The following is a 57671-nucleotide window of genomic DNA, read 5'->3' as shown; positions in this document are numbered from 1 at the left end:
TCGCGATGATGACGGCAAAGAAGCTGTAGACGGTGAAGTCGAACCACTCGAGACCGTTGCCGATCACGGTGGCGACGATGGCGCGGCGGCGTTGCGCGCCGCTGACGCCTGGTGGCTTCGATGGCGCTTCTGGGTGGGCGCTTGCGTGCATGACAKCCTCCTGGGTTGGCGGGCCCGGTGCGCGCACCGCGTCGATGCCGGGTCGGCGTGGCAGCGCCGCCCGGTGCGGTCGGGGATCAATCGGCGCACGGCAGGTAGTCCGATGGTAGGAGCAGCGCCGCCGGGCCGAAAACGAATTCTGCGCATGTCGTCATGCGGGCAGCGCATGGCAGGCAACGGGCCGCATGCCGCGCAAGGGAGCGCGGGCGGCATCGGTGGGGCGGGCGGGGGCGGGTGGGGATGGGTGCGGCGGAGGTGGCGCGGCGGCAATGCGCGCGGCCAAGCTGGCAGCGATGCCGGTGCCGTCGGTGGCACCGGCATCGCCGGTCGTGGCAGGCTAGCGTTCGCGCTCCCAGGTCTGGGTGCGGCCCAGCAGGCTGATGCCGATGAAGCCGCGCACGTTGAGCTTCTTGCCGTCATCCGCCAGCGACATCTTGGTTTTGTAGAGCTTGCCGCTTTCGGGGTCGAGGATCTCGCCGCCGCTCCACTCGTTGTCGCCGGTCTTGCGCAGGCCGGTGATGATAGTCATCCCCATGATGGGCTGGTCGCGGCGTGCGTCGGTGCACTTGTCGCACACCTTGGTCTTGCCGTCGTTCTCGGTGAAGCTCTTGACCAGCTTGCCGCTGTAGACGCCGTTCTGTTCGCTGATCTCCACCAGGCCGCGCGGCTTGCCGGTGGCGTCGTCGATGGTCTTCCATGAGCCGGCGGGGGTGGCCTGGGCCAGCGCGGCGGCGCTACCCAGCAGCGCGCCGGCGAGCACGGCGGTGCGTGCCGCGACGGCGGCGGCGCGTGCGACGGTGCGGGGGGCAGTAAAGTGCATCGGGATCTCCTCTTCGAGTTGGTGCGCGCCATGATGCCAGGACAGGGCCAGCCCTGCGGCGCGCGTACGCCAATCTACTGGCGATGGGCTCGCGCTGCAATCGCCAGCCCGCCTTTGCGTACGCACCAAAGCCTTCGCGGCAACCGCCGCAGACCGGCCTGGCGTCTGGAAGCTGGCGGATTCTGTCATGCAGCAAATTGTCCGCTGCCCGGCACTCGAAGCAATCCTCTAGCGGTGCGTTTCAGGTGGGGGCGCCATGCCGCGCTTGCTGCCGCAGGGGCGCCGGCGCGTGCGGCCATCCACGCTCTCGTTTCTTGCGCGCACTCGCGCGCCTGCTGCCGTTGGCAGTCGTCCATTCGGATGGTGCGCGAGCCGATGCCTCGCCACGCGATCTGCCGTCCTGGCCGACGCGCGAAGTCATCCGCTGGCGCACGCATGCCGACACCACCGTGAGACCACCGGCGAGATCACCAGCGACAGCACCAGCGATGCGAGACTCGGAAGGGCATCTCACGCGTCGACGACGCCTGCGAGATGCAAGCGCGAGATGCGAGTGCGAGAGGCCGATCGACATCGTTCGAGCATCGTTGGAGAGCGCGTGTCGCGGTGACGATTCTCAAACCGTTGCGTCGGCGCATCACTGCGCGCGCTGCGCGTGAGCGTATGTGCCGAGTCGAGGCGACGCGCACGGTCCGCGCCGCGTGCCGCGTTGCGGATGCGCGTCTTCACGATAGCGCTGCCGATGTCATCGCAGCGCTCGCTTGCATCCGGGCAACACGCGTCCCAGCACTCGCGTAACGCGTGCCGACGGTTGTCGCGCGGATCTTTTCTGCTTCCCCAAAAGCCTTTGTGCATGCGGGTTTCCGGCGTTACACAATGATCGGGAATTGGCATCGCCGAAGGGCATGGAAGAGGCGCCGAGAGCGATGCGCGCGCTGAAAATCCGGAGCACGCCAGCGACGTCTTCACGCTCGCGCGACGCTGTGTCGAAGCAGCATCGAGCATGGTCGCGAGCAGCGTCGCGAGGGTGCGAGAGACGCGATGAGAGCGCAGCGCGCGCAAGCAAAGACGAGGTCAGCGCAGCGCAACGACGAAGACGATGAAGTTGTCATGCTCGCACGCAAGTTTTTTTGCACTTTTTTCTTAACATCGCCCAACAAACGAATTATGATTCGCCTTGACAAGAGTCTCACTTCATTGCATGGCCTGCGTGGCAGGCAAGACAGCAAGATGCAACGATGAGGTTGGACGTGATGCGCAACGATGAGCGCCGCCCACTTCGATGCAATGAAACAGGTAGCTCAGGAGCACTAGAACTTTGACGCAGACCAAGCCGTACTGGTTTTCTAAAACGCGTGCAGTCTCCTTTGGCCCAGTAACGGGATGGGCGAACTACCCCCGAAAAAATGCCGTACGTGGTGTGCGTGGCCTAGCCCGCATCACGGAAATGCCGGCCGATATCTCTCTTTTCATGTCGCGCGCCGATCCGGCGGATGGCGCGGGCAGATCGAAAATTCCAGGGCGCGGCAAGCGTCAGAAGCCCGGCTGCGGGCTCCGCTTGGCCACATTCGCACCGCGCGCCGCGGTGCCCCTGCCACCGAATTCATTAGCGTGCGGCCACAACGCGCGCCGTGCGCCGATGAATCGCTCGCTCGATTGGGGTCGCACCGCAGTATCGCGCCTCGGGTCGGTCGGGTCGCCAACTTAGGTCATTCGATATTCACTCTCTAGTGAAGGAGTTATCCATGGCAACGACTGCAAAGAAGAAACCGGCGGCTAAGAAGGTCGCCGCCAAGCCGGCCGCCAAGAAGGCAGCCGCCCCGGCCAAGAAAGCCGCTGTGAAGAAGGTCGCCGCCAAGAAGGCAGCACCGGCCAAGAAAGCTGCACCGGCCAAGAAGGCCGCAGTGAAGAAGGTCGCCGCCAAGAAGGTCGTAGCGAAGAAGGCAGCGCCGGCCAAGAAGGCAGCCGCACCGGCAAAGAAGGCCGCCGCCAAGAAGGTTGTAGCCAAGAAGGCCGCACCGGCCAAGAAAGCTGCCGCCAAGAAGGTCGTAGCGAAGAAGGCCGCACCGGCCAAGAAGGTCGCCGCCAAGAAGGCCGCACCGGCCAAGAAGGCTGCACCGGCTGCCAAGAAGGCCGCGCCCGCCAAGAAGGCTGCTGCTGCCAAGAAGGCTGCTCCGGCTAAGAAGGCGCCTGCTGCCAAGAAGGCACCGGCCAAGAAGGCTGCTGCCAAGAAGGCCGCGCCTGCCAAGCCTGCCGCTGCACCTGCTGTTGCACCCGCTGCAGCTGCCAAGACCGCGCTGAACCCGGCTGCGGCATGGCCTTTCCCCACGGGCACCCGTCCGTAAGCGTGCCGGCAACGGCTACCGCTGGGAATTGCCAAGGCACGCAGGGCGTGCCGCACTGACCGGATACCGCGTATCCGGTCCGCAGGACGCTAGTCTTGCCAACCCGTCGATGGTGCAAGCCCGGCGGGTTTTTTCATGGGCGCTCGAAAGACGGCAAGCGAAGCACGGAACGCGGGACAGAGGACATGGCAGCCCGGCCCGGGAACGCCGCAAAGAAAAAGCGCTGCTCCGGTGAAGGAGGCAGCGCTTTGCCAGGGTCGTATTGCGGCGTGTGCGGCGCGGTCCCTGAGACCGCTCCAGAACGTGCCAGGAGCTATCGGGCAGCGGGGGTGGCAACCTAGGCTGCCACCCCCGCTGCGCGGCCACCCGGGGCCGCCCAGGGCCACCCCATGCCGTCCCGCGTACCCTCTTAGTGCGTGACGCGGGTCGTGCCGCCCGACGACAGCAAGCGCACGCGCTCGCCCGGACGGAAGGCTTCGTCGGCGTCCTGGACGATGGCGCGCATATCGCCGTTGTCCAGGCGCACGGTGATTTCCAGGCCACGGCGCTGGCTGATCTTGTTCTCGGCCATGCTGCCGGCGATGCCGCCGAGCACGGCGCCCAGCACGCCGGCTGCCACCGAGCCGCCGCCGTTGCCGATGGTGCTGCCCGCGGCGATGCCGCCGATGGCGCCACCGGCGATCGTGCCGGCGCCGGTCTGGTCGCCCTGGATCAGCACCTCGCGAACCGTCTCGACCACGCCGTAGCGCAAGGTCTGCTCGCGCTGCGCCTGGCCCGGCTTATAGATGCTGGCGGAATTCGACTGCGCAGCGCAGCCAGCCACCAGGGTGGCTGCGGCGGCGAGCGCGATGGCGCTGGTGCGAATCAGGGTGTGCATAGGATCAATCCCGGAAAAGGTGTTACTCGTAGCGGTAGCCAAAAGCGGACTGGAAGCGCTCACCGATTTCGTCGCGCGACGGCTTGTGGTTCTGCGGACCCTGGTGCGCGATCTTGATGGAGCCCATCAGGCTGGCAAGCCGGCCCGTTGTTTCCCAGTCGAAGCCCTGTTCGATGCCGTAAAGCAGGCCGCCGCGGAAGGCATCGCCGCAGCCCGTCGGATCGACCACGCGATCCGCTTTCACGGAGGCGATATTGTACTTCTGGTTGTCGGCAAAGACGGTGGCGCCCTTTTCGCCGTGGGTCACGATGAACGCCTTGACCTGCGCGGCGACTTCATCGCTGGTCCAGCCGGTACGCGACAGCAGAACCTGGGCTTCGTAGTCATTGACCGTCACGTAGCTGGCGAGTTCAACGAACTGGCGCAGATCGTCGCCGTTGAACAGCGGCATGGCCTGGCCCAGGTCGAAGATGAACGGAACGCCGGCGTCGGCGAACTGGCGCGCGTGGTGCAGCATGCCTTCGCGGCTGTCGGGGGCGACGATGCCCAGGCCGGGCGCGTTGCTGCCGCCGAGCGCGTCCTGCACCTGCGAGAGCTGCGACTGGTTCATCGCGCCGGGGTGGAATGCCGTGATCTGGTTGTTCTCCAGGTCGGTCGTGATCATCGCTTGCGCCGTGAAGGTGTCAGGCAGGGTGCGGATGTGCTCGGTGCCGATATCGAGCGCGCGCAGGTGTTGCAGGTAGGGCTCGGCGTCGACGCCGACGGTAGCCATGATCACCGGGTTGCCGCCAAGCAGCTTCAGCGTGTAGGCGATATTGCCGGCGCAGCCGCCGAACTCGCGGCGCATGGACGGGACCAGGAAGGACACGTTCAGSATGTGGATCTGGTCGGGCAGGATATGTTCGCGGAAATGTCCCTCGAACGTCATGATGGTGTCGTAGGCAACGGAGCCACAGATCAGGCTGGACATGCTCTCTCCAATTCTCGTAATGCGGGCTGACGGGGCCACCGGGTCGTGCAGGTGCCCCTGAATGCAAAAACGGCCACCCGTTTTGCCGGGTGGCCGCGCCTGGCAGGTGGCGCGCTTACTTCAGTGCGGCCAGTGCGGCGTCGTAGTTCGGCTCGTTCTTGATTTCCGAGACCAGTTCGCTGTACTTCACGGTGTCGTTCTCATCGAGCACCACCACGGCGCGCGCGGTCACGCCGGCCAGCGGGCCGGTCTTGATGTCCACGCCGTAGTTGCCCTTGAAGTCGGCGCCGCGCATCAGCGACAGCGGCACCACGTTGGCCAGGCCTTCAGCGGTGCAGAAGCGGCCCATGGCGAACGGCAGGTCGGCCGAGACGGTCAGCACAACGGTGTTGGCCAGGCCGCTGGCGGCTTCGTTGAACTTGCGCGCCGAAGCCTGGCACACCGGGGTGTCCAGGCTGGGGACGATATTGAGCACCTTGCGCTTGCCGGCGAAGTCAGCCAGCGTGACATCCTTCAGGTCCTTGCCGACCAGCGAGAATGCGGGGGCCTTGTCGCCGGCTTGCGGAAACTTGCCGCCGACTTCGATGGCGTTGCCGCCGAGGGTGACGTTGCTCATATGTGCTCCTGTGTGAAATGTGGGCTCGCAAATCGGGGGCGCTCGGGATTGGCGGCGAGCCCAGATGGAATTCAGGGATAGAAGATCAGCACGCGGTAGTTTGCCGCCGCTTGCTGCGACCGGAATCGTACCCGAACCGGCAGCTCCGTGCCTGCCCGCAGGCCATGTGTGGCAAAGGCCTGCTGCTCGGCTTCAAGGTAGTCGGCGGGTTGGAGCACCTTGCGCAGCAGGAGCTGGTCCTGGAGGTCCGTCATGACCAGCTCGATGGCGGGCAGCGCCACGGTGGCGCGGCCCTGGTTGCGCAGCGTCACGGCGAGCAGGTAGGCGTCGGATTCGTCATCCTGCTTTTGCAGCAGCGAGCTCTCGATGCGCAAGGCGTCGATGTCGCGCCACGGTGCCACCGCGCAACCCAGCGCAGCGCAGGCCGCCTCGAGGGCGGGGCGCAATACGGGGAAGCGGCCGGACAACTGGCTGCGCGCCAGGTAGGTGCCTTGCACCAGGCCCGCAATCACGAGGAACCCGATCGCCAGCCTTTGCAGCATGCGCTTGCGCTTGGCCGGGCCAGGATCGCGCTCGCGCGCATGGCGCAGGAAGTCGGGCGCGAAGGACGGGGTGGCAGGCGTGTCGCTGCGCATCCACGGCCRCTCGGCCTGTTCGCGTGAGATCGCTTCGGGAATCTCGGGGAGGTCGTCCTGCGCTTCGGCGCGCAGGTAGCCGCTTGCGCTCGGGATGGCCGCGGCGTCGGCGTCGGTGTTGGCGGCGGCACTCGTGGTGGCTTGGCTGGTGGCGGATGCTTCGTTCGCCGCTTTCGCTATGTTGGCTGCGCTTTCCGTATCGGCGATGTCCGCGGTGTGCGTGGCATCGTCGTCGCTCAGCGTGCTGGGGTCGAGCCGCGGCCAGGGTGCAGCTTCCGGCGCGCGTGCTTCGCTTGCCCGCGATGCCTCTGGCTCTGYCTCGGCCTCGGCGGGAAGGCCGACTTCCTCGCTCTCGACGATGCCGGGTACGAACACCGCGGAAGGCTCGTCCTCGTCCTTGTCCTCGTCAGCGTTGCCGGCTTCCGGCTCCATCCGATGGTTGCCGGCCTGCACGGCCTCGTCCGCTTCCGCCTGCGTTTGGTACAGCATGACGGTGGGCGCATCGAGCGCCGGCACGTCGTAGCCAGGGTCGTAGCCGGGGTCGAAGGGCGCGGCGGCGGGGCGGCTGTCGTCGGGGTCGTGCTGGGGGGGCGTGTCGACGTGCGCTGCTTCGTGTGGCACGGCGGTGGCTTCGGCCGGGTGCGCTTGCGCGTCCGGGTGCGCCACGGCATGCGCCCGCTTGCGCGGGGCGCGCGGTGCGCGGGCAGCCTTGTGTGCTTCTTCGTGTGTTTCTTCGTGCGCGTGCTCGGCGGGCGCCTCCTGTGCCGGGGGCGCGGCGGGGGCAGGGGCGGCAATGCCTTCCCCCGCCTGCGCGACGGTCTCAGGGCCGGCTGCCGGCTCGGGCGCCGGCAACTCGATCAGGTGCTCGCGTGCATCGAAGACGGTGTCGCACTGGCCGCAGCGGACCAGTCCCTGGCGCAGCCGCAGCTGGTCCGCCACCAGCCGAAAGGCAGTGCGACAGGCCGGGCAACGCGTGACGAGCTTGGCGGCCATGGGCTGGGCTCAGCGCTGGGTGCCGGTGCCTTCACCGCGGGTGCCATGCAGGCAGACCCAGCCTTCCTCGCTGCGCCAGACTGACATGGGCAGCCAGGGCGCGTAGGCCGCGGCGACTTCGTCGGCCTGCCGCTCCAGCACGCCCGACAGCACCAGCCGGCCGCCGGGGCGAACCCGCGCGCTCAGCATGGCCGCCATCAGCTTCAGCGGGTTGGACAGGATATTGGCGACGACGAGGTCGTAGCTGGCCTCGGAGACGGTTTCCGGCAGCGCGAAGGTGGCCTCCACGCGATTGCGCTCGGCGTTATAGCGCGAGGCTTCCACCGCGTTGGGGTCGATATCGATGCCGAGCGTGTCGCCGGCGCCCAGCTTGCGCGCCACGATGGCGAGGATGCCCGAGCCACAGCCGTAGTCGAGCACCGTTTCGCCGGCCTTGATGTTCTGTTCCAGCCACTGCATGCACAGCCGCGTGGTGGGATGGCTGCCAGTACCGAAGGCTAGGCCCGGGTCCAGCTCCAGCACCACCGCGTCGGGGTCCGGCGCGTCGTGCCAGGACGGCACCACCCAGATGCGCTCGCCGATGCGGATCGGCGCGAACTGGGATTGCGTCAGGCGCACCCAGTCCTGGTCTTCGACGGGGCGCAGCTGGTAAGCCGGCACCGGGTCGATGCCCAGCGCATTGGCGGCAGCGGCCACCACCAGCACGGGGTCGGCGCTGTCGTCAAACAGCGCCACCACGCGTGAGCGGTTCCATGCCAGGCGGGTCGGCTCCATGCCGGGCTCGCCGAACAGCGGCTGCTCGTCGGGCGTATCGGCATCGGCGTCTTCCACCGAGACCGACAGCGCGCCGAGGTCGAACAGCGCGTCAGACCAGGCTTCGGCCTGATCTTGTGCGATTTCGATCACACATTCCTGAAATGCCACAGGCGATCCTTGTCGATCAGTTATGACTGGCCGCGCCGGGGCTTCAGATCTTGCCGCCCTTGGCCACGTTCTTCTGGGCCAGGCGGTGCTCGAGATAGTGAATGCTGGTGCCGCCTTCGACGAAGTTGGCATCGAGCATCAGCTCACGGTGCAGCGGTACGTTGGTCTGGATGCCGTCCACCACCATTTCCGACAGCGCGATCCGCATGCGGGCGATGGCCTGCTCGCGGGTGGCGCCGTAGGTGATGATCTTGCCGATCATCGAATCGTAGTTGGGCGGCACGAAGTAGCCATCATACGCGTGCGAGTCGACCCGCACGCCGGGACCGCCGGGCATGTGCCACGCGGTGATGCGCCCGGGCGACGGCGTGAACTTGAACGGGTCCTCGGCGTTGATGCGGCATTCGATCGAGTGGCCGCGCAGCTGCACGTCCTTCTGGCGCCAGCGCAGCTTCTCGCCAAAGGCGATGCGGATCTGCTCCTGCACGATGTCGATGCCGGTGATCATCTCGGTGACCGGGTGCTCAACCTGCACGCGCGTGTTCATCTCGATGAAGTAGAACTCGTTATTCTCATACAGGAATTCGAAGGTGCCGGCGCCACGGTAGCCGATCTTCTTGCAGGCCTCGGCGCAGCGGTCGCCGATGCGCTCGATCAGGCGGCGCGGGATGTGCGGCGCAGGTGCTTCTTCGATGACCTTCTGGTGGCGGCGCTGCATCGAGCAGTCGCGCTCGCCCAGCCAGATGGCCTGGCGATGCTGGTCGGCCAGGATCTGGATCTCGACKTGCCGGGGGTTCTCCAGGAATTTCTCCATGTAGACCTCCGGGTTGCCGAAGGCACGGCCGGCTTCCTCGCGCGTCATGTTGACCGCATTGACCAGGGCGGCCTCGGTGTGCACCACGCGCATGCCGCGGCCACCGCCGCCGCCCGCTGCCTTGATGATGACCGGATAGCCCACGGCACGCGCCGTGGCCAGGATTTCCTTGGGGTCGTCGGGCAGGGCGCCTTCGGAACCCGGCACGCACGGCACGCCCGACTTGATCATGGCCTGTTTGGCCGAGACCTTGTCGCCCATCAGGCGGATGCTCTCGGAGGTCGGGCCGATGAAGACGAAACCGGACTTTTCCACGCGTTCGGCGAAGTCGGCGTTTTCCGACAAGAAGCCGTAGCCCGGGTGGATGGCTTGCGCATCGGTCACCTCGGCGGCCGAGATGATGGCCGGCATGTTGAGGTACGACAGCGGCGAGGGTGCCGGGCCGATACAGACGGCTTCGTCGGCCAGCTTGACGTACTTGGCTTCCTTGTCGGCTTCCGAATACACCACCACAGTCTTGATGCCGAGCTCGCGGCAGGCGCGCTGGATGCGAAGGGCGATTTCACCGCGATTCGCGATCAGAATTTTTTCAAACATAGTCACTCTCTGCGAGGAGAAAGGCGGTCCCACCGCGGCGGATCGTGGCGTCTCCGGCGAGGGCAGCCGGAGTGCGGGCGGGGGTGCTGGCACCGGGACGAGGAACGCCCGGTGGCCGTCGCCGCCGTGGCTGGCCGGAGAATTCCGGCGCAGGCTGCGGGCGGCGCGGCATGCCGGTCAGTTTCAGCCGATGATGAACAGCGGCTGGCCGTATTCCACCGCCTGGCCATTCTCGACCAGGATTTCCTTGATCACGCCAGCCTTGTCCGACTCGATCTCGTTGAGCAGCTTCATCGCTTCGATGATGCAGACCGTCTGGCCTTCCTTGACGGTATCGCCCACATTGACGAACGACGCCGCGCCCGGCGACGGTGCGCGATAGAAGGTACCGACCATCGGCGAGGTCACGACATGGCCCACCGGCAGTTGCGGCGCGGCCGGCTCGCTACCGGCGACGGGCATCGCGACCGGCGCGGCGGCCGGAGGCAGTGCCTGCATCGGCTGCATGGCCATCGGCGCGGCGATGACCTGCGGCGGCGCCTTGACGATCCGCACCTTGCCTTCGCCTTCGGTGACTTCCAGCTCGGAGATGCCGGACTCGGCCACCAGGTMGATCAGCGTCTTCAGCTTGCGCAGGTCCATCTTCTATCCTCCTGAATCGGGTTGTCCGGCGGCCACCGCTCTGGTGGCTGCGTCCGGGAAAAACTGACGCCTCCGGCGGGCTGCCTTGGTCCGCCGCGAACATGGCGGCGGGGCAGGCGCCGGGGGGCGCTGTAACGGTTTAAGAAATCAATGGGCGGATCAGGCCTTGGGCAGCGCCTGTTCCAGCTCCTGCCCGAGGGCATAGTCCAGCGCCAGCAGATACCCCTGCCAGCCAAGTCCGCAGATCACTCCGATCGCCACATCGGAGAAATAAGAGTGATGACGGAAGCTCTCGCGCCGATGCACGTTCGACAAGTGGACTTCCACAAACGGAATCGCCACCCCGGCCAGCGCATCGCGCAGCGCTACGCTGGTATGCGTATAGGCGGCCGGGTTGATGATGATGAAATCCACGCCCTCGCCGCGCGCGGCATGGATACGATCCACCAGCGCGCCCTCATGGTTGGACTGAAACGTAGCCAGGGTGATGCCGGTCTGGCGGGCTCGCTGCGCGAGGGCCAGGTCGATATCGGCTAGTTTCGTGTACCCATAAGTCTCCGGCTCCCGCGTGCCCAGCAAATTCAGGTTCGGTCCGTGCAGGACCAGCACCTTGCGGTAGCGGGGGGAGCGGCGTTCGGGAGGCGTATCGATCACGGCGGCTCGACCATTTCAACGAAATTGCGCGGAGATTACCGTAGCTTAGAGTGATTTGTCTAGCAGCGTAGACATAGGCAGCTTCGAAGCAGGCGAGTTTTCAGGCCCGATTCCGCACTTTGGGGTCGCGAAATCGTGTTTCGATCAAATTGCGCGATGATCGAACAAGGTTAGGAGAAAATCGCCCCAAATCAAGAATCTTATGGCTAGCTGCGAGGCAGCGCGGCGCGCAGCTCGTCAGGGGAAACCCTGCCCATTTTGCGGTAGCTGACCGTGCCATCGGGCGCAATGATCACTGTATAGGGCAGGCCGCCGGCCGCGTTGCCAAAGTTGCGCGAAAGCTCCGTACCGGCAAATCCGGCCACGGCCAGTGGGTAGGAGACGGGGATCTTCTTGATGAACTGCTGGATATTGTTAGCGGAATCGATGCCGATGCCGACAAATTCCACTTTTCGTCCCGTGTATTCCTTGTGCAATGCGTTCAGGTCGGGCATTTCTTCCACGCAGGGACCGCACCAGGGTGCCCAGAAGTTCACAACCACCGTTTTTCCGCGAAGTTGCGCGAAGTTGATCTGGGCGCCGTCCGGATCTGGCAGTTGCGTGCGCAGGAACGTCTCGACGGCCTCGTCGGATGCCGGCTTGGGCGAAAACACATAGTGCCCGGCCAGCGCGCCCGCGGCGGCGGCCACGACGGCAACGGCAAGCCAGGCCCAGAGGCGGCTGCGGCGGACAGGAGTGCTGGTGGAAGAGGTCATGGCAGCAAGAAAGATAGCGGCTGATGGAAGAGGTAAGAACCCGGAGGGCTCCATGGGGACGGGGTGCAGGGCCTGTGGCCGGCCTCGCCCGCGCTCCCGGTCAAAGGTGGCGCTCAGGCCGCTGCGGGCGCGTCGGGCATCTGGGGGGCTGCCACGTCGGCGGCCGCCAGCAGCGCCTGCACGGCGTCCACATCGGCACGGGCAACCCGGCCGCTGGCCGCGGCCCGGACTGCGCCGCGTTCGTCATCTGCATCATACAGCGCTATATGGATGCCGACGGGCTGGCCAAGTTCCGTGCGGATCTCTCCCGCCAGCAGGCGCGCATCGCGCACGGCCGGCCACTGTCCCTTCCAGAGGAAACTCAGGGTCTCGACCTCGCCGCGGCCGGCGAAGTGCCGGGTCTCGCTGGTGTCGAAGTCCACGCCAGCGTTGAGCAGGTGCAKGGTGAGATCCTTGGGGCTATCGCAAAAGCACTGCAGATAGACGTCGGAATGCTCGGTGGCGGTGCCATTGAGCACGGCCCCGGCCAGGTATGGGCGGAATGCGGCGAGGTCGCGCATGGCAAGCACGGCCAGCCGGCGCAGCAGCGCCAGCACGCGAGGCTGGCTCTCCGAGTGGAACAGTGCCTGATAGAGACGGACCTCCGCTTCCACGGCCTCGTTGTCGGGGAGCCACTCGCCCGCCACGCGCACGTCGCCCAGCAGCTGCCGCGCGGCCTTGCGCTTGGCCGTGGCGTAGTCGGTGCCATCTTCCGCGATCATGCGGGCGGCGGCCTGGGCGATTTCCTCGCGCAGGCGGATGGGGTCGAGGGTGGGGCGGCGGGGCATGGGGGGATGATACCGGAGGGATCGCGGCCTGCGCGCTAGGGTCGGGTTTTGCTTTTTAGAGTGGCCGGTGACGGGGAGATTCCTTGGGGCGAAGGCGCCGGCCTGGAAATCTGCCGTGCCCGGCCGCCGGCCTTTCCCGCACGGCGTCGCCGTCACCCCCTCAGGTACAATTCTCTCCATCCAGAAGCAACCCGGCCCGGCCGCCCTGGCCCGCCCAATCCTAAATCCCATGCATATTCACATCCTCGGTATCTGCGGCACATTCATGGGCGGCCTCGCCGTGCTTGCCAAGCAGGCTGGCCACCGCGTCACCGGATGCGATGCCAATGTCTATCCGCCGATGAGCACGCAGCTCGAGGCGCAGGGCATTGAGCTGATCGAGGGCTTCGATCCTGGCCAGCTGGCGCTGGAGCCGGACCTGTTCGTCATCGGCAATGTGGTGTCGCGCGGCAATCCGCTGATGGAGGCCATCCTCAACCGCAACCTGCCTTACGTCTCCGGCCCGCAGTGGCTCGGGGAGCATGTGCTGCGCGGCAAATGGACGCTGGCGGTGGCGGGCACCCATGGCAAGACCACCACCACCTCCATGCTGGCCTGGATCCTGGAAGATGCCGGCTACCAGCCGGGCTTCCTGGTGGGCGGCGTGCCGCAGAATTTTGGCGTGTCGGCGCGGGTGACCGACTCTGACTTCTTCGTGATCGAGGCTGATGAGTACGACACGGCGTTCTTCGACAAGCGCAGCAAGTTTGTCCATTACCGTCCGCGCACGGCCATCCTGAACAACCTGGAATACGACCACGCCGACATCTTCCCTGATCTTGCTGCCATCGAGACCCAGTTCCATCATTTGGTGCGCACCGTGCCGGAGCAGGGCCGGCTGATCGTCAACGGCTTTGAGGAAAGCCTGGCGCGCGTGCTGGAGCGGGGCTGCTGGAGCGAGACCGAGCAATTCGGCATCGGCGACTGGCGCGCGGGCGAGCCCGCCGAGGGTGATGCCGCCAGCGATAGCGTGACCCAGGACAGCTTCGATGTCTGGTTCGGCGACGCGCTGCAAGGCCGGCTCAACTGGGCCTTGCAAGGCACGCACAACCGGATGAATGCGCTGGCTGCGATTGCGGCTGCCCGCCATGTGGGCGTGCCAGCGCCGCAGGCGATCGATTCCTTGTCGCGCTTCGCTAATGTGAAGCGCCGCATGGAAGTGCGTGGCGTGGTCAATGGCATCACGGTCTATGACGACTTTGCCCACCATCCCACGGCGATCCAGACCACGCTGGACGGCCTGCGCAAGCGGGTTGGCGCGGCGCGCATCCTGGCGGTGCTGGAGCCGCGCTCCAACACCATGAAGCTGGGCGTGATGAAGGCGCAGCTCCCGGCCAGCCTCGAGGCGGCTGACCTGGTGTTCGGGTATGGCGCGGCCAGCGGCAAGGATGCGCTGGGCTGGGACCTGGCCGAATCGCTGGCGCCGCTGGGCGAGCGCGCGGCGGCGTTCAGCGACCTTCCCGAGCTGGTCCRCGCGGTGCGAGCCGCCGCGCGCCCGGGCGACCATGTGCTGGTCATGAGCAACGGCGGCTTCGRCGGCGTCCACCAGAAGCTGCTGGACGCGTTTGCCGCAGGTGTTTCCGCCTGAGCGGGGCCTGGCATGCTGCTATACCTGCACGGTTTCCGCTCATCTCCACAGTCCTTCAAGGCGCGCCTGGTCCAGGAGCGCATGCGTGAATGGGGCGTGGGACGCTATTACGCCTGTCCGGTGCTGAATGTGTCGCCGGTCCAGGCTATCGCCCAGGCCGAAGCGGCCATCGCGGCCTCGCAGGCCGGTGGCGCACAGCCGCTTACCATCATCGGCTCCTCGCTGGGCGGCTTCTATGCGCGCTGGCTGGCCGAGCGCCACGGCTGCCGCGCAGTGCTTCTTAACCCGGCGGTGCATCCCTGGACCGACCTGGAGCGCCACCTGGGYGACCAGCCGCTCTGGCACGGCGGTGGCTCGGTGCGGGTGGAACGCCACCACCTGGATGAACTTGTGGCGTTGCGGGTCGAGCCCATCACCCGGCCGGAGCGCTATTTCCTGCTGGCCGCGACCGGTGACGAGGTGCTGGACTACCGCGAGATGCTGGCGGCCTTCCCCGGCGCGCACACGCGCGTCATCGAGGGCAGCGACCACGGCATCAGCGAATTTGCCGGCTACGTCGACGAAGTCCTCGCTTTCTGCGGCTATGGACCCGATGGCCAGATCGGCCAGGGCGACGCCATCGACCCCATCGGCCCGGAGCCACGGGCATGAACGCGGCATGAACGGGGCGCATCTGCGCCGCAGTGGTTGGCACGCCCGTCTACCCGAAGATCCCGCCATCAGCGCTAACCTGCGCCGCTGGGTGACCGGTGATGGCTCGCTCACTGCCCGGCTGGTGGCGGCGTCGGACGCTTTTCGGGTGCGCCGCCTGGCGCAGCGCATGGAACTCGCCCTTGCCGATGAATGGCAGGCGCTGGGGCTGCCTGCCCGTCGCCGCGCGCTGGCGCGCGAGGTGCTGCTGATCTGTGATGGGGTGCCGGCCATCTTTGCCCATACCGTGGTGAAGCCTGACCATGCCCGGCGCGACTGGCCGTTCCTGCGCGGCCTGGGCGAGCGCCCGCTGGGCAGCGCGCTGTTCGTCGATCCCCGCGTGCGGCGCGAGCCGTTTGCCTTTGCGCGCCTGCTTGCGCATCACCCGCTGCGGCGCCGGCTGGAACTAGCCGTGCCGGCCATGCGGGAACTCGCTGCGTCATCGGCGTTGCCCGCGCGGCGCTCGGCCTTCCGGCGTGGCGACGGCGTCATGCTGGTGACCGAGGTATTCCTGCCCGACCTGCTGGCGCGGCCCGCGCCGGAACTGAGCGGTTCCAGCCAGAAGCCGCCAGGTAGCCATCCAGGACAAGAACTTTCCCCAGATCGATAATCGCGACGAAGAAGAAGAGACGACCATCATGAAATTGCAGGGACGTGTTGCCATCATCACTGGCGCTGCCGCCGGGATCGGTTTTGCCACCGCGCAGCGCTTTGCCGCGGAAGGTGCGCTCTTGGTGCTTTGCGACGTGCAGGAGGAGCGCGTGCGCGCCGCCGCCGGGACGCTCGCCGCTTCAGGCGCCACCGTGAGCGCCCACAAGGTCGACGTGACGCGCCGCGACGAGGTCGACGCCATGGTGGCGGCCACGCTGGCCAGGCACGGCCGCATCGACATCCTTGTCAATAACGCTGGCATCACCAAGGATGCACGCCTGACCAAGATGACCGAAGCCCAGTTCGACGCGGTGATCGACGTCAATCTCAAGGGCGTCTTCAACTGCGCCCAGGCCGTGGCCGACATCATGGCAGAGCAGGGCAAGGGTGTGATTCTCAATGCCTCCAGCGTGGTTGGCCTGTACGGCAACTTCGGCCAGACCAACTATGCGGCGAGCAAGTTCGGTGTGATCGGCTTCACCAAGACGTGGGCGCGCGAGCTGGGCCCCAAGGGCGTGCGCGTCAACGCGGTGTGCCCGGGTTTCGTCGCCACCGAGATCCTGCAGACCGTGCCGGAGAAGGTGCTGGACGGTATGAAATCGTCTTGCTGGCTGCGCCGTCTGGCGGAGCCGGCCGAAATCGCCAGCATCTACACCTTCCTCGCCAGCGACGATGCCAGCTACGTCAATGGCGTGGCGATCGAGGCCAGCGGCGGCATGTCGCTGTAACAGCCCGCCCTGCGCCGGGCTTGCAGCCGGCGCGGTGCGGTATCATCTCAGGTCCGGTTGCCGTCTTGCCTGAAGGCGGCCTTGCACCATTTCTCTCACCGGGCCGTTCCCGCAGGCGTGACAAAGCGCCAGGGTGCTTGGTTTGCCAAGTGCGGTTCCCGGCATTTCTGAAAGTACCGATCCATGCAGTTGCTGTTCGAAGAAGGCGGCGAGATTCGCGCCGGCACCGTGCTGACCCAGCAGGGCGAGTCGTACCAGGTGGAGCTGCCCGCGGGCAAGCGCACCAAGGTCAAGTCGCGCGACGTATTGCTGCAGTTCGCGCAGCCGTCGGCGATCGAGCTGTTGCGCCAGACCGCCGACTTGGTCGGCGAGGTTGACCTGGAATTCCTGTGGGAATGCGCATCGGAGGACGAGTTCGGCTTTGTCGACCTGGCTGCCGAGTACTACGGCGCGGGTGCGAGCGTGGTGCAGCAAGCCGCGCTGGCGCAGACGCTGCACGGCAATCCGGTCTATTTCCGCCGCAAGGGCCGMGGGCGCTACCAGCGCGCGCCGGAAGACCAGTTGAAGGCTGCGCTTGCCGCGCTCGAGCGCAAGAAGCAGCAAGCCCTGGTGCAGGCCGAGTACGAGAACCAGCTCAAGGCCCTGACCCTGCCCGATGCGTTCCGCGGCAAGGCACTGCAACTGCTGTTCAAGCCCGACAAGAACAGCCTCGAATACAAGGCGATGGACGCCGCTTGCACCGCGCTGGGCATGTCGCCGATGCGGCTGATGGTGGCGGTGGGCGGCATTGCCAGCCCGCGCGCGCTGCATGAGGCCAAGTTCCTCTCCGAGTGCTTCCCCAAGGGCACCGGCTTTCCCGACGTGGCCGTGCCGGAACCCGCCGGCGACCTGCCGCGTGCAGATGTAGAGGCGTTCTCCATCGATGACGTCACCACCACCGAGATCGACGATGCGCTGTCGGTCACGCCGCTGGATGGCGGCAAGATCCGCGTGGGCATCCATATCGCGGCGCCCGGCCTGGGCATCCGCCGTGGCGAGCCGCTCGATGCCGTGGCGCGCCATCGCCTGTCGACGGTCTATTTCCCCGGCGACAAGATCACCATGCTGCCGGATTCGGTGGTGGAGCGCTACACGCTGCAGGAAGGGCGCGAGTGCCCGGCCCTGTCGCTGTACGTGGTCTACGACCCGGCCCTGCAGATGATCGTCAGCAGCGAAACCCGCGCCGAGCTGGTCAAGATCGCGGCCAACCTGCGCCACAACCTGCTTGAGGATGTGGTGACCGAGGCCGCGCTGGCCGCCGGCACCGGCGACTACCCGTTCCGCGACGCGCTGACCCAGCTGTTCCATTTCTCCGGCTGGCTGCACGACGAACGCCAGAAGGCGCGTCTTGCCAGCGGGTTGCGCCCCGAGTCGCACAACCGCGCCGACTACAGCTTCTACATCGACCTGCTGGAAGACGGCGGCGAACGCGTGCGCATCGAGCAGCGCCGCCGCGGCTCCCCGCTCGACAAGATCGTCGCCGAGCTGATGATCCTGGCCAACAGCACCTGGGGCAAGCTGCTTGCCGACAACGGTGTGCCGGGCATCTACCGCACGCAGAAGGCCTGGGGCATGAACCGCACCCGCATGCAGACCTACCCGGCGCCCCACGAGGGGCTGGGCGTGGCGCAATATGCGTGGAGCACCTCGCCGCTGCGCCGCTACGTCGACCTGGTCAACCAATGGCAGATCCTGGCAGTCGCCCAGCATGGCATCACGGCCAAGCTGGTGGCGCCGTTCAAGCCCAAGGATTCGGACCTGCTGGCCGCGGTGGCGGATTTCGAAGGCACCTACGCCGCTTATGCCGACCACCAGTCGACCATGGAGCGCTACTGGTGCCTGCGCTGGCTGCAGCAGGAAAAGCGCGAGCGCCTGATGGGCTCGGTGCTCAAGGAAGGCGCGGTGCGCTTTGCCGAGATCCCGCTGGTCACGCGCGTGCCGGAGCTGATGCAGGCTTCGCGCGGCACCCAGGTGCTGCTGGAGATCGGCGCGATAGACGAGATCTCGCTGGAAGTGTCATGCCGGGTCCTGGAAGTGTTTGCCGGCGAAGGCGAGCTGCCGCAGGAAGAGATGGAGCGGGACGACGAAGCCGGCGAAGTGTCGGCGCAAGCCGCCGCTGAAGCCGCGGCCGAGGAGGCCGCCGAAGCCGCTGCCGAGGGCGCGGCCGAAGGGGCAACCGAAGCGGCAGCTGAAGGTGAGGTTGACGTTGCCACTGGGGAAACCGGCGACGACGAAGCCGCGAGTGCTGCAGCTGCCACAAGCGAAGGCGCTGCGTCGGACACACGCGACACCGGCACCGGCGGCGCGGTCTGAGTTCCTCGGAAAAAACGAGGCGCTCCCTTACAATCGCAGTCTGACCCCGGGGTCCCACGGACCCCGGCCCCAGTCTCGCCCGATCGACGCTTCCCAGCCAACGTCCCGCCCATCGTGAAAGCCGCTTTTTCTCCCCGCCAGTGGTGGAACGCCAGCAGCACGATGGCCAAGGCTCTGGTCGTCTCGTTGCTGGCGCATGCGTTGCTGCTGACCGTGCGCGTGGTGGCGCCGGAGGCGTTCGAGATCAAGCGCACCGATGCCGCGCTCGATGTGGTGCTGGTCAATTCCAAATCGGCACAGCGTCCGCAGAACCCCACCGTGCTGGCCCAGGCCAACCTCGACGGCGGTGGCGAGCACGACCAGCAGCGCGCCACCACGCCGCTGCCGGCCCAGACCGTCACCAAGGACGGCGACCTGGTGCGCCAGATGCAGCGCCGCGTGGAGCAGATGGAGCAGGAGCAGCAGCGCCTGATGACGCAGTCGCGCGAAGCCGCGCCGTCCGTGCACAGCCAGCCGCTCAAGCCCGGCCAGCAGCGCCTGGAAAACCCGCTGCGCGGCCAGGACGAACGCACCTCGCTCGACGAGATGGCCAAGCTCGAAGCCGAGATTGGCCGCAACCTCGAGCAATACGCCAAGCGGCCCAAGCGCTACCAGCTCACCGCCACCAGCGCGCAGGAAGTGGAATACGCGCAGTACTACGACCGCCTGCGCCAGAAGATCGAAGCGCGCGGCACCATCGATTTCCCCCAGCGCAATGGCAAGCCGATCTACGGGCAACTGATCCTGGTGATCAACGTCAACCGGCAAGGCCGGCTTGGCTATAACCGCGATGGCTACAACATCGACGCCATCGACGTGGTCAAGAGCTCGGGCGATCCCGTGCTGGACCGCCAGGCGGTTGCCATCGTGCGGGCGGCGGCGCCGTTCGGCGGGTTCACGGCGCAGATGCAGGCGCGCCAGGATATTCTCGAAGTGATCTCTACATTCAAGTTCTCGCGCAGTGGGCTGGAAACTCGCCTGCAGTCCCGATGACGCCATCACCTGACACTATGCAATCCCAGACTCCCGCCGACCGTTACGTCGTGATCGGCAACCCCATCGCGCACAGCCGCTCGCCCGCCATCCATGCCGCGTTCGCGCAGCAGACCGGCGAGGCCATCGAGTACGAGCGCCTGCTGGCGCCGCTCGATGGGTTCGTTGCCACCGTGCGCGCCTTCTTCGACGGCGGCGGCCACGGCCTGAACGTGACGGTGCCGTTCAAGCTCGAAGCCTACGACCTCGCCGAGCGCCTGACGCCGCGCGCGGAGAGCGCGGGCGCGGTCAACACCATGTGGATCGAGGACGGCGTGATCCACGGCGACAACACCGACGGCGTCGGCCTCACGCGCGACATCGAGGTCAATCTCGATACCTTGCTCGAAGGCAAGCGCATCCTGCTGCTGGGCGCGGGCGGCGCCGCCATGGGCGCCATGCTGCCGCTGATCGCCTGCCGGCCGGATCGCATCGTGGTGGCCAACCGCACGCCCCAGCGCGCCAGCGATATCCTGGAAAACGTGGCACAGCAAGCGGACGAGTACGGCGTGGAGCTGTGGGGCGGTGGTTTTGACGCGCTGGCGGGTTTGACCGATGAAGACGCCTGCGACGTGGTCATCAACGCCACCAGCAGCAGCCTGCAGGGCGAGTTGCCGCCGGTGCCGGCGGAACTGCTGGGCAAGGACGTGCTCGCCTACGACATGATGTACGGCGCGGAGCCCACCATATTTCTGAAGTTCGCTGCCCAATGTGGCGCGCGCACCAGCGACGGGCTGGGCATGCTGGTCGAGCAGGCCGCCGAGGCCTTCTACAACTGGCGGGGCGTGCGGCCCGCCACAGCGCCCGTGCTGGCAACGCTGCGCGCGGCGCTGCAGGCCGAAGCCGCGCGCTGAAGCGCCGGCCGGCTGGCTCGAACATGGCTGAGCGCAAGCGCACCGCCCGTCCCGGGGCGGCTCAAGACGGCAGGGGCGGTGGCCTCAGCCCGCTGCGCTGGCTCGCCTACCTGCTTGGCACGCTGATCGCCGGCGTGCTGGCCATGCAGGTGTATTTCTTCCTGCAGATCGCTGCCTGGCAAACCGTGAACCCGTCATCCACGACGTTCATGCGGGCCGAGCAGTGGCGTCTGTGCGGCTTCAAGTTCTGGAGCTGCCAGGTGGACCGCCGCTGGGTCGGCTATGACGATGTCTCCCGCAACCTCAAGCGCGCGGTGATCGCCAGCGAGGACGCCGACTTCGTCAACCATCCCGGCTACGAACTCGATGCCATGCTCGATGCCTGGGAGCGCAACAAGAAGCGCGGGCATATCGTGCGTGGCGGCTCCACCATCACGCAGCAACTGGCCAAGAACCTCTTCCTTTCGTCCGAGCAGCACTACCTGCGCAAGGGCCAGGAGCTGGCCATTACCTGGATGCTCGAGTTCTGGCTCGACAAGCAGCGCATCTACGAGATCTATTTGAATTCGGTGGAGTKGGGCGAGGGCGTGTTCGGCGTGGAGGCCGCCGCCCAGCATTACTTCAGGACCAGCGCCGCCAAGCTGAGCGTGGGCCAGGCAGCGCGCCTGGCCGCGGCGCTGCCGGCGCCGAAGTGCTTCGACAAGAAGGCGTACTGCGCCAATGTGCGCGTGAACTTCAAGGTCAAGGCCAACATCATCGCGCGCCGCATGGGCGCGGCCACGCTGCCCGACTGAGTCCGGGCCAGCGCATTCAGGTGCCGATCAGGCGCCGTTCAGCTTAGCCAGCCCTTGCGCTTGAAGTACACCAGCGGGATCGCCGCCGACACGGCCATCAGCCCGATGGCCCAAGGATAACCCGCGGCCCAGTCCAGCTCCGGCATGAACTTGAAGTTCATGCCGTAGATGCTGGCGATCAGCGTGGGTGGCATCAGCGCGACCGAGACCACCGAGAACAGCTTGATGATCTTGTTCTGGTTGATGTTGATGAAACCGACCGTGGCGTCCATCAGGAAGTTGATCTTGTCGAACAGGAACGCGGTGTGGTTCTCGATGGAGTCGATGTCGCGCAGGATCTGGCGGGCTTCGTCCTGCTGCTCGGCCGACAGCAGCTGGCTGCGCATCAGGAAGGAGACCGCGCGGCGCGTGTCCATCACGTTGCGGCGGATGCGGCCGTTCAAGTCTTCTTCGCGGGCGATGGTTTCCAGCACGTCGGCCGCCGCGGCATCGGTCACGTTCTCCGCCAGCACGCGCTTGCTGGCTTCCTCCAGCCGCTCGTAGACTTCCTCGATGGAGTCCGCCGAATATTCCGCGTCGGTGGCGTACAAGTCCATCAGCACGTCCTTGGCGTTGCGCACCGAGCCCGGGCGCATGCGCGCGCGCAGCCGCACCAGCCGGAACACCGGCAGGTCTTCGTCGTGAATGGAGAACAGCACGTCGCGCGTGAGCACGAACGCCACGCGCACGTTGCGCGAGATGTCTTCCTCGTCGAGCAGGAAGTCGGTGCGGATATGGATGTTCTCGTCCTCGCCCTCGAAGTAGCGGGCCGAGGCTTCCAGGTCGCCCAGGTCTTCCAGCTCCGGCAAGGCTACGCCGTAGGCTTCCTTGATCCAGGCGAGTTCCTCGTCATCGGGGCTGATGACATCGATCCAGATCGGCTTGTGCTGCAGAAGTTCATTGCGMTCGTCGACCTGCTCCTGKGCRAGCCGGCCTTTCTGCAGGACGAACAGGTTGATCATCCCAGGGCTTCCTTGTTGCGTTTGGCGAAGAAACGCGCAGGCTTGGCTCGCMGGCCATGGGGCGAGCCCATGCTTCGCGCGAAAACGGCGAAGCACAGGGCCGCTGGCAAGCGTGATCGCGCTGTGCGCTTGAAGGGCGCGCAAGGCGATGGCGTTTGCCGTTCATGGCTGGCAAGCCGGGGGAGGGATTAGTCCGGAACGAAGCGGCGCGCGGCGGCGGCCGTCAGGGACACGGAAGAACACTCACCCGCAGTATGTGCTGCGGGCGAGTCCGACGAGGCGGTGGAGCGGGATAAAGCCGGCTCCGGCGGTCGTCGTTACGCAGCCCGCAGTGACATGGCATTCGGTGCGATCGCAAACTGGCTGCGGCAACACGAACACCCGATGCTACTGCCCACGTAGTTTCTCCGGGATTATGATGGCCGCGAGTGTAGCCCAACGAGGGGGGGATTGTTAAGTGAAATGTGGGTGAATGGGAGGCGCCGGCGCGCAGTGCGTTGTTATGCCGCCCGCGCGCCTTGGCGCCAGCGCCACAATAGCGGTTCGAGCAGCAGGAAGGGCAGCAGGAAGGGCGGCGTGGCCACCAGCATCCGGAAGGTCGGCACGCCGATCGGCATCTCGATCTGGCTGCATTTCATCAATTGCGTGCGCAGGCCCCGGCCGGCCTGTGTGTGCGACGCCGCTCTTTGTATCGAGGAAGAACGGCAGAACAGAGCACACAGCGGGTAAAATCGCAGGAACGACTGTTGCCGCGGGGGAGCGCCGACCCGGCTTGACAAGCCCGGCGCGCAGCCGACGCGGCCGACCCAGATTAGCGAGCATCCCATGACCTTCACCGAGCAGCTGGCTGCAGCCTGGCAGCGCAACGATTCCCTCCTCTGCGTCGGGCTAGACCCCGACCCGGGCAAGCTGCCCCTGTCCATGACGGGCACGGGCGGCGCGATCTTCTCCTTTTGCCGCGAGATCGTCGACGCCACCGCCGACCTGGTCTGCGCCTTCAAGCCGCAGATCGCCTATTTCGCGGCGCAGCGCGCCGAAGACCAGCTCGAGCAGTTGATCGCCTATATCCATGACGCCCACCCCGGGATTCCCGTGATCCTGGACGCCAAGCGCGGCGACATCGGTTCGACCGCGCAGCAATACGCCATCGAAGCCTTCGAGCGTTACCGGGCGGACGCGGTCACGGTCAATCCCTATATGGGCCTGGATTCGCTGGAGCCGTACCTGGCCTATCCGGATCGCGGTGTGATCGTGCTTTGCCGCACCTCCAACCCGGGCGGCTCCGACGTGCAGTTCCTGCCGGTGAATGGCAAGCCGGTGTACCAGGTGGTGGCCGAGGCGGCCGCCACGCGCTGGAATACCAATGGACAGATGGCGCTGGTGGTGGGGGCGACCTTCCCCGCGGAGATTGCCAAGGTGCGCGAGATCGTGGGCGACATGCCGCTGCTGATTCCTGGCATCGGCGCCCAGGGCGGCGACATCGAGGCCACCGTGCGGGCCGGGCGCACCGTCGCTGGCACCGGCATGATGATCAATTCGTCGCGCGCCATTCTTTATGCCAGCCGCGAGAAGGATTTCGCTGCCGCGGCGCGCAACGTCGCGCTGCAAACGCGCGAAACCATCAATCGCTTCCGCCAGGGCTGAACCGCCGCATTGCCGGCGGCTTGCCGGCCGCCGCGCGTGCCTGAGTCCTCAGGCCTCGTTGCGGACCAGCTCGATCAGGCCGCGAATCGCGTATTCCGCAGCCTGGCGGCGGATTTGCTGCCGGTCGCCGCGAAAGCGCTGCGTTTCCACCGTGGTGGTAATGCGGTTGCTCCAGCCGAAGCACACCATGCCCACGGGCTTATCCGGCGTGCCGCCGGTCGGCCCGGCCACGCCGGTGATCGACAACGCCACCTGGGCGCGGCTGTTGAGCAGGGCCCCTTCGGCCATGGCGCGCGCCACTTCCTCGCTGACCGCGCCATGATCGCGAATCAGCTTGGCGGGCACGCCCAGCATGGTCGACTTGGCCTCGTTCGAGTACGTGACGAAGCCCCGCTCGAACCACCCTGACGAACCCGATACATCGGTAACGGCCGCGGCCACCAGGCCGCCCGTGCAGGATTCCGCGGTGGCGAGCAACAGCGACTTCTCGTTCAGGGAGATTCCGACCTGGACGGCGAGTTGGTCGAGCAAGCGGCTGACGGACATGATGGCGGATTCAGTAGATAGGTTGGGGGGAGTGGCCAATCACAGCGAACGCCACAGGGCGAACACCAGCAGCGTGTAGAAGGCGGCCATGATGTCGTCGAACATCACGCCGAAGCCGCCGCGCAGGCCGTGCCCCTTGAGCGTACGGTCGAGATGCCCGATGGGCGCCGGCTTGACGATATCGAACAGGCGGAACCACAGGAACGCCGCGAGCTGGCCCCAGAACCCGGTCGGCATGACAAAGGCCATGACCAGCCAGAATGCCACGATCTCGTCCCAGACCATGCTGCCGTGGTCAAACACGCCCATGTCGCGTGCCGTGCGCGCGCACGCCCAGAGCCCCAGCACAAAGCCGCCGACGATCAGCCACAGCCAGGTTTCCGGCTGCACCCACATCGAGATCACCAGGTAGGACAGCCATGCGTACAGCGTGCCGACCGTGCCGGGCCCGACCGGCGATAGCCCCGAGCCGAAGCCCAGCGCGATCAGGTGAGCAGGGTGCGAGAGCATGAAACGCGCCGTGGGGCGCGTGACCTTGGMGGCCTGGCCGGCTTCCAGGGTCAGGGCGGGATCGTGCGCGGTAGGCCCGGGTGGGTAGGCGGACATCAGGGGTTGGCTCGTCTGGTTCGGATGGGATGATTCCGGACGGCGTGTCCGGGCAGGGTCTGGTGCCCCGCATGGCTGCATGATGACATGGCGGACGCCGGCTTGTCAGGGGGACGCGAAGTGGTCGAAGCTGGTGCCGTTGTAAGCGCTCGGATTGCCGTCGCGGTCAACCAGGCGCAGGCCAGCCTCGGGCGTGATGGCGCCGACGCGCGTCAGCGCTAGCCCGAGCCGCGCGCCGATGGCGGCAATGTGGTCGCGCTCCCCCACGGGTGCGGTAAAGCACAGTTCGTAGTCGTCGCCGCCGGCCAGGGTGCATTCCAGCTGGCGCGCCTCCGGCTGGCTGGCCAGCACCGTCGAGCGGGGCAGGGCGTCGACATCGAGCAGGGCACCGACCTGGGAGCGCTCCAGGATATGGCCGAGGTCGCCGACCAGGCCATCGGAAATATCGAGTGCCGCATGCGCCACACCGCGAAGTGCCATGCCCAGCGCGATGCGCGGCGTTGGCGTGTCCATGCGCGGGCGCACCTGGCTGAAGTCCGGCTCGGGCAGCAGCCATTCGCCCCGGAAGTCGCCAAGCGCCAGGCGGGCATCGCCAAGCGTGCCGGAGACCCAGATATCGTCGCCAGGGCGTGCGGCATCGCGTCGCAGCGCCTTATGCACAGGTACGTCGCCGAACACCGTCAGGCTCAGCGTCAGCGGGCCGCGCGTGGTATCGCCGCCGATCAGCTCACAGCCGTGGGCGTCTGCCAGTTCCAGCATGCCGGCGGCCAGTTCGGACAGCCATGCGGCTTGCGCATCGGGCAGCGCCAGCGCTAGTGTGAAGGCGCGGGGCTCGGCACCCATGGCCGCCAGGTCGGACAGGTTGACCGCCAGCGCCTTGTGCCCAAGTGAGCGCGGCGCCACGTCCGGAAAGAAGTGCCGTCCGCTGACCAGCATGTCGGTGCTGATGGCAAGGTGGTGGCCGGGGCGCCCTTCGATCAGTGCGCAATCGTCGCCCACGCCCAGTACCGCCTTTTGTGCGGGCCGGGTAAAGAAGCGGCGGATCAGGTCGAACTCGGAGAGCTGGGCGCTGGAGGAATCGGGCATGGAGGGGGTCGGGGCGGCGGAGATTCTGCGAAGGGCCAGGGAAACCTCGCCGGGACGCGGCCGCTGCGGGTTTCGCCCTGCTGTTCAGCGCTGGCGGCATGCGGCATATTGTACCGAAACGCAAAGGTGCCTCGCGCAAAACGCTTATTGTGAAATAATATTTCACAATATAAAATGCCAGGTTCCAAAGGAAGAGACTGCGGGTACGTGGAGCCGACCCGCCATTTCGTGTCCCATACGTGATTAACGGCTCCACCGACCGGAAGATGCGCCGATGACCAGTCCCCAGCAGCCCACGCCCCAAGACGACCTGAAGCAGCAGCAGCGTGAGGCGCTGCGCAAAGCTGCCCTGGAATATCACGAGTTTCCGACCCCGGGCAAGATCTCCGTTACGCCGACCAAGCCGCTGTCCAACCAGCGTGACCTGGCCCTGGCGTACTCGCCGGGCGTGGCCTACGCGTGCGAGKAAATCGTCGCCGATCCGCTCAATGCATTCCGCTACACCGCGCGCGGCAACCTGGTCGGCGTGATCACCAACGGCACCGCGGTGCTGGGCCTGGGCGATATCGGCCCGGCGGCTTCCAAGCCGGTGATGGAAGGCAAGGCGGGCCTGTTCAAGAAGTTCGCCGGCATCGATGTGTTCGACATCGAGCTCGACGAGAAGGACCCCGAGAAGTTGGTGCAGATCATCGCCGCGCTCGAGCCCACCTTCGGCGGCATCAACCTGGAAGACATCAAGGCGCCCGAGTGCTTCTACGTCGAGCGCAAGCTGCGCGAGCGCATGAAGATTCCCGTCTTCCACGATGACCAGCATGGCACCGCCATCGTGGTCGGCGCGGCCGTGGTCAATGGCCTGACCGTGGTCGGCAAAGATATCAGCAAGGTCAAGCTGGTGGCCTCCGGCGCGGGTGCCGCGGCGCTGGCCTGCCTGGACCTGCTGCTCGACCTCGGCATGAAGCTCGAGAACATCTGGGTGACCGACCTGGCTGGCGTGGTCTATGAAGGCCGCGCCGAGCTGATGGATCCGGAAAAAGCCCGCTTCGCGCAAAAGACCGACAAGCGCAAGCTGGCTGAAGTGATCGATGGCGCCGATATTTTCCTGGGTCTGTCCGCCGCCGGCGTGCTCAAGCAGGACATGGTCCAGCGCATGGCCGACAAGCCGCTGGTGCTGGCCCTGGCCAACCCCAACCCGGAAATCCTGCCGGAGCTGGTCAAGGAAGTGCGTCCGGACGCGGTGATCGCCACCGGCCGTACCGACTACCCGAACCAGGTCAACAACGTCCTGTGCTTCCCCTTCATCTTCCGCGGCGCGCTGGACTGCGGCGCGACCACCATCACGCGTGAGATGGAAGTCGCCGCGGCGCATGCCATCGCAGAGCTCGCGCGCCAGGAGCAGAGCGACATCGTCGCCACCGCCTATGGCATCCAGGACCTGTCCTTTGGCCCTGAGTACCTGATTCCGAAGCCGTTCGATCCGCGCCTGATCGTCAAGATCGCGCCGGCGGTGGCCGAGGCCGCCATGAAGTCCGGCGTGGCCGCGCGCCCCATCAAGGACATGGACGCCTACCGCCTGCAACTGCAGCAGTTCGTGTACCACTCCGGCACCCTGATGAAGCCGATCTACGCGGCTGCCCGCCAGGTCGACATGGAGAAGAAGCGCATCGTCTTCGCCGAGGGCGAGGAAGAGCGTGTGCTGCGCGCGGTGCAGGTGATCGTCGACGAAAAGCTGGCCAACCCGATCCTGGTCGGCCGCCCTGCCGTCATCGCCCACCGCATCGAGCGCTTCGGCCTGCGCCTGCGCGGCGGCATCGACTTTACCGTGGTCAACCCGGAGCACGACGCACGTTTCCGCGACTACTCCGAGGCGTACTTCAAGATGATGGCTCGCCAGGGCGTCACGCAACAGTACGCCAAGCTGGAAATGCGCCGCCGCACCACCTTGATCGGCGCCATGCTGGTCAAGCAGGGCGAGGCCGACGGCATGGTCTGCGGCACGGTCAGCACCACCGCCGCGCACCTGCGCTACATCGACCAGGTGCTGGGTGGCACCAACGAGGTGTACGCCGCGATGAACGGGCTGGTCCTGCCGGGCCGCCAGATCTTCCTGGTCGACACCCACGTCAACATCGACCCGACTGCTGGCCAGCTGGCCGAGATCACCCTGATGGCCGCCGAAGAGCTCAAGCGCTTCGGCATCATCCCCAAGGTGGCGCTGATGTCGCATTCGAACTTCGGCACATCCGAAGCGCCGTCGGCGCAGAAGATGCGCGAAACCCTGGCGATCCTGCGCGAGCGCGCCCCGGATCTCGAGGTGGATGGCGAGATGCATGGCGATTGCGCGCTGGACCCGAAGCTGCGCGATACATTGGTGCCGGACGGCACCCTCAAGGGCGAGGCCAACCTGCTGGTGTGCCCGAACATCGACGCCGCCAACATCGCCTACAACCTGCTCAAGGTCGCGGCGGGCAACAATGTGGCGATCGGGCCGATCCTGCTCGGCGTCAAGGCGCCTGTCCACATCCTGACGCCTTCGGCTACGGTGCGGCGTATCGTCAATATGACGTCGCTGGTGGTGGTGGACGCGGCAGCCAAGCGCTAAACCGCTGTTAGTCTTGAAAAGCCGGGCTTGCCCGGCTTTTTTATTGTCTTTTTACTGCCGCCGGCACCCCGTCAGTGTGCACACACATTTGCTTAACATATTGAAACAATTGAGGTTTTCCACTCTGCCCGGGGGCGGGGATTGATTATTTATTAGCATGGGCGTAACCTTATGCCTTTGAAGTACGCACTCGTTACACGCGCGACGAAGCTGTCGATTTACGCGMAGGCAGTCCGGGGCGCAGGCAAAATGGGCAGTTTAGGTGGCGCGGCAACCGCGCAGCGGCGCCGGGATCGTTTGGTTGGTGTCCTCAAATCAAGACAAGCAACGTGGGTTCCCAGATTCCTTTGACGCAGCGCGCATCACAATGGATTTCAGTCGCCGGTCTGGCGCGAGTGGCAAGCCGGGTGCTGGCAGGCGTGGCGTTGTCGTGTGCGCTGGCGCAGCCGGTGCTGGCACGCCAGGCGGCCGATGACGGCACGGGAACCATCGCAGTACAACAGTTGCCCAACGAGGCACAGTCCACGTTGGAGCGGATCGAAGCGGGTGGCCCGTTTCCCTACGCCAAGGATGGCTCGAGGTTCGGCAACTACGAGCGCGCCTTGCCGCAAAGGTCGCGCAATTACTACCGCGAATACACGGTGAAGACAAACAGCCGAAATCGAGGAGCACGACGGATCGTATGTGGCGGTGATCAACGCGCCACCAACGACTGTTACTACACGGACGACCACTACAACAGTTTCAAACGGATAGCCAAATGATGACTGACATTTTCGGACTGGGCGACGCCCTTGCCGCCCGCGAAGAGCGCGGCGCCGGAGATGGCTGGCAGCGGGCCCAGACCCAGGCCCAGAATCTTTACGACAACGTGTTGACGATGCCCCGCAACGAGCTCTCGCAACAAACGCCGCTCGCACCCGTTCCCGCACCCGGCACTGACGGCAGCCAAGAGGGAGCCATGACCCTGTTCAAGACGGTGCGTCCAAACATCGTCCAGTCGATCCGCGCGTTCCGCGTGCCCGAACTCGCGCAGGCCGCGGTGGAGCTGGGCCAGCATTTCCTGTATGCGAACTGCGCACACTGCCAGAGCAAGGCGGAAGTGCTGGAAACCATCGCCACCAACTTCCTCTTTCCCAAGCATTTCGGCAAGAATTTCGATGCGCTGGCCGATTGCCTGACCGACCTGATTTACAAGGCGGGCCCGCAGCCCGGCTTCGTGATCGTGCTCGAAGGCCTGCCGATTGCCCAGAAGTTCGACAAGGAAGGGCGCGAGGTCTTGCTCGATGTGTTCCGCGACGCGGCCGAGTTCTGGGCCGAGCGCAAGGTGCAGTTCCGCGTGTTCTACTCTTTCGCGTGAGCGCCAGCCGCCTGTAGCGAAGACAGCAAGCAAAAAAGGCCCGCTAGCAGCGGGCCTTTTGCTTTGCCGGCAGGGCGCGGGGTTACGCCGCCGGCGGTACCTGGCCTTGCGGCGTCAGCTTGTCGATCAGCTCCGGCAGTCCTTCGCTGAGATGGGCCGCGACATCGTCCTGGGACAGGCCCGTCTTTTCGGCCAGGCTCTCCAGCGCGCCGGTACCACCCAGTGCGCTGGCCAGCGCCGACGGCGAGACCGCCTGGTTGGCGCCGGTGCCGATCCACGAATTGACCTGTTCGCCCAGGCCGGCCTGGGCCAGGACCTGCTGCAAGGCACCTATGCCGCCGGCCGCCGCGCCCAGCTCGGGCGCGCCACCGGCCTGGCCGCCCAGCAGGCCGCCGAGCAATCCGCCCAGATCGAGGCCGCCTGGTGCGCCACCGGCCGCGCCGCCACCCATCAGCCCGCCGAGCAGTCCGCCAAGGCCGCCGAGGCCCCCCGCACCTGCCGAGGCCGGATCCTGCGCGGCGCCGCCGCTGCTGTCCCCGCCCTTATGGCGCATGGCCAGCATGGCCAGCAGCCCCAGCGCCATCATCATCTTCGGGTTCAGGCCGCCAGCTCCCGCTTCGCCGCTGCCGCGCTGCCCGAGCACTCCGCCCAGCACGCTATCGAGTAGTCCCATGATCGACTCCTTCCGGTGAGTGTGGCGCCGGGCCGGGATGGCCCGGGTGCCGTCAAAATCCGCCCAGTACCGCGTTGAGCGTGGCCAGGCAAGCAAGCCCGGCTGTTTCTGTGCGCAAGATGCGCGGCCCGAGTGACACGCTGGTGAAACCGGCGCGCAGCGCCGCCGCTTCCTCGTCCGGCGCCAGCCCGCCTTCGGGCCCGATCAGCAGTGTCACGCCGTGGTCCAGCAATGCATTGCGCTGCTCGGTGGCAAACGCTACCAGCGACTGCGAGGCCCGCGGCGATACCAGCAGCCGTGCCCCTCCTTGGACCGCTGCAGGCTTCGCCTGCAGGCCCAGCCAGGATTCCACATTAGCGACCGGTGCGACCTCCGGCAAGCGATTGCGCCCACATTGCTCGCATGCGGCCTCGACCAGCGCCTGCCAGTGCGCCTGGCGTTTCTGCGCCCGCTCCCCCGAGAGCCGGACCACTGAGCGGGCCGCCTGCAGCGGCTGGATGGCGGCAACGCCAAGCTCGACGGATTTCTCGATCAGCCAGTCCATCTTGTCGCCGCCCGCCAGCCCCTGCGCCAGGGTGACGCGGAACGGCGGCTCGGCCTCGAACGGATCGTGGCTGCCGATCCGCGCCAGCGCATGGCGCTTGCCGATTTCGACCAGGGTAGCCGCATGGCTGCCGCCGCGCCCGTCGAACAGGGTGATGTCGTCGCCCGGGTTGAGCCGCAGCACCTGGACATGGCGTACCACGGCTTCGGGCAGCGGCATGTCGGTCTCGGCAGCCAGCGCGGCATCGATGAAAAAGCGAGGTGGCATCAGGCGGATCCGTCCTCGTTCTTGCCGGCGGCTTTGTCCACCGGCTTGCCGAAGCCCCAGCGGTAGCCATCGGGGTCCTCGACCATGCAGTAGCGGTCGCCCCAGAACTGGTCGGCGGGCGCCATCAGGCTGACCGCGCCGGCGGCGACGGCACGCGCGTGCATGGCGTCGACATCGTCGCAGTAGACGTAGAACGTCTGCGGGCATTCGACGCCGAGCGAGCGGGGCGAGCGCGCGGTGCTGCCCCAGGCGCCTTCGGGCGCGAACATCACGATGAGCTCGCCCTGGTAGTGCATCTCGGCGTGGGTCGGTACACCGTTCTCGTCGACCACGTTCCCCGCGCTGAAACCGAAGGCGCGGTGGTAGAAGTCGAGCGCGCTGCGCCCGTTGCCGACCGTCAGGTAGGGGGTGAGCCAGGGGGTGTTGGCCGGTCTTGTCATGATCGTCTCCTGGTTACGGGAAGCCGCGCGGGGCTTGCCTGGGCGGCAAGACTCGCGGTGCGAGTGAGCATCTTACGCGGGAGCGCAGGCGCTGTCGAAAAGCGCCTGCAGGTGCAGAGGCAGGGCGAACAAGGCTGGATGGAGCGCGGCGTGGTAGCAGCGCAGCTTGCGATCGAGCTTCCACGCGCGCAGCCGCTCGTCGAGTTGCGCGGCATCGGCGCCGCGCACATCGAGGGTGTCGCTGACCAGCGCGACGGCCCATTGCGCGCCGTAGACGGGGATAAAGGTGGTGATGGGATGGACTTGCGCAAAGCACTGCCGCAAGCGCGCGGCGAGCACGCGGACCGAACCGGGCCGGTGTTCCGGCGGGCCAAGGTGCAGGGACAGCGCGCCGCCGGGCGCCAGGCAGCGCCGCGCGGTCTGCAGGCCGTGGGCGGAGAACAGCGCCGCCGCCGGGCTGCCGTCGTCGGCCTCGGTTAAATCAAACACGATCAGGTCGAACTGCCGCCCCGCGCGGCCAAAGGCTTCCATCAGGCCCAGTGCGTCACCGATGGCGAGGTGCACGCGTGGATCGTCGAAGGCGCCCTGGTGGATGCCGTCCAGCCAGGCCCGCGCCAGTGTCACGACATCGGGGTCGAGTTCGGCCACCACCACCTCGCGCATGAAGGGCAGGCGCAGCAATTCATGCGCCGAGCCGCCGTCGCCGCCACCCACCACCAGCGCGGAGCGCGCCGCGCCATGGGCCACCGCCATGGGGTGCACCATCAGTTCATGCTGGATGAAGGCGTCCCCTTCCGCGCTCATGATGCGGCCATCGAGGCGGAAGATCCGGCCAAAGCGGGGATGCTCGCCAATCTCGATTTGCTGGTACGGCGAGCGCATCGCCGCGAGCAGCCGAATCTGGCCCAAGGTGGTGCCAACGCCAGGGGAAAGCCATTCGGTCCATTGCAGATGGCCGCCAGGCGGGGCCGCCGGGTGGCCTAACTCCCCCCTTTGATCTGGTAAAATTGCGCTTTTCCCGCCGCCAGGTTCCCGCCGCATGTCTCACCTCGCTCATCCCGCCGCCAGTCCGCACGCTTCGCAGCCCGTCCAACTCATGGCCAACGCCATCCGCGTCCTGGCCATGGACGCCGTCCAGCAGGCCAATTCAGGCCACCCCGGCATGCCGATGGGCATGGCGGATATCGCGGTTGCGCTGTGGGGCCGTCATCTGAAGCATAACCCGAGCAACCCCAAGTGGGCTGACCGTGACCGCTTCGTGCTGTCCAACGGCCACGGCTCGATGCTGCTTTACGCGCTGCTGCACCTGACCGGCTATGACCTGCCCTTGGGCGAGCTGAAGAACTTCCGCCAGATGCACAGCAAGACGGCAGGCCACCCGGAATATGGCATCACCCCGGGCGTGGAAACCACCACCGGCCCGCTGGGCCAGGGCCTGACCAACGCGGTCGGCATGGCGCTGGCTGAACGCCTGCTGGGCGAGGAATTCAACCGCCCGGGCTTCGACATCGTCAACCACCACACCTATGTGTTCCTGGGCGACGGCTGCCTGATGGAAGGCATCAGCCACGAGGCCTGCTCGCTGGCCGGCACGCTCAAGCTGAACAAGCTGGTCGCGCTCTGGGACGACAACGGCATCTCGATCGACGGTGACGTGGTGCACTGGTTCGCCGACGACACCCCGAAGCGTTTTGAAGCCTACGGCTGGAACGTGATCCGCGCGGTGGACGGCCATGACGCCGCCGCCGTCGATGCCGCCATCGCCGAAGCCAAGCACAGCGACCGTCCGACCCTGATCTGCTGCCGTACCCTGATCGGCAAGGGCGCGCCCAACAAGGAGGGTGGCCACGATGTGCACGGCGCGCCGCTTGGTGGCGCTGAAATCCTGGCCACGCGCGAAGCGCTGGGCTGGGCCCACGCCCCGTTCGAGCTGCCGGCCGAAGTCTACACGGCATGGGATGCCAAGGCCCGCGGCGGTTCGCTGGAAAAGGCCTGGAACGCGCTGTTCGAGGCTTATGCAGAGCGCTTCCCGTATGAAGCCGGTGAATTCCAGCGCCGCATGCGCGGCGAGCTGCCCGGCGCGTTCGATGCCGCCGTGGACGCGTTCCTGGCCAAGTGCGAGGAAAAGGCAGAAACCATCGCCACCCGCAAGGCCAGCCAGAACACCATCGAGGCGCTCGCGCCGGTGCTGCCGGAATTCCTGGGTGGCTCGGCCGACCTGACCGGCTCCAACCTGACCAACTGGTCCGGCAGCAAGGCCGTGCGCGGCGATGCCTGGGGCAACCACATCAACTACGGCGTGCGCGAGTTCGGCATGAGCGCCATCATGAACGGCATCACGCTGCATGGTGGCTACATCCCCTACGGCGGCACCTTCCTGACCTTCTCCGACTACAGCCGCAATGCCCTGCGCATGGCGGCGCTGATGAAGATCCGCACGCTGTTCGTGTTCACCCACGACTCCATCGGCCTGGGCGAAGACGGCCCGACCCACCAGTCGATCGAACACGTTGCCAGCCTGCGCCTGATCCCCAACATGGACGTGTGGCGTACCGCGGACACCACCGAAACCGCGGTGGCCTGGGCCCAGGCCGTGCGCCGCGAGAACGGCCCGAGCTGCTTGATTTTCAGCCGCCAGAACCTGCCGTTCCAGACGCGTGACGACGCCACCCGTGCCAACATCGCGCGGGGCGGCTACGTACTGCGCGCCGGCAACAATCCCAAGACCGGCCGTCCGGATGCCGTGATCATCGCCACCGGCTCGGAAGTCGGCCTGGCCGTGGGCGCCGCCGAGCAACTGGCTGCCGACGGCGTGCACGTGCGCGTGGTCTCGGTGCCGGCAACCACGGTATTCGACAAGCAGGACGCTGCCTACAAGGCATCCGTGCTGCCGGCCGGCGTGCCGCGCGTGGCGGTCGAGGCCGGCGTGACGGATTTCTGGTGGAAGTACCAGGTCCAGGCCGTGGTGGGCATCGACACCTTCGGCGAATCGGCCCCCGCTGGCGTATTGTTCAAGCACTTCGGCTTCACGGTCGAGAACGTCGTGCGCACCGTGCGCGACACGCTCGGTCAGTAACAGGTATTCCCGGGCCCGCGCAGCGGTCGACTCGGCTGCGCGGGCCGGCAGACGCTTTCCCGCATCCATCGATCGTTAGCCTACTCAGGAGATAAACATGACCATCAAGATCGGCATCAACGGCTTCGGCCGCATCGGGCGCATGGTGTTCCGCGCAGCCGCCGCCAACTTCAAGGAAATCGAAGTCGTCGGCATCAACGACCTGCTCGAACCCGACTACCTGGCTTACATGCTTAAGTACGACTCGGTGCACGGCCGCTTTGACGGCGAAGTGTCGGTCGACGGCAACACCCTGATCGTCAATGGCAAGAAAATCCGCCTGACCGCCGTCAAGGATCCGTCCGAGCTGAAGTGGGGCGAGATCGGCGCCGACGTGGTGATCGAATCCACCGGCATCTTCCTGACCAAGGAAGGCGCGCAGAAGCACATCGACGCGGGCGCCAAGAAGGTGATCATGTCGGCACCGTCCAAGGACGACACCCCGATGTTCGTGTACGGTGTGAACCACGGCACGTACAAGGGCKAGGCGATCATCTCCAACGCCAGCTGCACCACCAACTGCCTGGCGCCGGTCGCCAAGGTGCTGAACGACAAGTGGGGCATCAAGCGCGGCCTGATGACCACCGTGCACGCCACCACCGCCACGCAAAAGACTGTCGACGGCCCGTCCAACAAGGACTGGCGCGGTGGCCGCGGCATCCTGGAAAACATCATCCCGTCGAGCACTGGCGCTGCCAAGGCTGTGGGCGTGGTGATTCCCGAGCTGAACAAGAAGCTGACCGGCATGTCGTTCCGCGTGCCGACCTCCGACGTGTCGGTGGTCGACCTGACCGTCGAGCTGGAAAAGGGTGCCACCTACGCCGAGATCTGCGCCGAAATGAAGGCACAGAGCCAGGGCGCGCTCAAGGGCGTGCTGGGCTACACCGAAGACAAGGTGGTTGCCACGGATTTCCGCGGCGATGCACGCACCTCGATCTTCGACGCTGAAGCCGGCATCGCGCTGGACTCGACCTTCGTCAAGATCGTGAGCTGGTACGACAACGAGTGGGGCTATTCCAACAAGGTGCTGGAAATGGCTCGCGTGGTCGCCAAGTAAGTTTGCCGGGATAGGTTGGTTTGCGCACGGAACAAGGCGGCATTCCCTGGGATGCCGTCTTGTCGTCTGCTTGCAACTCCAGCTATCGGAAGCCTGGGCGGGTCCTTTTGCCAGGATCTTGGCAAAAGGACGAAGGCCGGCACGGCGCAAGGGGCTGGCGCGGAATTCCTGTTCCGTTCCCCGCTTTGCTCTTACACTGTGAAAGTGCTGGAAACACCGATGTGCAGCCAATGCAAGTGACGATACGGTCATTCCCAATTCCCAATCCAACCTGGGTGAGATCATGGTGAATGTGGATACCAAGCTGCTCGTGATTTTTACCGAGCTGCTCAGCAAGCGAAACGCGACCTATGTCGCGGAGAAAATGCATATGACCGCGCCTGCGGTTTCGCATTCGCTGGGCCGCCTTCGCGAGATTTTCGACGATCCCCTCTTCATCCGCGTGCCGCACGGCCTGACGCCGACGCCGCGAGCCTTGGAACTGGGGCCGAAGATTCGCGACATGCTGGACCTGTGGTCCTCGATCAACGAGGGCGACGCCGATAATTTCGACCCCGCCACCGCCACCGGCACCCTCAACATCGGCTTTGCCGCCGAGCTGGGCGATACGGTCTTCAACCGCTTTATCCTGCGCATCAAGCAACTGGCGCCGGAGTTGCATATCAAGCTGGTCGAATCCCATTCCTGGGAGTCGGACGTGGCCGCCATGCGCGGCAACGAGCTGGACCTGGCGTTCTCGCCATTCCCGACCCGGCATCCCGAAATCGTGGAAGAGATGGTGACGTCGCTCAACCTCTGGGTTTGCGCGCGTAAAAACCATCCGGTGCTCAAGGGTACCTGCACGCTCGAGCAGTATCTCGACTGCGGCCACATCTTCATGGCGCATTCGGGCGGCAATGGCCGTCCGGCACCGTCGCTGATCCCGCTGGACTACGCGTTGCAGCAGCGCGGGCTAAAGCGCAATGCCACGCTGACGGTGCACTCCTGGCGCGCGCAGTCGGAGCTGGCCGCGCAGACCGACATGATCTTCACGGTCAATGCGCTGACCAAGGACATGGCTTGCGAGACCTACGGCCTCAAGGCCTTCCCCTTGCCGGCAGAACTCAACACCACGCTGGGCCTGAACATGTTCTGGCACCGCAGCCGCAACACCCACCCGATGCTGGTGTGGGCACGCGGGCTGTTCCGCCAGGTCGTGGGCGAATTCGTCGGCGTGCCGACGGTTGCGCGCGGCCTGCACATCGTTGCCGAGCAGGATCATTCGGAATTGTGAAGCAGGCTTGAAATAAAAAAACCGGCGCTGGCGCCGGTTTTTTTATGTTTGCGGGGCAAGCCGCGGCTGGCTTAGCGCTTGGGCCGGTGGGGGCACTCGTGCTTGGTGCAGCTGCCATAGAGCGACAATGCGTGTTCTTGCAGCGCGAAGCCGCGCTCGTTTGCGATGCTTTGCTGGCGACGCTCGATCTCGGAGTCGTAGAATTCCTCCACGCGGCCGCAATCGATGCAGACCAGGTGGTCGTGATGCTTGCCTTCATTCAGCTCGAAAATGGCTTTGCCGGATTCGAAGTTGTTGCGCGACAGCAGTCCAGCCTGCTCGAACTGGGTCAGCACGCGATAGACCGTTGCAAGGCCGATATCCATCTGTTCGTTGAGCAGGATGCGGTAAACGTCTTCCGCACTGAGATGGCGCTGCTCGCTGGTCTGGAAGATCTCGAGGATCTTCAGACGGGGTACGGTCGCTTTAAGACCGATATTTTTGAGGTCCGCCGGACTCGGCATGGGCGTGACTCCCTAGAGTACAATGTCTGGATAATTGAATCATAAGGGTTTTGGCGGCAAAAGTCGCCCCGGCGGTTGCCCGGAGCTCGGTCACCTGCCCTAGGCTGCGCTAGCGATGATCCATCGCCGCTGCCGCCTCATGGCACGCGCCGTGAGGGCCTGAATCGGCACTTTTCTCTCCCTTCTAGAAGCGAGATACATGCGTTCATTTCGTTCGTCCGCCATGCGTCCGACGCTGGTTACTACTGTGCTGGCTGCAGCTACCCTGCTAACGGCTGCGTGTTCCACCTATGACAATACGTCGCGCAAGGTCGCCAACGCGATCACGCCGTACCGTATCAATATTGTGCAAGGCAACTTTGTCTCGCGTGAAGCCGCCGCCCAGTTGCGTGAAGGCATGACGCGCGAGCAGGTCAAGTTCCTGCTCGGCACGCCGCTGCTGGCCGATGTGTTCCACGGCAATCGCTGGGACTACGTGTTCTCGTTCCGCCGCGGCAATACGCCGGTGGTGCAGCAGCGCCGCTATACCGTGTTCTTCGATGGCGACAAGCTGGCCAAGTTCGGTGGCGACGAGTTGCCGTCCGAATACGAGCTGATTGCCGAAATCGACGGCATGAAGGCCATGCAGTTGGGCAAGGCACCGACGCCTAAGGCACCGGCGGAAACCGTTGCCGCGGCTTCGGAAGCGGCTGCAGCCCCGGCCGTAGCCCCGGATGCGGCTCCCGCCGCAGCGCCTGCGCCGGCCGCGCCGGCTGCCGCCACCTCGTCCGGCGCGGCCGGTGGCCCCGCCAGCCCGACCAACTGAGCCTTCAGGCCCGAATGCCGGCCGCGTCACGCGGCCGGCTTGTATTTTGACTGCTGACACGCCATGAATATCGCCATCGCAGGTGCCTCCGGCCGCATGGGCCGTATGCTGATCGAACACGTACTCGCCACCGAAGGCGTCACCCTGTCGGGCGCGCTGGATGTGCCGGGCGCCCCGGCGCTGGGCCAGGATGCCGGGCTGCTGCTGGGCCGCGCCACGGGCGTGGCGATCACCTCGGACATCGAGGCCGCCCTCGCTGGCGCCGACTGCCTGATCGACTTCACCCGGCCCGAGGGCACGCTCGTGCACCTGGCAGCGGCCAGGCGCCTGGGCGTCAAGGTGGTCACCGGTACCACCGGGTTTGACGACGCCGGCCGTGCCGCCATCGCCGAGGCTGCCAAGCACATTGGCGTGGTGTTCTCCGCCAATATGAGCGTGGGCGTCAATGCCACGTTCAAGCTGCTGGAAGTCGCCGCCAAGCTGCTGTCTTCCGGCTACGACATCGAAGTCATTGAGGCGCACCACCGCCATAAGGTGGATGCCCCGTCGGGCACCGCGCTGGCGATGGGCGAGGTGGTGGCCAAGGCACTGGGCCGCGATCTGAAGACCTGCGGCGTGTTTGCCCGCGAAGGCCACACCGGCCCGCGCGACCCCAATTCCATTGGTTTTGCTACCGTGCGCGGCGGCGATATCGTGGGCGACCACACCGTGATGTTCGCCGGCACCGGCGAGCGCATCGAGATCACGCACAAGTCGTCCAGCCGCCAGTCATATGCCGAGGGCGCGCTACGCGCAGCGCGCTTCCTCGCCGACAAGCCCACCGGGCTGTTCGACATGCAGGACGTGCTTGGCCTGAAGTAAGGCCCCCGGCACGCCCTGCGCCGCAAGTGCCGACGGTTATAATCGGCACTTTCGCCGTTCCAGCGCAGGCGGGCGCCGCAAGGCTTGCCCGCCGCTTATCTTTTCCACGCTTTTCGCACGCCGACGCACCGCGCCGTTGTCCTGAACATGCAAGACAAATACCTTCCCTCAGCCGTTGAACAAGCCGCCCAGCAACACTGGCAAGCCATCGATGCGTACCGCGTATCGGAAGAGGCGAAGCTGGCCGACGGCAGCGAGAAGCCGAAGTTCTATGCCTGCTCGATGCTGCCTTACCCGTCGGGCAAGCTGCATATGGGCCACGTGCGCAACTACACCATCAACGACATGATGGCGCGCCATCTGCGCATGAACGGGCACAACGTGCTGATGCCGATGGGCTGGGACGCGTTCGGCATGCCGGCGGAAAACGCCGCGCTCAACAATGGCGTGGCGCCGGCGGCCTGGACCTACAACAACATCGCGGAAATGAAGCGGCAGATGCAGTCGATGGGCCTGGCCATCGACTGGTCGCGCGAAGTCGCCACCTGCAGCCCGGACTACTACCGCTGGAACCAGTGGCTGTTCCTCAAGATGCTGGAAAAGGGCATCGCCTACCGCAAGACTGGCACAGTGAACTGGGATCCGGTCGACCAGACCGTGCTGGCCAACGAGCAGGTCATCGACGGGCGCGGCTGGCGCTCGGGCGCGCTGGTTGAAAAGCGCGAGATCCCGATGTACTACCTGCGCATCACCGACTACGCCGAGGAACTGCTCGGCGATCTGGACGGCCTGGGCTGGCCCGAGCGCGTCAAGATCATGCAGCAGAACTGGATCGGCAAGAGCGTGGGCGTGCGCTTCGGGTTTCCGCATGCCATCGCCGGTGASGACGGCAAGCTGATCGGCGACGGCAAGCTCTATGTGTTTACCACGCGCGCCGACACCATCATGGGCGTGACTTTCTGCGCGGTCGCCGCCGAGCACCCGCTGGCCACCCATGCCGCCGCGACCAATCCTGAGCTGGCCGCCTTCATCAACGAGTGCAAGCACGGCTCGGTGATGGAAGCCGATATGGCGACGATGGAAAAGAAAGGCATGCCCACCGGCCTGAAGGTGCTGCACCCCCTTACCGGCGAGCAGGTCGAGGTGTGGGTTGGCAACTACGTGCTGATGAGCTATGGCGACGGCGCCGTGATGGGCGTGCCCGCACACGACGAGCGCGACTTTGCCTTTGCCAACAAGTACGGCTTGCCGATCAAGCAAGTGATCGACATGGCTGACGCGAAAAAGGGCCAGCCGTTCTCCACCGAAGCCTGGCAGGAGTGGTATGGCGACAAGGAGCACGGCACCTGCATCCATAGCGGCAAATACGACGGACTGGACTACAAGGCTGCGGTGGAAGCCATCGCAGCCGATCTCGGTGCCAAGGGCCTGGGCGAGAAGAAGATCACCTGGCGCCTGCGCGACTGGGGCATCTCGCGCCAGCGCTACTGGGGCACGCCGATCCCGCTGATCCATTGCGACGACTGCGGCGTGGTGCCGGTGCCGGAGCAGGACCTGCCGGTGGTGCTGCCGGAAGACCTGGTGCCGGACGGCACCGGCAACCCGCTGGCCAAGGATCCGCGTTTCCTCGCGTGCACCTGCCCGTCGTGCGGCAAGCCGGCGCGCCGCGAGACCGACACCATGGATACCTTCATCGATTCGTGCTGGTATTACATGCGCTATACCAGCCCGGACGCGGCCACCATGGTCGATGCGCGCAACGACTACTGGATGCCGATGGACCAGTACATCGGCGGCATCGAGCACGCGATCCTTCACCTGCTGTACGCCCGCTTCTGGACCAAGGTCATGCGCGACATGGGCCTGGTCACGTTCAACGAGCCGTTCTCCAACCTGCTCACGCAGGGCATGGTGCTCAACGATACCTACTACCGCGAGGACGCGGCCGGCAAGAAGACCTGGTTCAACCCGGCCGAAGTCGACGTCAGCACCGACGAGCGCGGCCGCCCGCTGGGCGCCGTGCTCAAGGCGGATGGCCAGCCGGTGGTGATCGGCGGCGTGGAGAAGATGTCGAAGTCCAAGAACAACGGCATTGACCCGCAGGCCCTGATCGACCAGTACGGCGCCGACACCGCGCGCCTGTTCGTCATGTTCGCCGCGCCGCCCGAGCAGCAGCTCGAGTGGAGCGGCTCGGGCGTGGAGGGCGCTTCGCGCTTCCTGCGCCGGGTGTGGAACTACGGCTATGCCAACGCCGAGGCGATTGCCGCGGCGGGCAATGCCGCGGCGTCCGGCGACGCCGACGCAGCGCTGCGCCGCGAGATCCACGGCGTGCTCAAGCAGGCCAACTACGACTATCAGCGCATCCAGTACAACACCGTGGTGTCCGCCACCATGAAGATGCTCAACGCGCTGGAAGACGCCAAGCAGGCCACGCCCGCCGCGCGCCGCGAGGGCCTGGGCATCCTGCTGCGCGTGCTGTACCCGGTGGTGCCGCACGTCACCCACGGGCTGTGGCAAGCGCTCGGCTACGCCACGCAGTACGGCGACTTGCTCGACGCAGCCTGGCCGCAGGTGGACGAATCCGCGCTGGTGCAAAGCGAGCTGGACCTCGTGCTGCAGATCAACGGCAAGGTGCGTGGCAGCCTGAAGGTGCCGGCCGATGCCGACCGCGCCGCCATCGAGGCCATGGCTGCCGCCAGCGAGATCGTTGCCAAGTTCGCTGACGGCGCCGCGCCGAAGAAGATCGTGGTGGTCCCGGGCCGCCTCGTTAATGTGGTTCTTTAACGTGACGCTGTAACTAGCGCCAGACAAGCCAACAAGGGAGCTGCCCAAATGGATGGACAGAAGCTGGATCGACCGCTGCAGGGCCGCCGCAAGGTCCTGGCCACGCTGCTGCTGGCCGGCCTGCTGGGCGGCTGCGGGTTTCACATGCGCGGCAACGCGGACTTCGCATTCAAGCGGCTGTATGTGAGCATTCCGCCTAATACGCTGATGGGCTCCGATTTGCGCCGCGCCATCCGCAACGGGTCGGACACGCAGATCGTGACCGACCCGAAAGAAGCGGATGCCTTGCTCGATGTGCTGCAGGACACGCGTACCAAGACGGTGCTGTCGATCACCACCACCGGCGTGGTGCGCGAGTATCGCCTGACGCAGCGCTTCACCTTCCGCCTGCGTGACGCCGGCGGCCAGGAGCTGATCGCGCCGTCGCAACTGGTGCTCACGCGCGACCTGACCTACAACGAAGCCAACACGCTGGCCAAGGACTACGAAGAGCAGCAGCTCTATCGCGACATGCAGCGTGACATCGTGCAGCAGCTGATTCGCCGGCTGAGCGCGGTCAAGGCCATCTGAGCGGCGCGGAAAGCGCCTGCCAGACAAGCCCAATACGGCAAGGACAGAGGAACGAAGCGCACGGCATGCAGCTCAAGCTCGATGGACTCGAAGCGCACCTGCGCCAGGCCAAGGGACGCGGCCTGGCACCGCTCTACGTGGTGCATGGCGACGAGCACCTGCTGGTGCTCGAGGCGGTCGACCGCCTGCGCCAGGCCGCGCGCGAGGCCGGCTTCACGGAGCGCGAGGTGCTGTCCTCCGAGCGCGGCTTCAACTGGGGCCACGTGGTCCAGGCGCAGCAATCGATGTCGCTGTTCGGCGACCGCAAGATCGTCGAGCTGCGGATTCCCTCCGGCAAGCCCGGCAAGGATGGCGGCGAGGCGCTGCGCGCGGTGGCTGCCCAGCCCTCGCCGGACGTGGTCATGTTCATCACGCTGCCGCGGCTGGACTTCGCCACGGCCAAGTCGGCCTGGTTCCAGGCGCTGGACGCCGCCGGCGTGTCGATCAAGGTGGATTCCGTCGACCGCACCCGGCTGCCGGCCTGGGTCGGCGAGCGGCTGGCGCTGCAGCAGCAGCGGGTCGAGCCCGGTGAACCGGGGCGGCGCGCGCTGCAGTTCATCGCCGACAAGGTCGAAGGCAACCTGCTGGCCGCGCACCAGGAAATCCAGAAGCTCGGGCTGYTGTATCCCGCTGGTCCGCTGACCTTCGAGCAGGTGCACGATGCGGTGCTCAACGTGGCTCGCTACGACGTCTTCAAGCTTTCCGAAGCCATGCTCAGCGGCGACGTGCCGCGCCTGGTGCGCATGCTCGAAGGGCTGCGCGGGGAGGGTGAGGCCACGGTGCTGGTGCTGTGGGCGCTGACCGAGGAAATTCGCGTATTATCCAAGGTCCGGCAAGGGTTGGCGGCAGGCAAGCAGATCGGTGTCCTGACGCGTGAACTGCGTATCTGGGGCCCGCGCGAAAAGCTGGTGCCGCAGGCCGCGCAGCGCCTCTCGCTGGCGCAGCTGGAAGCCGCGCTGGGCATGGCCGCCAAGCTGGACCGGCAGGTCAAGGGCCTGCGCGCCGAAGGCATGCCGGCGGAGCCCTGGGATGGCCTGCTGCAGCTGGCGCTGTCCATCGCCCGGTAAGCCCGCGTAGCCTGAGCGCGGTCATTGGCGATCACTGCCAGCGACCCGCATAGCCAGCCGTAGCCGACAAAAAACCAAGCATTGAGGGCCGGGTCCCCTGGCCAGGAATATGAACGAGCTCGATCTCAAGCAGTACATGGACCGCGTCGGCCAGCAGGCCCGCGCCGCCTCCCGCGCCATGGCGCGCGCCTCCACCGCGGACAAGAACCGCGCCCTGCTGACCATCGCCGCCGCCATCCGCCGCGACGCCGCGCACCTCAAGGCCGTGAACGCCGGCGATGTGGAGCGTGCCCGCGCCAACGGCCAGGACGCCGCTTTCATCGACCGCCTGACGCTCTCGGACAAGGCGATCGACACCATGGCCGCCGGCCTGGAACAGATCGCCGCGCTGGCAGACCCGATCGGCGAGATCAGCAACATGAAATTCCGTCCCACCGGCATCCAGGTGGGCCAGATGCGGGTGCCGCTGGGCGTCATCGGCATCATCTACGAGTCGCGTCCCAACGTGACCATCGACGCAGCCGCGCTGTGCTTGAAGTCGGGCAACGCCACCATCCTGCGCGGCGGCTCCGAGGCGATCGATTCCAATACCGCGCTTGCCGCCCTGGTGGCCGAGGGCCTGGCCGCCGCCGGCCTGCCGCCCGAAGCGGTGCAGGTGATCTCGACCACCGACCGCGCCGCGGTTGGCCGCCTCGTCACCATGACCGAATACGTCGACGTGATCGTGCCGCGCGGCGGCAAGAGCTTGATCGCGCGCCTGATGGCAGAAGCGCGGGTGCCCATGATCAAGCACCTGGACGGCATCTGCCACGTCTATATCGATGTCGACGCGGACCTGGACAAGGCCGTGCGCGTTGCCGACAACGCCAAGACCCAGCGCTACGCGCCCTGCAACACCATGGAAACGCTGCTGGTCGCGCGCGATGTCGCCGCCGCGGCGCTGCCGCCGCTGTGCCGCATCTACCAGGAAAAGGGCGTGGAGCTGCGCGTGTGCGCCGCCACCCGCGCCACGCTGGAAGCCGCCGGTTTCACCGGCCTGGTCGACGCCACCGAAGAAGACTGGCGGCTCGAGTACCTGGCGCCGGTGCTGGCGATCCGCACCGTGGCCGGGCTGGACGAGGCCATCGAGCACATCAACACCTACGGCTCGGCGCATACCGATTCCATCATCACCGAGAACTACACCACTGGCATGCGCTTCCTGCGCGAGGTGGACTCGGCCAGCGTGATGATCAATGCGTCGACGCGCTTTGCCGATGGCTTCGAGTACGGCCTGGGTGCCGAGATCGGCATCTCCAACGACAAGCTGCACGCGCGCGGCCCGGTCGGTCTGGAAGGCCTGACCTCGCTGAAGTACGTGGTGTTCGGCCACGGCGAGATCCGTACCTGAGCGGGAGGCGGCACGCGTCCCGTGCCACCTCCCGTTGCGCATCCCCACCGTTTCACCGTTCCCATGCATTCCCATGGGAACCCAACCAGAAAAAAGGCCAGATGCTCTGGGTTAAAGCGCTGCACATCGTTTTCGTTGTCTCCTGGTTCGCTGGCCTGTTCTACCTGCCTCGCATCTTCGTCAACCTCGCCATGGAGCGCGAGCCGGCCAGCGTGCAGCGCCTGCTGCTGATGGCGCGCAAGCTCTACCGCTTCATGACCATGCTGGCGGTGCCGGCGCTGGTGTTCGGGCTGTGGCTGTATATCGGCTACGGGATCGGGCGCGGTCCGGGGCAGGGCTGGATGCATGCAAAGCTGGCGCTGGTGCTGGTGCTGATCGGCTATCACCATGGCTGCGGCGTGCTGCTCAAGAAGTTCGAGGGCGGGCGCAATACGCGGTCGCACACCTTCTATCGCTGGTTCAACGAGTTGCCGGTGCTGGTGCTGCTGGCGGTGGTGATCCTGGTGGTGGTCAAGCCGTTCTGACGCGCGTTGGCCGGCGGCCGCGCGCATCGCCTACGCGGGCMGCCGGGTTTGGGTTTTTTCTCGTATCGTATTGAATTCGTTTCACGCAGCATTGCCGCATTCACCGCGCGGTTGTCTCGCCCCACTCCGTCCAGAGGACATGATGAGCAAGCAGGTCGACTACTACCTCACCCCGCAATCGCCTTTCGTCTACCTTGGCCACGAACGCTTCACCGCGATTGCGGCAAAGCATGGCGTGCAAGTCAATCTCAAGCCCTGCGACCTGGGCCGCGTGTTCTCTGTTTCGGGGGGCTTGCCGCTGGCGCAGCGTCCGCCGCAGCGCCAGGCCTACCGCCTGGTCGAGCTGGCCCGCTGGAGCGAGTATCTTGGCCTGCCGCTGAACCCGCAGCCGACCTTTTTCCCGGTCTCCGGCGATGCCGCCAGCAAGCTGGTCATCGCCGTGCAGCTGGCCCATGGCACCGCCCGCGCGATGGCGCTGATCGGCGTCATTGGCCGCGCCCTGTGGGCCGAGCAGCGCAATATCGCTGACGCCGCCACGCTGGCGCAGCTGGCCGACAGCATCGGCCTGGAAGGCGCGGCGCTGCTCAAGGCGAGTGACGCGCAGGCTGTCCAGGCCGCCTATACGCAGCACACCCAGGACGCGGTTTCCGTCGGCGTGTTCGGCGCGCCGTGGTACGTCTATGACGGCCAGCCTTTCTGGGGCCAGGACCGCCTGGACTTCCTCGATCGCGCCCTCGCGGCGGGCTGAAGCCCCGGAGCGCGGTACACTGCGCGCTATCCGACCCCGTCCGCTACGGCGGACGTTTTTGTTTGCAGGAATTCCCAAGCCATGTCCCAAGCCTTTTTTGCCTCCTGCCCGCGCGGCCTCGAGAGCGCACTTGCCGAAGAGTTGCACGAGATCGCAGCCCGGCCCGGCCTGGCCAGGCTCGCCCCCATCCAGGTCCATCGCGAAATGCCCGGTGGCGTCACTTTCTCGGGCGAGATGGCCGCGGCCTACGCTGTCAACCTGCACTCGCGCATTGCCAGCCGGGTGCTGATGCGGGTCGCCAACCGCGGTTACCGGCGCGAAGACGATATCTATGACCTGGTGCGCGCTCAGCGCTGGGATCATTGGTTCACGCCGGATGAGACGCTCCGGGTGGACGTTACGTCGCATCGCTCGCCGCTGCRGAGCCTGAATTTCATCGCCCTGCGTATCAAGGACGGCGTTTGCGACGCCATGCGCGAGCGCTCGGGCGAGCGGCCCAGCGTCGATACCGTAAATCCGGATGTGCGGATCTATGCCCACCTGACCGAGCACGATTGCACGCTCTACCTCGACACTTCGGGCGATCCGCTGTTCAAGCGGGGCTGGCGCCTGGAGAAGGGCGAAGCGCCGCTGAAGGAAAACCTGGCCGCCGGCATCCTGCGCCTGGCCGGCTGGGTGCCAGGCCAGACCGAGCGCCCGTTCTACGACCCGATGTGCGGCAGCGGCACCTTCCTGGTGGAAGCGGCCCAGGTGRCCCTTGGCCTTGCGCCTGGCGCGAACCGCAGCTTTGGCTTCGAGCGCCTGAAGGGCGCCGACAACAAGACGTGGAACGCGCTGAAGGCGGCGGCCCGGGATGACGAGGAGGCCGCGCGCAAGCGCGTTGCGTCCGAGCCCCTGGAACTCGCCGGCAGCGATATTTCCACTGACCTGCTGTCGATGTCGCAAGCCAACTGGGAACGCGCGGGCTTGCCCGGCGAAGTGCGGTTGAAGCAGGTGGATGCGCGCTTTGCGCAGCCGCCGTTCGCGGCACCCGGCCTGATGCTGATGAATCCGCCGTATGGCGAGCGGATTGCCGTGCGGGGAGAACGCCGGCGGCCGATGGACGAAGCACCGGTCGACGAGATCGACGACGAAGCCGCCAATCAGTTCGCCAGCGCCTTTGCCACCACGCTCAAACAGCATTTCGCCGGCTGGCAGGCATGGGTGTTTACTGGCGACCTGACGCTGCCGCGCCGCCTGCGGCTCAAGGAGTCGCGCCGCACGCCGCTGTACAACGGCAATATCGAGTGCCGTCGTAAGCCTCTGCGGATTCGACCTGGTTGATCAGGCCGGCGCGTGTCTCGATCACCATCAGCGTGGCCTGGCCCTGCGCCGTCAGCATCAGGATGCCAGCCGGGTTGGGGTAGAGGTAGTACTCGACAAAGCCGTAGCGCGCGGTGACCTGGCGTACCCGCTCGCAGATCGCGGGGTCCGACAGGAAGGAAAACGAGTGGCGCGTCAGCAGGTCGCGCAGCGTGCGCGACAGGGTGGCGAAATACTGCTGCTGGAGTGCGTCGATCTCCTGGTCCAGCCGCTCGACCATGTTGCTGTCATGCTTCTTCACGTAGCGGTCGATCAGCCCATGGTTGAAGCCCTGCACGGCAATGCCTTCGTCGGCGGTGCCGGTCAGCAGGATGGTCTTGCACGGCAGATCCTGCAGGGCCTGGCAGAACTCCAGCCCGTTCATCTGCGGCATAGAATAATCKACCACGATCACGCCTGGCTGCACAAAACGGTTGTAGTCGTGGATTTGCCGGTAGATGCGGTCGATATCGAGCTGCACGGTGCGCCGTTCGGTCAGGAAGGTCAGGTCGTCGTGCGTGACCCGCACGGGCAGGAAGCCGGTCGAGCGCGTGGTGTAGGTCTCGCGGATCCATTGCAGGGCTTCGCGGGGATCGGTGAAGGTCACCACCGGCCGCGACGGATCCATCTGGAACGCCAGGCTGTCGATGAACGATTTACTGTCGTCGACGAGCACCGTGAGGATCGGGTGATGGAAGACCGACAGATTCCTGTCCTKGGGGTTGAATGTCATGTTGCGTTCGGCTCCGGTGTCGGCAGACACTTCGGGCGGGTGGTTTGGCGCGGCTAGGGATCCGGCGTGGCAAGGCCAGCGGACGGATCGGTTCGGAGCGGCCCACCGCGCTGGACTACACCTGGCCCTTTTTGGATGACCGGCGTGTGCCATGGCCGGTGACCGGAAACCAGTATAGCGCGCTCGCGCTCCCGCGCAACCGGACCTCGACGGGATGGAAAAAAGCGCGACAGCGTCGCGCTCTTCGCGGCACCGGAAACGGGCGGGTGCCCGTTTCCGGTGCTTCCGGCGTGCTTACTCGACCGCCTTGCCCATGTCTTCCACCACCTTCTTGGCGTCGCCGAACACCATCATGGTCTTGTCCATGTAGAACAGCTCGTTGTCCAGGCCCGCGTAGCCGGCGGCCATCGAACGCTTGTTCACGATGATGGTCTTGGCCTTGTAGGCTTCCAGGATCGGCATACCGGCAATCGGCGAGTTGGGATCGGTCTTGGCGACCGGGTTCACCACGTCGTTGGCGCCAAGCACCAGCACCACATCCGCCTGGCCGAACTCGCTGTTGATGTCCTCCATCTCGAACACCTGGTCGTAGGGCACCTCGGCCTCGGCCAGCAGCACGTTCATGTGGCCCGGCATGCGGCCCGCCACCGGGTGGATGGCGTACTTCACCGTCACGCCTTTCTCGACCAGCTTCTCGGTCAGTTCCTTGAGCGCATGCTGCGCGCGCGCCACCGCCAGGCCATAGCCCGGGACGATGATCACGGTCTCGGCATTGCCCATCAGGAAGGCCGCGTCGTCGGCCGAGCCGGACTTCACGTTGCGCTGCGCCTGGCCGCCGGCAGCGGCCGCCGCGGGCGCGCCGCCAAAGCCGCCAAGCAGCACATTGAAGAACGAGCGGTTCATCGCGCGGCACATGATGTACGAGAGGATGGCGCCGCTTGACCCCACCAGCGAGCCGGCGATGATCAGCATCGGATTGTTCAGCGAGAAGCCGATGCCCGCCGCCGCCCAGCCCGAGTACGAGTTGAGCATCGACACCACCACCGGCATGTCGGCGCCGCCGATCGGGATGATGATCAGTACGCCCAGTACAAAGGCGATCGCCAGCATCAGCAGGAAGGGCAGCCAGTCCTGCGACAGGMAGAAGATGATGCCGAAGCCGATCATGGCCACCGCCAGCAGCAGGTTCAGCAGGTGCTGCCCGGCGAAGGACACCGGCGCGCCCTGGAACAGGCGGAACTTGTACTTGCCCGACAGCTTGCCGAAGGCGATCACCGAACCGGAGAAGGTGATGGCCCCCACGAAGCAGCCGATGAACAGCTCGATGCGGTTGCCAAACGGGATATCGTGCGAGCCCGGCGGCGTGATGCTGAACGCCGACGGCTCGGCCACCACGGCCACCGCGATGCAGACCGCGGCCATACCGATCAGCGAGTGCATGGCGGCTACCAGTTCGGGCATCTTGGTCATCTCGACCCGTCGCGCCACGAAGGCACCGATGCCGCCGCCGACCACCAGCGCGCCAAAGATCAGGGCCATGCCTTCGGCGACCGACGACTGGCCCGCGCCGATGGTCAGGAACTCATTCTTGAGCTTGACGATCAGCACCAGCGTGGTCACCGCGGCGATGGCCATGCCGATCATGCCGAAGGCGTTGCCGCGCCGCGCGGAACTGGGATGGGACAGGCCCTTCAGCGCCTGGATGAAGCAGACCGAGGCGAGCAGGTAGAGCAGGGTGACGAGGTTCATGCTCACTTGGCGCCCTCCTCATGACCCTTGCCGGCCTTGGCCTTGGGTTCCTTTTTCTTGAACATCTCCAGCATGCGCTGCGTCACCAGGAAGCCACCGAACACATTGACCGCGGCGAGCGCGACTGCCAGCGTGCCCATGGTGCGGCCCACGGGGCCCTCGGTCAGGCCGGCAGCCAGCATGGCGCCGACGATGATGATGGCCGAGATCGCATTGGTCACGGCCATCAGCGGGGTGTGCAKGGCGGGCGTCACCGTCCAGACCACGTGGTAGCCCACGTAGATCGCCAGCACGAAGATGATCAGGTTGATCACCGTGTGGTTCACCATTTCCATCGACTTCTCCTCCGTTGCTTGAATGCCTTGCTGCGCGGTTGTCCCGTGTTCTTTTGCCTGGCCAGGCGCCTGTGAGCGCCTACTGCATCGATGCCCCGCCTGGTGCCGCGTTGTCGTCTGTCGCGTCGGTACCCTCGCCCCAGGGGCGACGGTACGGCTGAATCCGAAAATGGCATGCCGGATGCGGGMATCGCACCGGCGTTGGCTCCCGGCGCGATGTCCTCATCCGCTTACACCTTCTTGATTTCCTTGATGGCGTTGTTGTCGTCCACCAGGATGATCTTCGGCTTGTAGGTGGCGATCTCTTCATCGCTCATCGGCGCGTAGGTGCAGATGATGAGATGGTCGCCCAGGTGCGCGCGCCGCGCGGCAGCACCGTTGAGCGAGATCTCGCCGCTGCCGCGGACGCCCTTGATGATGTAGGTGGAGAAGCGCTCGCCATTGTTGACGTTGTATAGCTCGATTTTCTCGAACTCCTTCATGTCGGCCGCTTCGAGCAGATTCTCGTCGATGCCGCATGACCCCTCATAGTTGAGGTCCGCCTGTGTCACGGTGACACGATGGAGCTTGGCGCGGAGCATGATGCGTTGCATGGGTGATACGTCCTTGGTTGATGCTGGATGAGCTTGTAGGGAGGCCCCTGGGGTTGAGTCCTGGCGGGCCATTTGGCATGGTTCCGGGGCCTGGGTATCGGCCAGCCGTACCGGCTGTTCAGCCCGGTAGCAGCAGGCGCGCTACCGTGCACCTGGCCGGAACCGCCTGGCCCCATTCTAAAGCGACCGGGTCGCGGCGGGCCCGCTGCCGCTTCAGGACGCGCCGCGGACCACCTGGCCATCCTTGCACATCAGGCAGGCGGCGACGATATCGTCCTCCAGGTTCAGCGTGAACTGGCCTTCCTTGTCGATGACGAGCTTGAGGAAGTCGAGCACGTTGCGCGCATATAGCGCCGACGCGTCGGCCGCCACCATGCTGGCCAGGTTGGTGTGCCCGATCAGCGTGACGCCGTGGCGTTCCACCACTTCGTCAGCCACCGTCAGCGGGCAGTTGCCGCCCTGCGCCGCGGCGAGGTCGACCACCACCGAGCCCGGCTTCATCGCCTGCACCGTTTCTTCCTTGAGCAGCACCGGCGCCTGGCGGCCCGGGATCAGCGCGGTAGTGATGACGATGTCGGCGGCCTTGGCGCGCTCGTGCACCAGTTCGGCCTGGCGCCGCATCCAGTCGGGTGGCATGGGGCGGGCATAGCCGCCCACGCCCTGCGCGATCTCGCGCTCTTCGTCGGTGACGAAGGGCACATCGAGGAATTTCGCGCCCAGCGATTCGATCTGTTCCTTGACGGCGGGGCGCACGTCGGAGGCTTCGATGACCGCGCCCAGCCGCTTGGCGGTGGCGATGGCCTGCAGGCCCGCCACGCCGGCGCCGAGGATCAGCACGCGAGCCGCCTTGACGGTGCCTGCGGCGGTCATCAGCATGGGCATGAAACGCTGGTAATGATGCGCGGCGACCAGCACGGCCTTGTAGCCGGCGATATTGGCCTGGGAGGAGAGCACGTCCATGCTCTGCGCGCGCGTGGTGCGCGGCGCGGCTTCCAGCGCGAAGGCCGTCAGCGTGGCGCCCGCCATGCGCGCGTTGTTCTCTGCGTCGAAGGGATTGAGCATGCCGACCAGCACGGCGCCCGGCTTCATCAGCGCGAGCTCGGCATCGACGGGGGCGCGGACCTTGAGCACCAACTGCGCGCCGAAGGCTTGCGCCGCGGTGCCAATGGTGGCGCCGACGGCCTCATACGCCGAGTCCGGCACGCTGGCGCGTACGCCGGCTCCCGACTGGACGATGACCTGATGGCCCTGGGTCACGTACTTCTTGACCGTCTCCGGGGTGGCGGCGACACGAGTCTCACCTGCCCGCGTCTCCTGCGGGATGCCGATGTGCATCGTCAATTTCTCCTTTTGCTGGCGTCTTTGAGGCGCTGTCAAAATGATTCTGGCGTTGGCGCGCGAGCTTGTCGTACGACCGCTACGACATGGCAACGCGCCTGACCAGAACCGCTTCGGCTCATTCTGACAATGCCACTGATCTGCTAGGCGGGCGGACGTCTTTGGCTCTTTTGTGCCTGCCCTTTGTGTCTGCCATGCGCCCGGCCAGGCCGAACGCAGCGCACAATTTTTTCGCAGCTTACAGGAATCTGACGATATGTGGTGACCGGCCGGTCGGCTTTTGCGCAACCGCATCCCCCTCGCATCCCCCCTCTCGCAGGGCCTGCCGGTTCATGCCAGGGCGTGCCGGGACGTTCCCTTTACGATTTTTACGCCATCCCTTGGCGGGCCGCTGTTTTCTTGACACCGATTTTAGGCGCGTGCCCGTACTGTTCCAGTCGCGCCACGGCCACTGTCGTCCTGACGCTCGCCGTGGCTTCGGCCATCGCCTCACGCGTGGCCGTCCACCGATCGATTATTCCAATTGCCAAGTTATCCATGACCGCACTTCGTTTCAATGTTTCGCACGCCTGCCTCGCTACCCTGTCTTGCGTCACGCTTCTCGTCGCGCCGGCCGCCTTCGCGCAGGGCGCACCCGATGCAGCCGCAGCCGCCGACGCGTCGCCGCACACGTTCACGGCCAACGTCACGCTGGCCAGCGAATATCGCTACCGGGGCCTGATGCAGTCCAATCGCCGCCCGGCGATCCAGGGCGGGTTCGACTACACGCATGCAAGCGGCCTCTACGTGGGCAACTGGAACTCCAGCATCAGCTGGCTTGGCGACAGCAATGCCAAGGTGTCGGCGCCAATCGAGATGGATTTCTATGGTGGCTTCAAGAACACCTTCACGCTGGGCGGGCTCGAATGGAATTACGACGTGGGCGTGCTGGAGTACTACTATCCCGGCGATTATCCGGCTGGCTACACACGCCCGTACACGACGGAGCTGTACGGCGGCATCGGCTACGGCCCGGTGTTCCTGAAATACTCGCATGCAGTGACCAACCTGTTCGGCTTCAGCGACAGCAAGAACAGCTACTACGTAGATCTGTCGGCCAATGTGCCGCTGAACGTCTGGGACCTGACGCTCAATGCGCACGTCGGCTACCAGAAGGTGAGGAACGTCACGGACGCCTCGTACACGGACTGGAAGCTGGGGTTGACCAAGGACCTGGGCAAAGGCTTTGCGCTGGCGATCGCTTATATCGACACCAATGCCAACAAGTCGGTCTACACCAATGTGCCCGGCCGCTATATCGGCAAGGCAGCTGCCTTCGCGTCGCTCACCAAGACGTTCTGAGCATGCCGCGCCATCTTGATGACATTTTGATGGCGGCGGCGGCGATTACTGCATCAACTTGAGGCGGCCTTGCATAGCATGGTGGTATCTCCAACAGACGACCCGCCCAACGCGGGTCCCGCTCAAATGCGACAGTCGAGCCTTGCCTTGGCCTTTGCTTGCGTGCCACGCCGCCGTCTTTCCCGCACCGAACCCCGCACCGCGCGCCTTGATGCGTCCGGCATCGACGCCGCGCTGGCCCCCGTGCCCGCGCTTGGCGCGGATACCGCGCACAGCTGGATTCGCCTGCGCCTGGCGGTGGCGTCAAGCCAGGTCTTCGCGCTGCGCCAGTCGCTGCACCGCGCGATCGGGCAGCTGGCGCGCATCTATGTGGTGGAAGTGGACCACCGCCATGACGAGACCACGCTGCATGTGGAAGTCGAGCGCGGCGGCCGCGACGCTGCCATGCACGCCATCATGATGGCCCTGCCGGCCGCCGAGTTCGGCGTCACCACGGTGCTGGGACAAGACCATGCCGCGCACTGACACGATGGCGGGCTTGCGCGAAGGCAGCCGCGCGACGCTGTGGCTGCCGCTGGTGACGCCGATGCAGGGCGGCGAGCTGGACCTGGCCTGCGCGCAGCGGCTGGCCGCGCACTATGTGGCCAGCGGCGTGGATGGGCTGGTCATCCTGGGCACGACCGGGGAGGGCGGCTTGCTCACGCGGGATGAGCGGCTGATGTTTACCGCCGCGGTGCTGGAGGCGGTGGACGGTGCGCTGCCGGTGCTGGCCGGCGTAGGCGGCGTGGATACCCGCGTGGTTTGCGAGCAGGTGCGCCAGCTCGACCGCTTCGACCTGGCGGGCTACCTGGTGCCGCCGCCGTACTACCTGCGGCCCGGCGACGAGGGCATTGCCTGGCATGTCGAGCGCGTGGCGGATGCCACCTGGCGCCCGCTGATGCTCTACAACGTGCCCAAGCGGGCCGGCTGCAATATGTCACCGGCATTGGTGCAGCGGCTGGCCGCGCATCCGCGCGTTGTCGCGGTCAAAGAGTGCGACGCGGCCGGGCTTCGCGCCCTGGCCGGCAACGATCGGCTCGCGGTCTTCTGCGGCGAGGACGCGGCCATGCTGGACCACCTGCTAGCGGGTGGCGACGGCGTGGTTCCGGCTTGCGCGCACATCCGCCCGGATTTGTTCGTGCGGCTGTTGCAACTGGTGGCGCAAGGCCATGTTGCCGCAGCGCGTGCGTTGTTTGCGAGCCTGGCGCCGTTGATCTCGCTGCTGTTCTCCGAGCCCAATCCGGCCCCGGTCAAGACCGCGCTGGCATTGTGCGGGCTGGCAGGATCCGAGGTCAGGCGGCCACTGGCGCCGGCCAGCCGCGCGCTGCGCGAACGGCTGGACCAGGTGATCGCTTCGCTGCCGGCGGTGGAGGACGTGGAGCGCACTTTGCTGCCAGCTTAGGGTCGGCGCGGGCGCGGCGCCGGCTGCGMCGGTTGCGCCGGTTGCGCCGGATGCGCGAATTGGCGGCAACCGGTAGAATGCCGGATTGCCTAAAATTTGTGCATCATGTCACACGACTGGAAGGCCAGCGTCACTGTCGCCGCGGTTATCGAACGCGGCGGCCGCTTCCTGCTGGTGGAAGAAGAAACCCCCGACGGCCTGCGGCTGAACCAGCCTGCCGGCCATCTTGACCCGGGCGAGAGCCTGATTCACGCCGTCATCCGCGAAACGCTGGAAGAAACCGCCCACACGTTCGAGCCGCGCGCGCTGCTGGGCTGCTATATGGCCCGCCCGCACTCGGCCGGCACGGCGGCGCGGCCGGGCGGCGACATCACCTATGTGCGCTTCGCCTTTACCGGCGAGCTGGGCGCGCTCGATGCCGGGCGCCAGCTCGACGTGGGCATCGTGCGCACCGTGTGGATGAGCGCCGACGAAATCCGCGCTTGTCCCGAGCGCCATCGCACGCCGCTGCTGCTGGCTTGCATCGAGGATTACCTGGCCGGCAAGCGCTTCGCGCTCGACGCGCTCTACACCCATCCTTCCGTGGTGGGCGGCGGAGTGCCGTCATGAGCCAGGGCAAGCGCGTGGTGGTGGGCATGTCGGGTGGCGTGGATTCGTCGGTGACAGCCTGGCTGCTCAAGCAGCAAGGCTACGAGGTGATCGGCCTGTTCATGAAGAACTGGGAAGACGACGACGACAGCGAGTACTGCTCGACCCGGCAGGACTGGCTGGACGTGGTCTCGGTGGCCGACCTCATCGGCGTCGACGTGGAAGCGGTCAATTTCGCCGCCGAGTACAAGGATCGCGTCTTTGCGGACTTCCTGCGCGAATACTCGGCCGGCCGCACGCCCAATCCCGACGTGCTGTGCAATGCCGAKATCAAGTTCAAGGCCTTCCTGGACCACGCCATGTCGCTGGGCGCGGACACGATCGCCACCGGCCATTACGCGCGCGTGCGCGAAGCGGGGGCGGATGTGGGTGCCGGCACGGGCCGCTTCGAGCTGCTCAAGGCCTTTGACCACACCAAGGACCAGAGCTACTTCCTGCACCGGCTGAACCAGGCGCAGTTGTCGCGCACGCTGTTCCCGCTGGGCGAGATGCCCAAGACGCGCGTGCGCGAGATCGCTGCGGAGATTGGCCTGCCCAATGCCAAGAAGAAGGATTCCACCGGCATCTGTTTTATCGGCGAGCGGCCGTTCCGCGATTTTCTCAACCGCTACCTGCCGACCAAGCCGGGACCGATGAAGACGCCGGACGGCAAGGAAGTCGGCCAGCACATCGGCCTGGCGTTCTACACGCTGGGGCAGCGCAAGGGCATCGGCCTGGGCGGCAGCCGCGCGGGCAATGGCGACGCCTGGTACGTGGCGCGCAAGGACATGGCCAGCAACACGCTGTATGTGGTGCAGGGCCATGACCATCCGTGGCTGCTGACGCCCACGCTCGACGCTGCCGACCTGTCGTGGGTGGCGGGCACCGGCCCGGCGGTGGGCACCACGCTGTCGGCCAAGACGCGGTATCGGCAGAGCGATGCGCCGTGCACGGTGACGGGGGCGGGCGACGATACCCTGCAACTGACGTTTGCGCAGGCGCAGTGGGCGGTTACGCCGGGCCAGTCGGCGGTGCTGTACGACGGCGATGTCTGCCTGGGCGGCGGCATCATCCGCTAGTTCGCCGGCTGTGCGCTGCGCGAGAAGATAAAAACCGGCTCTATGGCCTAATGCCGTTCAGTTAAGGTCCCTATTGAGGAAGCGAACGGCATAGCGTGAAGGGCGGGACTTGACGACCCGGTCGCATGAGCGACCGGGTCGTTTCACATTGGGCAGCGACTTTAGGCGCTCGCGTAGGCGCTGCAGGCAGGCGGGCA

At 66.1% G+C, this 57671-nt stretch carries 56 protein-coding genes and 2 pseudogenes (1 of these 58 running past the window's edge); 30 read left to right on the top strand and 28 right to left on the bottom strand.

The features are described 5' to 3' along the window. Together AC1DS3_RS02195 and AC1DS3_RS02190 are read right to left on the bottom strand one after the other, a co-directional pair. Positions 1–151, bottom strand: partial view of an MFS transporter gene (locus AC1DS3_RS02195; RefSeq protein ID WP_441633853.1) — the start only. 1184 nt of this gene lie to the left of the window's left edge; the window shows 151 of its 1335 coding nt (coding positions 1–151); the start codon lies at positions 149–151; its stop codon lies off the left edge, out of view. Positions 152–496: 345 nt separating this feature from the next. Next, complete coding sequence (locus AC1DS3_RS02190; protein ID WP_441633851.1) at positions 497–979, bottom strand: DUF2147 domain-containing protein; 483 nt, start codon at positions 977–979, stop codon at positions 497–499. A 1745-nt stretch (positions 980–2724) separates the two neighbouring features. Here AC1DS3_RS02190 and AC1DS3_RS02185 point away from each other — a divergent pair. Next, complete coding sequence (locus AC1DS3_RS02185; RefSeq protein WP_183032596.1) at positions 2725–3324, top strand: histone H1-like DNA-binding protein; 600 nt, start codon at positions 2725–2727, stop codon at positions 3322–3324. A gap of 409 nt (positions 3325–3733) precedes the next feature. Here AC1DS3_RS02185 and AC1DS3_RS02180 read toward each other — a convergent pair whose 3' ends face one another. From AC1DS3_RS02180 to AC1DS3_RS02135, 10 genes are all read right to left on the bottom strand, one after another. Beyond that, positions 3734–4201, bottom strand: a complete 468-nt coding sequence (locus tag AC1DS3_RS02180) for an outer membrane lipoprotein (RefSeq protein ID WP_441633849.1) — start codon at positions 4199–4201, stop codon at positions 3734–3736. Between the two features lie 22 nt (positions 4202–4223). Next, positions 4224–5171, bottom strand: coding sequence for a carbohydrate kinase family protein (locus AC1DS3_RS02175; protein WP_477126610.1), 948 nt, complete (start codon positions 5169–5171; stop codon positions 4224–4226). Positions 5172–5286: 115 nt separating this feature from the next. Further along, on the bottom strand, positions 5287–5787 hold the full coding sequence (tpx, locus tag AC1DS3_RS02170) for a thiol peroxidase (RefSeq protein ID WP_043349617.1): 501 nt from the start codon (positions 5785–5787) through the stop codon (positions 5287–5289). A 71-nt stretch (positions 5788–5858) separates the two neighbouring features. After that, a complete protein-coding gene (locus AC1DS3_RS02165) occupies positions 5859–7415 on the bottom strand; it encodes a DUF3426 domain-containing protein (RefSeq protein WP_477126609.1) in 1557 nt (518 codons plus the stop codon). Positions 7416–7424: 9 nt separating this feature from the next. Next, entirely contained in the window at positions 7425–8339 is a 915-nt protein-coding gene (gene prmA, locus AC1DS3_RS02160) for a 50S ribosomal protein L11 methyltransferase (protein WP_441633843.1), read from the bottom strand. 43 nt (positions 8340–8382) lie between these two features. Continuing rightward, positions 8383–9750 carry an acetyl-CoA carboxylase biotin carboxylase subunit gene (gene accC / locus AC1DS3_RS02155; RefSeq protein ID WP_477126608.1) on the bottom strand — a complete coding sequence of 456 codons (1368 nt, stop codon included), beginning with the start codon at positions 9748–9750 and terminating at the stop codon, positions 8383–8385. Positions 9751–9933: 183 nt separating this feature from the next. After that, the gene (accB, locus tag AC1DS3_RS02150) at positions 9934–10392 is read right to left on the bottom strand and encodes an acetyl-CoA carboxylase biotin carboxyl carrier protein (RefSeq protein WP_477126607.1); all 459 of its coding nucleotides are present in this window, start codon (positions 10390–10392) and stop codon (positions 9934–9936) included. 159 nt (positions 10393–10551) lie between these two features. Beyond that, positions 10552–11046, bottom strand: coding sequence for a type II 3-dehydroquinate dehydratase (aroQ, locus tag AC1DS3_RS02145; protein WP_441633838.1), 495 nt, complete (start codon positions 11044–11046; stop codon positions 10552–10554). 206 nt (positions 11047–11252) lie between these two features. Next, positions 11253–11801 carry a TlpA family protein disulfide reductase gene (locus AC1DS3_RS02140; protein ID WP_441634026.1) on the bottom strand — a complete coding sequence of 183 codons (549 nt, stop codon included), beginning with the start codon at positions 11799–11801 and terminating at the stop codon, positions 11253–11255. Positions 11802–11914: 113 nt separating this feature from the next. Then, positions 11915–12628, bottom strand: coding sequence for a UDP-N-acetylmuramate--alanine ligase (locus AC1DS3_RS02135; protein ID WP_477126606.1), 714 nt, complete (start codon positions 12626–12628; stop codon positions 11915–11917). A 229-nt stretch (positions 12629–12857) separates the two neighbouring features. On the opposite strand from AC1DS3_RS02135, the gene mpl reads away from it, so the two are divergent. The 8 genes from mpl (at position 12858) to mtgA (ending at position 21395) form a co-directional block, all read left to right on the top strand. Next, positions 12858–14255 carry a UDP-N-acetylmuramate:L-alanyl-gamma-D-glutamyl-meso-diaminopimelate ligase gene (mpl, locus tag AC1DS3_RS02130; RefSeq protein ID WP_477126605.1) on the top strand — a complete coding sequence of 466 codons (1398 nt, stop codon included), beginning with the start codon at positions 12858–12860 and terminating at the stop codon, positions 14253–14255. 12 nt (positions 14256–14267) lie between these two features. Then, complete coding sequence (locus AC1DS3_RS02125) at positions 14268–14906, top strand: YqiA/YcfP family alpha/beta fold hydrolase (RefSeq protein ID WP_441633832.1); 639 nt, start codon at positions 14268–14270, stop codon at positions 14904–14906. 7 nt (positions 14907–14913) lie between these two features. Next, positions 14914–15555 carry a chorismate--pyruvate lyase family protein gene (locus AC1DS3_RS02120; protein ID WP_441633830.1) on the top strand — a complete coding sequence of 214 codons (642 nt, stop codon included), beginning with the start codon at positions 14914–14916 and terminating at the stop codon, positions 15553–15555. A 28-nt stretch (positions 15556–15583) separates the two neighbouring features. Next, a complete protein-coding gene (fabG, locus tag AC1DS3_RS02115) occupies positions 15584–16324 on the top strand; it encodes a 3-oxoacyl-ACP reductase FabG (RefSeq protein WP_441633828.1) in 741 nt (246 codons plus the stop codon). A 183-nt stretch (positions 16325–16507) separates the two neighbouring features. Continuing rightward, positions 16508–18676: a ribonuclease catalytic domain-containing protein gene (locus AC1DS3_RS02110; protein ID WP_441633826.1), complete on the top strand. Its 2169-nt coding sequence runs from the start codon at positions 16508–16510 to the stop codon at positions 18674–18676. Positions 18677–18838: 162 nt separating this feature from the next. Further along, positions 18839–19708: an energy transducer TonB gene (locus tag AC1DS3_RS02105; protein ID WP_441633824.1), complete on the top strand. Its 870-nt coding sequence runs from the start codon at positions 18839–18841 to the stop codon at positions 19706–19708. A gap of 17 nt (positions 19709–19725) precedes the next feature. After that, positions 19726–20601, top strand: coding sequence for a shikimate dehydrogenase (aroE, locus tag AC1DS3_RS02100; protein ID WP_441633822.1), 876 nt, complete (start codon positions 19726–19728; stop codon positions 20599–20601). Between the two features lie 92 nt (positions 20602–20693). Further along, a complete protein-coding gene (gene mtgA / locus AC1DS3_RS02095; RefSeq protein WP_477126612.1) occupies positions 20694–21395 on the top strand; it encodes a monofunctional biosynthetic peptidoglycan transglycosylase in 702 nt (233 codons plus the stop codon). Between the two features lie 38 nt (positions 21396–21433). Here mtgA and corA read toward each other — a convergent pair whose 3' ends face one another. Both corA and AC1DS3_RS02085 read right to left on the bottom strand, forming a co-directional pair. Next, entirely contained in the window at positions 21434–22396 is a 963-nt protein-coding gene (corA, locus tag AC1DS3_RS02090) for a magnesium/cobalt transporter CorA (protein ID WP_477126604.1), read from the bottom strand. Between the two features lie 500 nt (positions 22397–22896). Beyond that, on the bottom strand, positions 22897–23034 hold the full coding sequence (locus AC1DS3_RS02085) for a hypothetical protein (RefSeq protein ID WP_441633820.1): 138 nt from the start codon (positions 23032–23034) through the stop codon (positions 22897–22899). Positions 23035–23221: 187 nt separating this feature from the next. Here AC1DS3_RS02085 and pyrF point away from each other — a divergent pair, with 187 nt between their 5' ends. After that, positions 23222–24040, top strand: a complete 819-nt coding sequence (pyrF, locus tag AC1DS3_RS02080; protein WP_441633818.1) for an orotidine-5'-phosphate decarboxylase — start codon at positions 23222–23224, stop codon at positions 24038–24040. 48 nt (positions 24041–24088) lie between these two features. Here the strand turns inward: pyrF and AC1DS3_RS02075 are convergent, their stop codons facing one another. From AC1DS3_RS02075 to thiL, 3 genes are all read right to left on the bottom strand, one after another. Further along, on the bottom strand, positions 24089–24586 hold the full coding sequence (locus tag AC1DS3_RS02075) for a CinA family protein (RefSeq protein WP_441633816.1): 498 nt from the start codon (positions 24584–24586) through the stop codon (positions 24089–24091). A 39-nt stretch (positions 24587–24625) separates the two neighbouring features. Then, positions 24626–25192: a phosphatidylglycerophosphatase A family protein gene (locus AC1DS3_RS02070; RefSeq protein WP_477126603.1), complete on the bottom strand. Its 567-nt coding sequence runs from the start codon at positions 25190–25192 to the stop codon at positions 24626–24628. A 105-nt stretch (positions 25193–25297) separates the two neighbouring features. Next, entirely contained in the window at positions 25298–26278 is a 981-nt protein-coding gene (thiL, locus tag AC1DS3_RS02065) for a thiamine-phosphate kinase (RefSeq protein ID WP_441633812.1), read from the bottom strand. 274 nt (positions 26279–26552) lie between these two features. On the opposite strand from thiL, the gene AC1DS3_RS02060 reads away from it, so the two are divergent. The 3 genes from AC1DS3_RS02060 to AC1DS3_RS02050 all read left to right on the top strand — a co-directional run bounded on the left by AC1DS3_RS02060 (position 26553) and on the right by AC1DS3_RS02050 (position 30237). After that, the gene (locus tag AC1DS3_RS02060; protein WP_477126602.1) at positions 26553–28877 is read left to right on the top strand and encodes an NADP-dependent malic enzyme; all 2325 of its coding nucleotides are present in this window, start codon (positions 26553–26555) and stop codon (positions 28875–28877) included. A gap of 407 nt (positions 28878–29284) precedes the next feature. Continuing rightward, the gene (locus AC1DS3_RS02055; RefSeq protein WP_318230911.1) at positions 29285–29641 is read left to right on the top strand and encodes a guanyl-specific ribonuclease; all 357 of its coding nucleotides are present in this window, start codon (positions 29285–29287) and stop codon (positions 29639–29641) included. After that, complete coding sequence (locus AC1DS3_RS02050) at positions 29638–30237, top strand: barstar family protein (protein ID WP_441633808.1); 600 nt, start codon at positions 29638–29640, stop codon at positions 30235–30237. Before AC1DS3_RS02055 ends, AC1DS3_RS02050 begins: the two co-directional genes overlap by 4 nt. 82 nt (positions 30238–30319) lie before the next feature. Here AC1DS3_RS02050 and AC1DS3_RS02045 read toward each other — a convergent pair whose 3' ends face one another. From AC1DS3_RS02045 to AC1DS3_RS02030, 4 genes are all read right to left on the bottom strand, one after another. Continuing rightward, on the bottom strand, positions 30320–30910 hold the full coding sequence (locus AC1DS3_RS02045) for a YidB family protein (RefSeq protein WP_441633806.1): 591 nt from the start codon (positions 30908–30910) through the stop codon (positions 30320–30322). A 52-nt stretch (positions 30911–30962) separates the two neighbouring features. Then, a complete protein-coding gene (locus AC1DS3_RS02040) occupies positions 30963–31721 on the bottom strand; it encodes a 16S rRNA (uracil(1498)-N(3))-methyltransferase (RefSeq protein ID WP_441633804.1) in 759 nt (252 codons plus the stop codon). Then, a complete protein-coding gene (locus tag AC1DS3_RS02035) occupies positions 31721–32161 on the bottom strand; it encodes a VOC family protein (RefSeq protein WP_441633802.1) in 441 nt (146 codons plus the stop codon). Before AC1DS3_RS02035 ends, AC1DS3_RS02040 begins: the two co-directional genes overlap by 1 nt. A 72-nt stretch (positions 32162–32233) precedes the next feature. Beyond that, positions 32234–33070, bottom strand: coding sequence for a spermine/spermidine synthase domain-containing protein (locus AC1DS3_RS02030; RefSeq protein WP_441633800.1), 837 nt, complete (start codon positions 33068–33070; stop codon positions 32234–32236). Between the two features lie 130 nt (positions 33071–33200). Here AC1DS3_RS02030 and tkt point away from each other — a divergent pair, with 130 nt between their 5' ends. The 3 genes from tkt to AC1DS3_RS02015 all read left to right on the top strand — a co-directional run bounded on the left by tkt (position 33201) and on the right by AC1DS3_RS02015 (position 37606). Beyond that, a complete protein-coding gene (gene tkt, locus AC1DS3_RS02025; protein WP_441633798.1) occupies positions 33201–35237 on the top strand; it encodes a transketolase in 2037 nt (678 codons plus the stop codon). 97 nt (positions 35238–35334) lie between these two features. Beyond that, on the top strand, positions 35335–36333 hold the full coding sequence (gap, locus tag AC1DS3_RS02020) for a type I glyceraldehyde-3-phosphate dehydrogenase (protein ID WP_477126601.1): 999 nt from the start codon (positions 35335–35337) through the stop codon (positions 36331–36333). Positions 36334–36616: 283 nt separating this feature from the next. Then, on the top strand, positions 36617–37606 hold the full coding sequence (locus AC1DS3_RS02015; RefSeq protein ID WP_441633796.1) for a LysR family transcriptional regulator: 990 nt from the start codon (positions 36617–36619) through the stop codon (positions 37604–37606). Positions 37607–37677: 71 nt separating this feature from the next. Here the strand turns inward: AC1DS3_RS02015 and fur are convergent, their stop codons facing one another. Further along, a complete protein-coding gene (gene fur / locus AC1DS3_RS02010) occupies positions 37678–38109 on the bottom strand; it encodes a ferric iron uptake transcriptional regulator (RefSeq protein ID WP_441633794.1) in 432 nt (143 codons plus the stop codon). A gap of 199 nt (positions 38110–38308) precedes the next feature. On the opposite strand from fur, the gene AC1DS3_RS02005 reads away from it, so the two are divergent. From AC1DS3_RS02005 to AC1DS3_RS01965, 9 genes are all read left to right on the top strand, one after another. After that, positions 38309–38914, top strand: a complete 606-nt coding sequence (locus AC1DS3_RS02005; RefSeq protein ID WP_441633792.1) for an outer membrane protein assembly factor BamE — start codon at positions 38309–38311, stop codon at positions 38912–38914. Between the two features lie 63 nt (positions 38915–38977). Then, positions 38978–39775 (top strand): 4-hydroxy-tetrahydrodipicolinate reductase, encoded by a 798-nt coding sequence (dapB, locus tag AC1DS3_RS02000; RefSeq protein ID WP_477126600.1) that lies wholly within the window; start codon positions 38978–38980, stop codon positions 39773–39775. 147 nt (positions 39776–39922) lie between these two features. Then, a complete protein-coding gene (gene leuS, locus AC1DS3_RS01995) occupies positions 39923–42559 on the top strand; it encodes a leucine--tRNA ligase (protein ID WP_477126599.1) in 2637 nt (878 codons plus the stop codon). A gap of 48 nt (positions 42560–42607) precedes the next feature. Beyond that, complete coding sequence (locus tag AC1DS3_RS01990) at positions 42608–43129, top strand: LPS-assembly lipoprotein LptE (RefSeq protein WP_052494686.1); 522 nt, start codon at positions 42608–42610, stop codon at positions 43127–43129. Between the two features lie 65 nt (positions 43130–43194). Continuing rightward, entirely contained in the window at positions 43195–44235 is a 1041-nt protein-coding gene (holA, locus tag AC1DS3_RS01985) for a DNA polymerase III subunit delta (RefSeq protein WP_441633785.1), read from the top strand. A 109-nt stretch (positions 44236–44344) separates the two neighbouring features. Beyond that, a complete protein-coding gene (locus AC1DS3_RS01980; RefSeq protein ID WP_416049671.1) occupies positions 44345–45625 on the top strand; it encodes a glutamate-5-semialdehyde dehydrogenase in 1281 nt (426 codons plus the stop codon). Between the two features lie 101 nt (positions 45626–45726). Next, on the top strand, positions 45727–46149 hold the full coding sequence (locus AC1DS3_RS01975) for a CopD family protein (protein ID WP_150985938.1): 423 nt from the start codon (positions 45727–45729) through the stop codon (positions 46147–46149). A gap of 142 nt (positions 46150–46291) precedes the next feature. After that, positions 46292–46897: a 2-hydroxychromene-2-carboxylate isomerase gene (locus AC1DS3_RS01970; protein ID WP_441634022.1), complete on the top strand. Its 606-nt coding sequence runs from the start codon at positions 46292–46294 to the stop codon at positions 46895–46897. Between the two features lie 81 nt (positions 46898–46978). Continuing rightward, complete coding sequence (locus AC1DS3_RS01965; protein WP_477126598.1) at positions 46979–48220, top strand: THUMP domain-containing class I SAM-dependent RNA methyltransferase; 1242 nt, start codon at positions 46979–46981, stop codon at positions 48218–48220. Here AC1DS3_RS01965 and AC1DS3_RS01960 read toward each other — a convergent pair. The 5 genes and pseudogenes from AC1DS3_RS01960 to AC1DS3_RS01940 all read right to left on the bottom strand — a co-directional run. Next, a pseudogene (locus AC1DS3_RS01960) lies at positions 48189–48971 on the bottom strand (response regulator); the annotation flags it as partial. The gene AC1DS3_RS01965 and the pseudogene AC1DS3_RS01960 overlap by 32 nt on opposite strands. Before the next feature lie 294 nt (positions 48972–49265). Next, a complete protein-coding gene (locus tag AC1DS3_RS01955) occupies positions 49266–50720 on the bottom strand; it encodes an NAD(P)(+) transhydrogenase (Re/Si-specific) subunit beta (protein ID WP_477126597.1) in 1455 nt (484 codons plus the stop codon). Positions 50721–50722: 2 nt separating this feature from the next. Then, positions 50723–51055: an NAD(P) transhydrogenase subunit alpha part 2 gene (locus AC1DS3_RS01950; protein ID WP_477126596.1), complete on the bottom strand. Its 333-nt coding sequence runs from the start codon at positions 51053–51055 to the stop codon at positions 50723–50725. Positions 51056–51285: 230 nt separating this feature from the next. Then, positions 51286–51648 (bottom strand): aspartate 1-decarboxylase, encoded by a 363-nt coding sequence (gene panD / locus AC1DS3_RS01945; RefSeq protein ID WP_006157598.1) that lies wholly within the window; start codon positions 51646–51648, stop codon positions 51286–51288. Positions 51649–51861: 213 nt separating this feature from the next. Next, positions 51862–52983, bottom strand: coding sequence for a Re/Si-specific NAD(P)(+) transhydrogenase subunit alpha (locus AC1DS3_RS01940; RefSeq protein WP_150985941.1), 1122 nt, complete (start codon positions 52981–52983; stop codon positions 51862–51864). Between the two features lie 540 nt (positions 52984–53523). Here AC1DS3_RS01940 and AC1DS3_RS01935 point away from each other — a divergent pair. The 5 genes from AC1DS3_RS01935 to mnmA all read left to right on the top strand — a co-directional run bounded on the left by AC1DS3_RS01935 (position 53524) and on the right by mnmA (position 57474). Further along, positions 53524–54327, top strand: coding sequence for a TorF family putative porin (locus AC1DS3_RS01935; protein ID WP_441633779.1), 804 nt, complete (start codon positions 53524–53526; stop codon positions 54325–54327). 126 nt (positions 54328–54453) lie between these two features. Further along, positions 54454–54852, top strand: coding sequence for a hypothetical protein (locus AC1DS3_RS01930; RefSeq protein WP_441633777.1), 399 nt, complete (start codon positions 54454–54456; stop codon positions 54850–54852). After that, complete coding sequence (gene dapA / locus AC1DS3_RS01925; protein ID WP_441633775.1) at positions 54839–55768, top strand: 4-hydroxy-tetrahydrodipicolinate synthase; 930 nt, start codon at positions 54839–54841, stop codon at positions 55766–55768. The genes AC1DS3_RS01930 and dapA overlap by 14 nt, the downstream gene beginning before the upstream one ends. 105 nt (positions 55769–55873) lie before the next feature. Beyond that, on the top strand, positions 55874–56377 hold the full coding sequence (locus AC1DS3_RS01920; RefSeq protein WP_441633773.1) for an NUDIX hydrolase: 504 nt from the start codon (positions 55874–55876) through the stop codon (positions 56375–56377). Then, a complete protein-coding gene (gene mnmA / locus AC1DS3_RS01915; protein ID WP_477126595.1) occupies positions 56374–57474 on the top strand; it encodes a tRNA 2-thiouridine(34) synthase MnmA in 1101 nt (366 codons plus the stop codon). The genes AC1DS3_RS01920 and mnmA overlap by 4 nt, the downstream gene beginning before the upstream one ends. A gap of 57 nt (positions 57475–57531) precedes the next feature. Here mnmA and AC1DS3_RS01910 read toward each other — a convergent pair. Beyond that, positions 57532–57671 (bottom strand): annotated as a pseudogene (locus AC1DS3_RS01910) (IS4 family transposase); the annotation flags it as partial.

This window comes from Cupriavidus sp. 01L46 (assembly GCF_056399905.1).
This window is presented reverse-complemented; position numbering and strand designations above follow the sequence as displayed.

Bases quoted from the DNA above. Each gene is read 5' to 3' on its own strand.
- pyrF (WP_441633818.1), top strand. From the start codon at position 23,222: ATGACCTTCACCGAGCAGCTGGCTGCAGCCTGGCAGCGCAACGATTCC.
- AC1DS3_RS01935 (WP_441633779.1), top strand. From the start codon at position 53,524: ATGACCGCACTTCGTTTCAATGTTTCGCACGCCTGCCTCGCTACCCTG.
- AC1DS3_RS01940 (WP_150985941.1), bottom strand. From the start codon at position 52,983: ATGCACATCGGCATCCCGCAGGAGACGCGGGCAGGTGAGACTCGTGTC.
- AC1DS3_RS01920 (WP_441633773.1), top strand. From the start codon at position 55,874: ATGTCACACGACTGGAAGGCCAGCGTCACTGTCGCCGCGGTTATCGAA.
- AC1DS3_RS02045 (WP_441633806.1), bottom strand. From the start codon at position 30,910: ATGGGACTACTCGATAGCGTGCTGGGCGGAGTGCTCGGGCAGCGCGGC.
- AC1DS3_RS02035 (WP_441633802.1), bottom strand. From the start codon at position 32,161: ATGACAAGACCGGCCAACACCCCCTGGCTCACCCCCTACCTGACGGTC.
- AC1DS3_RS02040 (WP_441633804.1), bottom strand. From the start codon at position 31,721: ATGCCACCTCGCTTTTTCATCGATGCCGCGCTGGCTGCCGAGACCGAC.
- AC1DS3_RS02075 (WP_441633816.1), bottom strand. From the start codon at position 24,586: ATGTCCGTCAGCCGCTTGCTCGACCAACTCGCCGTCCAGGTCGGAATC.
- dapA (WP_441633775.1), top strand. From the start codon at position 54,839: ATGCCGCGCACTGACACGATGGCGGGCTTGCGCGAAGGCAGCCGCGCG.
- AC1DS3_RS01990 (WP_052494686.1), top strand. From the start codon at position 42,608: ATGGATGGACAGAAGCTGGATCGACCGCTGCAGGGCCGCCGCAAGGTC.
- AC1DS3_RS02140 (WP_441634026.1), bottom strand. From the start codon at position 11,801: ATGACCTCTTCCACCAGCACTCCTGTCCGCCGCAGCCGCCTCTGGGCC.
- tkt (WP_441633798.1), top strand. From the start codon at position 33,201: ATGTCTCACCTCGCTCATCCCGCCGCCAGTCCGCACGCTTCGCAGCCC.
- AC1DS3_RS01980 (WP_416049671.1), top strand. From the start codon at position 44,345: ATGAACGAGCTCGATCTCAAGCAGTACATGGACCGCGTCGGCCAGCAG.
- AC1DS3_RS01970 (WP_441634022.1), top strand. From the start codon at position 46,292: ATGAGCAAGCAGGTCGACTACTACCTCACCCCGCAATCGCCTTTCGTC.
- AC1DS3_RS02185 (WP_183032596.1), top strand. From the start codon at position 2,725: ATGGCAACGACTGCAAAGAAGAAACCGGCGGCTAAGAAGGTCGCCGCC.
- AC1DS3_RS02005 (WP_441633792.1), top strand. From the start codon at position 38,309: ATGCGTTCATTTCGTTCGTCCGCCATGCGTCCGACGCTGGTTACTACT.
- aroE (WP_441633822.1), top strand. From the start codon at position 19,726: ATGCAATCCCAGACTCCCGCCGACCGTTACGTCGTGATCGGCAACCCC.
- thiL (WP_441633812.1), bottom strand. From the start codon at position 26,278: ATGCCCGATTCCTCCAGCGCCCAGCTCTCCGAGTTCGACCTGATCCGC.
- AC1DS3_RS02190 (WP_441633851.1), bottom strand. From the start codon at position 979: ATGCACTTTACTGCCCCCCGCACCGTCGCACGCGCCGCCGCCGTCGCG.
- dapB (WP_477126600.1), top strand. From the start codon at position 38,978: ATGAATATCGCCATCGCAGGTGCCTCCGGCCGCATGGGCCGTATGCTG.
- AC1DS3_RS02015 (WP_441633796.1), top strand. From the start codon at position 36,617: ATGGTGAATGTGGATACCAAGCTGCTCGTGATTTTTACCGAGCTGCTC.
- AC1DS3_RS02120 (WP_441633830.1), top strand. From the start codon at position 14,914: ATGAACGGGGCGCATCTGCGCCGCAGTGGTTGGCACGCCCGTCTACCC.
- fabG (WP_441633828.1), top strand. From the start codon at position 15,584: ATGAAATTGCAGGGACGTGTTGCCATCATCACTGGCGCTGCCGCCGGG.
- AC1DS3_RS02180 (WP_441633849.1), bottom strand. From the start codon at position 4,201: ATGCACACCCTGATTCGCACCAGCGCCATCGCGCTCGCCGCCGCAGCC.
- AC1DS3_RS01930 (WP_441633777.1), top strand. From the start codon at position 54,454: ATGCGACAGTCGAGCCTTGCCTTGGCCTTTGCTTGCGTGCCACGCCGC.
- tpx (WP_043349617.1), bottom strand. From the start codon at position 5,787: ATGAGCAACGTCACCCTCGGCGGCAACGCCATCGAAGTCGGCGGCAAG.
- AC1DS3_RS01975 (WP_150985938.1), top strand. From the start codon at position 45,727: ATGCTCTGGGTTAAAGCGCTGCACATCGTTTTCGTTGTCTCCTGGTTC.
- AC1DS3_RS02085 (WP_441633820.1), bottom strand. From the start codon at position 23,034: ATGAAATGCAGCCAGATCGAGATGCCGATCGGCGTGCCGACCTTCCGG.
- fur (WP_441633794.1), bottom strand. From the start codon at position 38,109: ATGCCGAGTCCGGCGGACCTCAAAAATATCGGTCTTAAAGCGACCGTA.
- panD (WP_006157598.1), bottom strand. From the start codon at position 51,648: ATGCAACGCATCATGCTCCGCGCCAAGCTCCATCGTGTCACCGTGACA.
- AC1DS3_RS02050 (WP_441633808.1), top strand. From the start codon at position 29,638: ATGATGACTGACATTTTCGGACTGGGCGACGCCCTTGCCGCCCGCGAA.
- AC1DS3_RS02105 (WP_441633824.1), top strand. From the start codon at position 18,839: ATGGCCAAGGCTCTGGTCGTCTCGTTGCTGGCGCATGCGTTGCTGCTG.